The following is a 57,671-nucleotide window of genomic DNA, read 5'->3' as shown; positions in this document are numbered from 1 at the left end:
GAACATGCTTCTTTTGAGGACTTGCAAAGGGCGCTATCAGGTGTCCTTGGCTCTTATGATGATGAGAATCATTTTGACATCAGGACCTCTGATCTAATGGCATTAGGACTTCTTATGAGAAATGATAGCCGTAAACGTCGAGAATTCCTTGGAGAACAACTGCGAATTGGCTACACCAACGGCAAGCAACTCCTCAAACGCTTGGAACTCTTCGGCGTAACCTTGGAAGACATTGAGCAAGCAATGAGAAAGTATGATAGATAGTTTTCCTTAATAGTCATCCTACTAAAACAAGCAGACCAGTAAATGTATCTATACAGAAAGAATATATATGAGAATTGCAGATTATAGTGTGACAAAGGCGGTTTTGGACCGTCACGGTTTCACCTTTAAGAAATCTTTCGGTCAGAACTTTTTGACCGATACCAATATTTTACAGAAAATTGTGGATACGGCTGAGATTGACAAGTCGGTCAACGTTATTGAGATTGGTCCTGGTATCGGGGCTTTGACGGAATTCTTGGCGGAACAAGCTGCCGAGGTCATGGCCTTTGAGATTGATGACCGTTTGATTCCGATTTTGGCGGATACCCTGCGCGATTTTGACAATGTTCAGGTGGTTAACCAGGATATTTTGAAGGCGGATTTGCAGACCCAAATCAAGGCTTTTAAAAATCCAGACTTGCCCATTAAAGTCGTCGCAAATTTGCCATACTACATCACGACACCTATTCTTATGCACTTGATTGAGAGCAAGATTCCCTTCTCGGAATTTGTGGTCATGATGCAAAAAGAGGTGGCAGACCGGATTTCAGCTGAGCCAAACACCAAAGCTTATGGTTCCCTGTCTATCGCAGTTCAGTACTACATGACGGCCAAGGTCGCTTTTATTGTGCCACGAACCGTCTTTGTTCCTGCACCCAATGTTGACTCAGCTATTCTCAAGATGGTCCGTCGAGAACAGCCCTTGGTCGACGTCAAAGACGAAGATTTTTTGTTCCGTGTGTCCAAAGCCAGTTTTGTCCACCGCAGAAAGACCCTGTGGAATAACTTGACCAATCATTTTGGGAAATCAGAAGAGGTTAAAAGCCAGTTGGAAAAAGCCTTAGGTCAAGCGGGATTGTCACCAACGGTTCGGGGTGAAGCGCTCAGCCTTGAAGACTTTGCTCGTCTAGCAGATGCCCTTCAGGAAGCAGGGCTTTAAAAAATGGCCTACCAAGAGTTGCTCTACGGCAATACGAGGATCTATCTCTTCAAAGGGAAGGCCAAATATTTGCTTTTTGATACGGATTGGGCAGGAACCTTGCCAGCTTTTTTTAAAGGTATCAAGACTCTAGGTGTTACGGTGTCCGACATTCCTATCTCATTATTAGCCACTATCATCCTGACCACATGGGGATTGCTCAGGATTTGGTCGATCTGGGAATTAAGCTAGTGGTGCCAGATAATCAGATAGATTTTTTGCACCGGTCTGACGCTATCTTTGAAAAAGAAAAGAATCAGGCTTTTCAGCCCATTGTTGATGAGTAGGCCCTAATCTTCCATTGGAAAACAGCAGAAATTTTTTAGATGATTTAGGAATAGATGGAGAGATTCTCTCGATGCTTGGTCATACGGAAGGTAGTATTTCTATAGTGTTGGATGACGGACACGCCTTTATCGGAGATTTGTATCCCTTGGACCAAGTTTCCTCTTATGCTGATCGGCGGATTACCAGAAGATAGGAACCCTTGCTGGATAGAGGAGTAACAGAGGTTTACTACGCTCACGCTTTATCTTAGACTATTAAATAATTTTCCCATCTTGTCTAAAGTATGAAAAAGTAATAAAATAGAATATGTGAAAACATAAACGAGCAGAAAGAGAGGGCGCAAAGTGTCAGTCAATTGGCAAGAAATTGCGTTTGGATTTTTTGGAGGCTTAGGGCTATTTCTCTTTAGTATCAAGTACATGGGGGATGGACTTCAACAAGCAGCTGGGGATAGGTTGCGCTATTATATTGATAAATACACCAGCAATCCTTTTTTAGGTGTTTTGGTTGGTTTGGGCATGTCTGCCTTGATTCAATCGAGTTCAGGCGTGACGGTGATTACGGTTGGCTTAGTTTCGGCTGGTCTTTTGACTTTACGACAGGCTATTGGGATTGTCATGGGCGCTAACATTGGGACAACCGTTACCTCCTTCTTGATTGGTTTTAATTTGGGGGATTATGCCCTGCCTATGATTTTTATAGGAGCAGCTCTTCTTTTTTTCACCACTAATCGGAAGTTAAATAACCTGGGGCGTGTTCTCTTTGGTATTGGGGGTATTTTCTTCTCGCTCAATATTATGAGTGGTGCTATGGAACCCCTCAAATCAGTGACAGCTTTTCAAGATTATTTGGCCACCCTAGGAGATAAGCCGGTTATGGGAGTTCTCATTGGAACTGGTTTGACTATTCTTATTCAATCTTCTGCAGCCATCATCGGTATTGTTCAAGGGCTACATGCCAGTGACCTGTTAGACTTGCAGGGGTCGATTCCGATTTTGTTGGGAAGTAATATTGGAACCTGCATAACAGCAGTTTTTGCAGCTATTGGGGCCAATGTTTCTGCCAAGCGTGTCGCTGGAGCTCATATCCTTTTCAATGTCATTGGGACCTTGATTTTCATGGTATTCTTATCTCCATTTACCGCTCTGATTGATGGGATGCAGAATGTATGGAGCCTATCTCCTGCTATGGCAGTTGCCTTTGCTCACGGTTCCTTTAATATAACCAATACCATTTTACTGTTTCCATTTATTGGGGGGTTAACCTACTTAGTTACTAAATTGATTCCTGGCGAAGATGAAATTGTTAAATATGAAGCCATCTATTTAGACAAATTAGTGTTGAAACAAGCACCGTCTATTGCCTTGGGGAATGCTAAAAAAGAGTTAATTCACCTCGGCGCCTACGCTACTCAATCTTTTGAAGCGGCTTTCTACTTTATTGAAACCGGTAATGAGAAATATGCCGATATGACCCGAAAATATGAAGATGTGGTCAATGGTATTGACGAAGAATTAACCAACTATTTGATTGAACTATCCAGTGAGCTTCTCACCCAGCATGAAGGGGTTATTCTTTCCAGTATCTTGGATTCGACACGAGACTTGGAGAGAATTGGGGACCACGGTGTCAATCTGATTAACTTGATGGAATACAATCTCTCAAAAAATATCCGTTTTTCACAGGCGGCAACGAAAGAATTAGACCAGCTCTACCACATGACCCACACCTTGATTTTGGATGCGCTCAAAGCTATTGCTGATAATGAGCGTGACTTGGCGAATGAATTGGTTAGTCGTCATCAAGCGATTAAACGGTTTGAGCGTCAAATTCGCAAGGCTCATATCAAGCGAATGAACAGCGGTGAGTGTGCAGTGCTGGCAGGGCTTAACTTTATCGACCTGATTACACCGTGTACCCGTATCGCCGATCATGCCATGAACTTAGCTGAAAAAGTGATTGACAATCAGATTTAGCCTGAACTCAAAAAAATGGAGGCAGATAACCAGTATTGGTTTGTAACCAGGGTTATCTACCTCTTTTGTTTTTTAAAGATGTATCTATAGTATGTCCGTCACAAGGCTATTGATGCCACTGTTCTAAGCGTTCTTTGATGATTTGACGATAGGATTCTCCTGCAGCAGCATTGGTTTTCTCATCGCCGCCGACTGCAATAAAGCCATAGTCTGATGCCATATAGCCATCGCCTGCGAAAATATGCCCAGCTTCGTCATAAATATGGACTTCTGCCCGCTCGCCCTGGGTTTCCTTAATCGTTTCGGCCATCAGAGCACTGGGCCACATCCGGTCTTGGCCTCCTGCGAAAATAAGCATATCCACATCAACGGTTTTCTGTAAAATCTTCTTGGTTTCGGCATCACTGGTGTTCTCAATAGCTGTGCGGTAAAGGGGCTCATAGGACGTTGGAGCCCCTGTTGCCATGCCTATTAGAAAACCGATATAATCTGTGAAACCAGCCTGCATCGTGCTGATGTATGGCAGTTCTTTTCCCCTATAAGTCCAAGAGGAAGCAAGATTGTCATAATCTAGGCCATTGAAAGTATAAGCGCTAGGAGCCATGAGAATGATGTGGTCGATTTCAGGGTAGTAGTTGACCAGATTGAGGCAGAGCTCAGCTCCTTTTGAGCCACCGTAAAGCGTTAGCGGAGTTGTATCTGCAATGTTTTGGTGAATGTAGTCCAAGACCTCGTCAAAGAAATCAAGGGGAATTTTAGAAAGCCTGGCCTTTTGATTGGGCATACCAAAGCTAAAGAGGGCCAAAACTTCGTAACCACCCTTAGCAAAAGAAACAGCTTCATAGTAGGCTGGGCTACCCTCGGAGCCGCCAAAGGTCACAATGACGCCTTTTTTCGTCTTGTTGCTTGGCTTTAAATGAAATCCATTCAAGTAGTTACCTTCAATGTGTTTGACATCAACCCCATCCAAATCCGTAGGATAAAGATCAAGATTTTGAGGATCAGAATAGATGGAGTTGTCCTCAGCTTGCTGATACTTGCTATAGGAAAAATGGTTATAGGCCCTGAGGAGAAAGACACTGACAATTATAAGTATCAGTAAGATCACTAGGCCTTTCAAGCATTTGAGAAAATATTTCATGGTTTACCTCCATATTTACCATCTCGCTTTAGTATAGGATAATGGTCGAATGGTCACTAGTCATTAATGTCACAAGATAAGGTGACAAAAGTCACTGCTTAGCTGAATTGTTCAGGGTTCTCCACAAAGAATCGGCTAACTGTTCCACAGTTTTTACAGATGTCTAGGCAGATGGATTGGCTGAGACTCGTAGCACTGCCAGAACGTGAAATGCCAGAGTAGCCTTTATTTTGTTTAGCTGTAACAAATTGACTTTCTCCACAATAAGAACAAGAATGTGTTGTCATAAGTTTTCCTCCATTTCTAGAAAAGCCACAATGTGGTCTTTTTCTTGCTCGGTAAGATAAGCGAGGAGTGCTCCCTAATACTTCAACTAAGGAGGCAACCTGTTTAAAAGCAGTTTTAGCATTTAATCCTCCTTATTGAGTTGGAAAATGTCTTCCACATGGAGTTGAAAAAGGTCTGCGATTTTAAGGGCTATTTCAAGAGAAGGATTATAGCGGTTATTTTCGAGGTGAACGATTGTTTCACGGCGAATCCCAACTAATTGTGCCAGCTCCTGCTGGCTTATTTTTTTAGCCTTGCGCAGTTCTTTGAGCTTGTTGCTAATGTTAGCCATCTTAGCCACCTCGTTTCTCAAAGTAGAAAAAGGCAAGGTCAAAGGCAAAAATGATAGCTCCCCCAAAAATCAACACCATGCCAGCAGTGATAGTAAGTGATCTAAAGAAGGTGACAATGGTCAGAAGCATTAGACTCACTACAACCAAGACCAAGGTTAGGCTAGCTGCTTTGGCTAGGTTCATGTAAAACCGATCGTCAGGTTTTTCATCGATTGGTTTAAAGAGAAAATAGAGGGCAAACACTGCCAGAACAGTCAAGCCAATTCCTAAAACAAGGTGTTTCAGCCAGACAGGATCAGTATCTGGGGTTAAGGCCCAGATTCCCTTGGTATAAATAGCAAAGGCTGTAAAGAGTGTGACCGCATAAAGCTTTTCTGTCAGTCCAAAATAGGTCTCCTTGCTATCAGCTAGAGGAATTCTTTTAAAATAGAGGTAAAGAAGAAGTTGATATAGAATGGCTCCAGCGAATATCAGATTTTTAATCCAGTTAGGATTTGAAGGCGGTGTCCAAATCCATAGCGCAGCTGTCACCAAAATGGTTAAAACAAATGTCCATTTATAACGATTTGGCATAGTAGGCCTCCTTTTTAAACATCCCATAAAATGCTAAACCTGATATAAGAGCTAGAGCGGCAAAGGTGCCCGTCAGTATCATAGTTTTTGTACCCATCACTAATTCACTTGACAAAATAGAGAGTTTGACAGCAAAAAGTGATAGGAGAGATGGGATGATGTAGAACCATTTGAATCCTTGCGGGGAGTTTTTACCTTTGACAATCGTTCTTTTCTTAGTCGAAGGAGAAAGAAAGACAAGGGCTAGAAAAATCACTGTCAGGAGCAAAAGGGTAGTGGCATAGATGACATGCTTAAGCCAGATAGGATTGGTATCTTCTGACGTCAACCAAATCAGTAACAGTGAACCATAACTGATGAGAAAAGGAATGATTTTGTGACTGTCTTTTTTCATAAGAGAAACCTTCTTTCTATAGAAATCATGTGATATATTTATAACTTTTTGTGTTATAAATATATCACATGAAAAAGAGCCTGTCAAGAAAAATGTGAATTATTTTTAACATGTTATCTTCTGTTGAACGACTCGTTATTCTCTTAGAATTTAAAATACCAAAAAAGGATTGCTACCAAGTAACAATCCTCTTATATCATGCGGAGAAAGGGATTTGAACCCTCACACCCATACGGGCACATGCGCCTGAAGCATGCGTGTCTGCCGTTCCACCACCTCCGCAAAAGGCTATCCCTATCATACACAAATTAAAGAAAAAATACAAGTTTTGAAGGACAAAACGGTCGCTAAACTTTTCTCTGTAGAGTTTTAGCGACCGTTTTTTTGATTAGTTTTTAGGAAGCCAAGTGCTTTAAAGCATTGGGGCAAAGACTTCGACCAAAGCCTTAATCAGTTTGTGTCTTAAGCTAATTTTCAAGGTGTCGTCGTAAATTTCTTGGGATACAGCGAGACTCTCAAGGAAGTCCTGCTTGCTATCCGCAATAATCGGAGAATTATGGATAAACACAGCATTTTCATAGTGATGGACCAAACTACGGTAATCCAAGTTGATGGTGCCGATAACGGCATAGATGTCGTCAACGACAAAGTTCTTGCTGTGAACAAAGCCAGGTGTGTATTCAAAAATACGAACACCAGCATCCCGTAGTTCCTGATAAGCAGAGCGGTTGATGATTTGAATGAGCGCCTTATCTGCGATAAAGGGCATAAGGATAATAACTTCAACCCCACGGAGCGCAGCGTTTTTTAAATCCTCAGTTAAATCATAATCGATAATCAAGTAAGGGGTAGTGATGTAGACATAATGTTGGGCTTGCTTAAGAAGGTTTAAGTAGACAATCTTACCAACATAGCGCTGATAAATGGGTTTCGGGCCAGACCCATATGGAACATAGAGGCCACCGTCAGCTACGACGGGCTGGGTGAAGCTTTGATAGTGGTTGAAATCTGACACCTCAATACTATTGATGTCCCAGTTGAGAAGAAAGAGTTTGGTTAAGGCTTGAACAGCCATTCCTTCAAGACGCATACCACCATCTTTCCAGTGACCAAAGCGTTCCTTAATATTGACGTACTCGTCAGCAAGGTTAATCCCACCTGTGTACCCAATTTGCCCATCTATTACCATGATTTTACGGTGACTACGGTTATTATAAACCACAGAGGCTTTAGGGCTTAAGCGGTTAAAAGGCGCTGCCTTAATTCCGAGCTCTTTTAGCTGAATATCATAGTCATTAGGCAAAGTGACCATACAGCCGATATCGTCATACATGAAACGAACTTCAACGCCCTCTTTGGCTTTTTGGACTAAGATCTCTAGGATACTGTCCAACATTTCTCCAAGTTCAACGATATAATACTCCATAAAGATAAAATGCTTGGCCTGACGCAGATCATCAAGCATATCGGCCCACATCTCTTCTCCTAGAGCATAGTAGCGAGACTGGGTATCCGTATAGGGTTGGGCAGTCGGATCAACCATCATCAAACCATGCAAATGATTATAAGTAGTCGGATCTGAGAGATGCATGTTTTGCATCAGAGGGTGCTCTCCTGGCAGGAGGACATGCCTGAGGGCACGCTTTTCAATTTTTTGGTAATGCTTGCGCTCAACCTTTGAAATACGGCGTTCAAAGAACATGACGTAGAAGATACTGCCTACACCGGGCAACATAAAGACAATAATTAACCAAGCCACCTTATTTTCAGGAGCCGTTTTTCGATTGATAATCGATAAGATAGAGCCTAGGTAGACCAATATGAGAAGAATCCACAAGAAAGGCGCCTTGTCTGCTAGAAAGACAAAGAATAAAATGAGAGCCAAGATTTCAATAATAATGGCCAAAGCACAAAACAAATAAAATCCAAATCGAGATAAGAAGGTATAGAGTTTTTCCATAGCATGATTATAGCAGAATTTAATAAGATTTAAAAGCCTTTACGAATAGATAAATAGGATAAAAATCCGTATCAAAATTCGTATAAAATGGCTATAGTCAGAAATTTGTGGAGCCGTTGAGGTGCGCCAGTGAGAATGACTAGAAAAGAGAGATGATGGAAGAGAAGAATCACTATCAGATGTTTTGGAAGGAAAGTTTTCATACCTTTCGAGAGATAGAGAAGTACACTAAATCACTTTCTAGGACAGATCTTTTTCAAGGTCAGGAAGTGCATGACAGTAAAGAGACTTTCTGATATACTATGAGTTAGGTTCTGAAAAGGAGTTAACTATGAGTGAGTACAGTCGTATGGAAAACCTCTACCCGAGAGGAAAACATACTAAGAGAAGTCGGATTAGAAAGGGGAGCAGTCAAGGAGAATGGCTAGAGCATGATGCTACTGCACCTCGGTTATCCTTAAGGGAAAGACGGGCGCATCTACCTTGGGGGGTGATTATAGGGTTGAGTGCCTTGTTGGCTGTTTTTAGTGTTGCCAATCCCTTACTTATGCACTTTGCAGATAGTTTGCAATCTCAAACCTTATATATCGGATCTGCTATGATGGCAGGCCATGTTCCATATATGGATTTTTATGGGACAAGTGGTCTGGTTTATTATCTGTTAGCAATGGTTGGAAGTTTGTTAGGGACACCATGGATCTTAATGGCCATTCAATTCGGCCTAACGGTTTGGTCAGGCGCAACCTTTTATCGCATAATTTGGCAAATAACCTATCACGAGAAAATTAGTCGTCAGTTACTCTTGGCCTTTTATTTAGGAGTGGCCTGCCTCGGCTGGGGAGGGATCTACGCCTCTTTGTTTGCTCTCCCTTTTCTTTTGAATGGCCTTTCATTCGTTTTGCGCTATCTAGATAATGATACTCGTGACGAAGGATTCATTCTTTACGGTATTAATGGGGCACTGGTGTTTTTAATTGATCCTAAGAGCAGCCTCTTGTGGTTAGTCAGCCTTGTCTTTTTGACGATTGTTAATTGGCGCAGGAAGCGAAAGGCAAGAGGATTTTACCAGTTTCTTGCATCAATCTTTGGTTTCTTGCTCATTCTTTATACAATTGGCTATTACACCATTTTATATCAAAATTTTGGGGCCGCAATTGAGCAGACCTTCTTGTGCCCATTGACAACTTTAGGACTGAGCCTAGGAACGAACATGCTACCATTGATGGTAGGAGTAGGTTTGCTTTTGGTAACTGGTCTCCTCACGAGCTTGGTCTATGGTTTAATGGCTTGTATCAGTTCTCGTCAAAAAGAAATGCCATTGCTGTTGTACAGTTTATTTATAGCAACATTGGCTTTGGCCATATTAGAGTCGCCCTTCTCGGTATCGAATTTGATCCCTTTGGTGCCTTTTGGGGTATTGCTAACAGGACTATATATGGCGGAAACCATTCAGACACAGCTTTCGGATGATGGTGAACTGTTAGCCGTAACAGAACCTAAATCTTACCTTGTTTTAAATGGCTTTCTTCCTATAATAGCAGTTGCTTATATCATAGCTTATCCCATTTTGATGTGGTTTAGTCAAGAAAGTGTTCAAGCAGATCGTACTGCTGTGGCTGAATATATTTCTCAAGAAAGTGAGACTACTGACAGTATTTATGCCTGGGATAATAGCGCTATGGTTTACTTAGAAAGTGGTCGCTGGTCATCCGCCAGTTATATCACACCTGACACCTATTTGGTTAATGAAGACAAATGGACTGACCTCAATCTCGCTCTTGGTTACGATAAGGCGCGCTTTGTCGCTATTAATCAAAACCAGCCTATGTTAGATTCCTTTGCTTCTCATTTGGCTACTTCTTACGAAGAGATTGACTTAAATCTGGATCATTTCAAGCTTTATCAGCTAAAATAAAAATATCAATATCTTGTGTTTTATTAGAAAAAAACTTTTTCTTTCCACAAGATATTGTTTTTTTGTTTATTAAGTGCTACAATAGATGGCAGAGATAATCAAAAAACTTTTTAAACGGTGAAACGACTCATCACAATTTTTTCAGAGATTAAAAAGGATAGGAAAGAGGCAAGTAAAATGAGTGAAGTAAGAAGTCTTTTTGTTTTGAAACGGGACGGTAGAAGGGTTCCTTTTGACAAGGATAAGATTTATCAGGCGCTCGTTAAAGCTGCTTTGGCTATTGGTGAGATGACTCCTCTTTTGGAGCAAGAAATCGGCCAAATTACAGATCAAATAGTGGCAGAGATTTTTAGTCGCTTTCAGGCAGATGTCAAGATTTATGAGATTCAGGCGATTGTCGAGCATGAGCTTTTGGAAAACAAAGCATACAGACTAGCCGATGCCTACATTACTTACCGTAAAGAACGTGATTTTGCGCGCGCTCAGGCAACAGACATTAATTTTTCCATTGATAAACTGATTAATAAGGACCAGGCGGTGGTTCATGAAAATGCCAACAAAGACAGTAATGTTTTTAATACCCAGCGGGACTTGACCGCAGGGATTGTCGGCAAATCCATCGGTCTCAAGATGCTTCCTCAACATGTGGCCAATGCCCACCAAAAAGGGGATATTCACTACCATGATTTGGATTATAGCCCTTATACTCCGATGACCAACTGCTGTTTGATTGACTTTGAGGGCATGCTGAGAGATGGCTTCAAAATTGGGAATGCGGATGTGGAATCTCCTAAGTCTATTCAAACGGCGACAGCTCAGATTTCCCAAATCATTGCCAATGTGGCCTCTAGTCAGTACGGAGGCTGTTCGGCAGATCGTATCGATGAAACGCTAGCGCCTTATGCGGCAAAAAACTATGAAAAGCACCTCAAAGATGCGGAGAATTGGGTTTTGCCTGACAAGCGAGAAGCCTATGCCAAGGAAAAAACCATCAAGGATATCTATGATGCCATGCAGTCCTTGGAGTACGAAATCAATACCCTTTTTACTTCAAATGGTCAAACCCCCTTTACGTCTTTGGGCTTCGGCTTAGGAGAATCTTGGTTGGCTAGAGAAATCCAAAAAGCTATTCTCAACATTCGGATCAAGGGGCTTGGTGCAGAAGAGCGGACAGCTATTTTTCCGAAGCTAATCTTTACCGTTAAGCGCGGACTCAATTTGGAGCCAGACTCACCCAACTATGACATCAAACAGCTCGCCATTGCCTGTGCGACCAAGCGTATGTACCCTGATATGCTCAGCTATGATAAGATTGTGGAATTAACAGGTTCTTTCAAGGTGCCAATGGGCTGTCGGTCCTTCTTGCAGGGCTGGAAGGATGAGAATGGTGTGGAGGTCAATTCAGGTCGGATGAACCTCGGTGTGGTAACTGTCAATCTGCCTCGGATCGCTATGGAATCTGCTGGAGATAAAGACAAATTCTGGAAACTTTTCGCAGAGCGGATGGGGATCCTTCATGATGCTCTTGTCTACCGGGTAGAGCGGGTTAAGGAAGCAACACCGGCCAACGCCCCTATTCTCTATCAATACGGCGCCTTTGGTCAACGTCTCAATAAGGATGAAGCTGTCGATGAGGTCTTTAAAAACCGCCGAGCTACTGTCTCGATGGGCTATATCGGTCTCTATGAGGTTGCTTCGGTCTTTTATGGTGGCGACTGGGAAACCAATCCGGAAGCCAAAGCCTTTACCGTTGACATTATTCGTGAAATGAAACATTTGGCAGAAGAGTGGTCAGACCGCTATGGCTATCATTTCTCGGTTTATTCGACACCGTCTGAAAGTTTGACCGACCGTTTTTGCCGTCTCGACACGGAAAAATTTGGCATTGTCGAAAACATCACGGACAAGGAATACTATACCAATTCCTTCCATTACGATGTGCGCAAGAACCCGACACCTTTTGAAAAATTGGATTTTGAAAAGATTTACCCAGAGGTCGGCGCTAGCGGAGGCTTTATCCACTACTGCGAGTACCCTGTTCTTCAGCAGAACCCTAAAGCCCTTGAGGTAGTTTGGGATTATGCCTATGATCGGGTGGGCTATCTAGGGACCAATACCCCGATTGACAAATGCTACGCGTGTCAGTTTGAAGGAGACTTTACACCGACCGAACGAGGCTTTACATGCCCTAACTGTGGTAATTATGACCCCAGGACAGTCGATGTCGTCAAACGAACCTGTGGCTATTTAGGAAATCCGCAGGCCAGACCCATGGTCAATGGCCGCCACAAAGAGATTTCAGCGCGTGTCAAACACATGAACGGCTCAACCATCAAGACACCAGGGCACTAATGTGGTAAAATAGAGCCTTAAAACAGCAAGAAAGGGAGCCTTAGGCTCAGAAGGACAAGAGACATGGGAAAATACCAATTAGATTATAAGGGCATGAAACAGGTCGAGCGTTTCCACGAGAAACACTCAAAAGGTGTTAAGGGAGAGGCTTCAAAAGCCCAAGACCTCAAGGCTCAGTTCGCTCAAAAATTAGCCAAGAAGAAATGAGGCCTCTATGCTCAAAATAGGATTAGTCGGTCTGGGCAGTATTGCCCAAAAAGCATACTTGCCCTACCTCCGTCAACTCACTGACGTCGAGTGGCATATCTTTACGCGAAATGCAGAGATTAAAGATCAGGTGGTCAGTCTGTTTGCTCAGGTCAAATCCTATGCTACCATCAAAGATCTGATAGCAACTGATCTTGATGGGGTCATGATCCATGCTGCGACTCACGTCCATGTGGAAATTGCCAGCCAATTTTTAACAGCTGGCATCCCTGTCTATATGGATAAACCCTTGGCTGAGAGTTATGCAGATGCTAAGCATCTCTATGACTTGGCGGAGGAACACGGAACCTTCTTGATGACAGGCTTTAACCGTCGCTTTGCGCCTAGAGTGACGGAGCTCAAAGCTGTTCCAAACAAGACCAAGATTTTTGTCGAGAAAAACGATGTCAACCGCCCAGGAGATCTGCAGTTTAAGCTCTTTGACTTCTTTATTCATCCCCTTGATACGGCGCTTTATCTCCTAGATGATGCACCAGTCTCTGGACAGTTTCATTACCATAAGGATGGAGAGTTGCTGAGTCAAGTCAGTATTGTGCTTCATAGCCCTTCAACAACGGTCATGGTTGGAATGAACCTACAATCGGGCTCGCGCAAGGAAGTCATGGAAGTGCAGTCTCCAGAAGGGAGCTACCACCTTCAAGACCTGACGGACCTGACGGTTCATCAGGGCGGTGACCAATTCATCAAAGGGTTTGGCTCATGGGCAAGAACCCTTGAAAAGCGTGGCTTTGAAAATATCGTCGACGCCTTTTTGACAGCTCTCGAGACAGGAGAAAATCCTGTCTCGCCAAGCTCAAGTCTTTTAAGTCACTGGATTTGTGACCAAATCAACCGTTCCGAAACGACTAGTGGAACGCTCGATGTCACCTTACCGAAATAAGGAGAATGCCATGCAACTACGCCGACCAAAAAAAGAAGACCAAGCTGCTGTCGAGGAAATGATGGCTGAATTTATCGAGACAGGCTCTGCCACAGACGGTGGTTTCTGGAATCCTGAGAACTTTGACTACGATGACTGGCTCCAACATAATGCGGACGCGGAGATGGGCATTAATGTTCCTGAGACGTTTGTGCCTGCAATCCAATTTGTCTCCTTTGAGGATTCTGGACGGGCGCTAGGCTTTCTTCACCTCCGCCTGCGGCTCAATGACACTCTACTCCAAAAAGGTGGGCATATCGGCTATTCTATTAGACCCAGCGAGCGGGGTAAGGGCTACGCCAAAGAGCAATTGCGCTTAGGGCTTATGGAATGCCCTAAGAAAAATATTCAAAAAGCCCTGATTACCTGCTCGGAGACCAATCCAGCCAGCCGGGCCACCATTATGGCCAACGGCGGTGTGCTGGAGGATGTCCGAGAAGGCACAGAGCGGTATTGGGTAAGCACTGAGCTTTTGGAGGATTAACATGGAATGACGTCAGCCAAGACTAGAAGACAAGTCAGCTTTTTTGGAAATGCTCTCAGAGTTTCAGGGTGATGGCACCCGGATCAGCGTGGCCTCAACGATTTGGGCAGCAGCAGAAAACAACTATGACCAGTTTATTGCTATACTCCATCAGCAGGAATCTGAAGATGCCATCCAATGTGGTATGGGTCCCTTTAAGGTTTTTTTCTCTTGGGAAAAGCAAGAGATAATCGGTATTTTAGCACTTAGAACAACAGAAACGGAAGCTGTGTTAACAGAATATGGCCACATTGGCTACTCTATCCGACCAGCTAAGCGCCGTCAGGGCTTGGCTAAAAAACAACTCTCCTTAGGGCTGTTAAAAGCTAAAGAAGAAGGTTTTGAGCGTGTCTTAATGACCTGTCTCACAGAGAACGAAACCAGCAGACGCACCATTATTGCTACTGGCGGTCAGTACGAGAAGACGCAAGGTCCCCATGAGTTTTATTGGATAGACCTAGTCTAGTGACGATTTTATGAGAAGGAGGCTTGTATGAACCATCCAAAACCTCAGGAATGGAAGGCTGAGGAACTCAGTCAGGGACGGATTATCGATTACAAGGCCTTTAACTTCGTCGATGGTGAGGGTGTCCGTTGCAGTCTTTATGTCAGTGGTTGTCTCTTTCACTGCGAAGGTTGCTACAACGTGGCGACTTGGAACTTCAAGGCAGGAATTCCTTACACAGCAGAGCTGGAGGAGCAAATCATGGCTGACTTGGCTCAGCCCTATGTGCAGGGCTTAACCCTCTTGGGAGGTGAACCCTTCTTAAATACGGGTATCCTCCTCCCGTTGGTCAAGCGGGTTCGTCAAGAGTTACCAGACAAGGACATCTGGTCTTGGACAGGCTATACCTGGGAAGAGCTGAAGTTGGAAACCGAGGACAAGTTGGAATTGCTAGGTCTCATCGATATTCTTGTTGATGGTCGCTTTGACCGAACCAAGAAAAACCTCATGCTTCAATTTCGGGGCTCGTCCAATCAACGCATTATTGATGTTCCTAAAAGCCTAGCAAGTGGGACAGTTGTTATCTGGGATAAGCTTCATGACGGACCTGAAGCAGAGGAATAGACATCAGTCAGTTTGCCAGTGTAATCGTTTTAAAAAGGACGGGAAAGGATTGCTCCAAAGGAGAGGCTATCGTTTCTCGTTTTTGTATGCCGAAAAGCTTGTATCCAGGTAACGAAAACCGAAATAAATGAGGACAGTTTTGGCTTCAATGTTACCAAAAAGAACAGATACTTGGCGACTTCTTGATTATTTTTCTCTTAGTTGCTTGTCTGTCCTATCTCTTATCCATCATTCACGTTGTCTTTTTTGAAAGATAGGCAATTTTCTGATATAATGATATGAAAATTTAGAAAATTAAGGGGAATCTTATCCTATGTCAGCAACGAAAATGTCAGCGCAAGAAATTATTGCCTTTATTGGTAATGCCGTAAAGAAAACCAATGTTAAAGTGACCTTTGAAGGAGAGCTTTCTGGGCAAGTACCAGATGGAGTGGTGAAACTTGGAAATGTTCTATTTGGAGATTGGAGTGCTATCGCGCCTTTATTGACAACAATGACGGAAAATGTGGATTATGTCGTCGAGCAAGACGGTCGCAACTCAGCTGTGCCATTACTAGACAAAAGGGAGATCAATGCTCGAATCGAACCAGGTGCGATTATCCGCGATCAGGTATCTATCGGTGACAATGCAGTTATTATGATGGGAGCTGTTATCAATATCGGTGCTGAGATTGGTGCAGGGACCATGATTGATATGGGAGCTATCTTAGGTGGACGTGCCACTGTCGGTCAGAACAGTCATATCGGTGCTGGTGCTGTCTTAGCTGGCGTTATCGAACCAGCCTCGGCTCAGCCTGTCCGTGTGGGAGACAACGTGCTTGTCGGCGCCAATGCAGTGGTGATTGAAGGTGTCCAAATCGGAAATGGCTCTGTAGTTGCAGCAGGTGCTATTGTCACACAGGATGTTCCTGAAAATGTAGTAGTAGCCGGTGTTCCAGCACGAGTGCTTAAAGAAATCGATGCTCAAACCCAACAAAAAACAGCGTTAGAAGAAGCGCTTCGTAACCTCTAATATGACATTTAATCTCATTCAAACCCGACGCGACCTGCACCAGATTCCTGAAATAGGTCTTGAAGAATATAAGACACAGGCCTATCTTCTGGCTAAACTGGAAGAGCTTTTAGCAGGGTGCGACTTTTCGACGGTAACAACTTGGCAGACGGGTATTATCGTCCATTTAGCTGGCTTCGCCCCTGAAAAAACTATCGGTTGGCGAACAGATATGGATGGTCTTCCTGTTAATGAGGCGACAGGCCTCGATTTTCCGAGTCAACATCAAGGACGGATGCATGCCTGTGGCCACGATGTTCACATGACCATTGCCTTGGGGTTAATCCATGAAATGGTCAAGCAACAGCCTAAACATAACCTTGTCGTTCTCTTTCAGCCTGCTGAGGAAAACTTAGCAGGTGGTAAGCTGATGTTTGAAGCAGGAGCTCTTGATGCTTACATGCCAGATGAGTTCTACGCCCTTCATATCAGACCAGATTTGAAGGTGGGGGATATCGCAACCAACACGACTACCTTGTTTGCAGGAACCTGTGAGGTCAAAATTACCTTCACAGGGCAGGGAGGACATGCGGCTTTTCCGCATACAGCTAAGGATGCTCTGGTTGCAGCGAGTTATTTTATTACTCAGGTTCAGTCAGTCGTCAGTCGTAGTGTTGATCCGATCGAGGGTGCTGTTGTGACCTTTGGTAGCTTTCATGCTGGAACGACCAACAATGTTATTGCTGAGACAGCGCACCTCCATGGCACGATTCGAAGTTTAACCTTAGAGCTGAGTCGCCATGTTCAGGAACGTGTGCGGGCAGTGGCTGAAGGTGTCGCAGCGAGTTTTGATATGTCGGTTACTGTTGAGTTAATTGAAGCTGGTTATTTGCCGGTTGAAAACCAACCAGACTTGGCTGCCAATTTAATGGCTTTCTATGAAGATGATAAGGATGTTAATCTGATTGACATCGCACCAGCCATGACTGGAGAAGACTTCGGTTACCTACTGAGTAAAGTTCCTGGCGTGATGTTTTGGTTAGGAGTAGACACGCCTTACCCTCTTCACCATCCGATGATGAGTCCGAAGGAAGAAGCTATTCCCTTTGGGGTGGCGAAGGTTAGCCAATTCTTAGGTAGCCGTCTTAATTAAGGAGTATGCATGAAAAGCCGACTGCGTCAGGAAGCTTTAGCAAAACTAAAAGCCTTATCCCCTGACGAAAAAGCGATTAGGGATCGACAACTAGCAAAAGCTTTTTTGGCTAGTTCAGCCTATCAACAGAGCCAAAATCTGGCTCTCTTTTTGGCCATGCCGTTTGAAGTGGATACGGATAACATCATTGAGCAAGCCTTAAAAGATGGGAAACAAGTGCTAGTGCCTAAAACCTATGGCCAGGGAAAAATGATTTTTGTGGTTTACCATCCTAAGCAACTAACTCTTTCTTCTTTTGGAGTCCGTGAGCCCCTGAGTGAGATAGCATTTCCTAAGCATGCCATTGATTTGATCCTAGTACCTGGTCTAGTCTGGAATGGTGCTGGTTATCGCATTGGTTTTGGAGGTGGCTATTATGACCGTTATTTAGCGGATTACAAAGGGCAAACGGTTAGTCTGTGTTATGCCTTTCAATTACAGGCATTTGAGGCAGAGTCCCATGACTTGCCTGTACAGGAGGTTATTTATGAATTGGACATTTGCTAAACGGTACCCGGTGACGACAGCGATATTGGGGCTAACTTGGATTATTTTTCTGACCATGCAACTGTTACGATTCGGGTCAGCTACGACTGCCCAAACGATTTTTGATTTTGGTGGCATGTACGGACGGGCGATAGAGCAAGACCCTAGTCAGCTATGGCGCTTAATAACACCTATTTTTGTCCATATCGGGTGGCAGCATATCCTCCTTAACAGCCTGTCTATTTATTTTTTAGGGCAACAGTTAGAAGGGTTATTTGGATCTCTTAAATTTTCTCTGTTTTACCTCTTGTCTGGTATCATGGGCAATGCTTTGGGTCTATTCCTAACACCTGATACGGTCTCAGCAGGGGCGTCTACCTCTATTTTTGGCCTCTTTGCTTCGCTGGCCATGCTGCGCTATGTGGCTCGTAGTCCCTATATTAGAGTTCTAGGTCAAAATTATATGGGGCTCCTCGTAATCAACCTTGTTTTTGGTTTGTTAACGCCTGGTGTCGGAAATGCCGGCCACATTGGTGGAGCAATTGGCGGAGCTCTTTGCGCCGTCTTTATTCCGATTAGGGGAGAAGAAGGGATTTTCTCCTCAGGGAAGCGCCATCTAGCCTTGCTAACCTACGTGATTCTGGTCCTTGGCATGGTTGCCATCAGGATTCTTTAAAGAGAACAGGGCAACCCACATATAGATTAAAGTAAAGATTATATTAGTTTTTTGATATATTTTGCGAAAATAAAACCTCTTAGAAAGGTCTAACCATGAGACCATTTCTAAGAGGTTATTTAAATGTTAACAATTCTTACTTTATGAAAAATAACATTGAGACTAGGAGACTCAGATAGAACGGATGACTATCAAATCACGTTTAAGCATGTCTAGGTTTTTTCAAAGCTATAAGTCGTCTTAATCGTCAGCTAGATGATCACCTGAGCTGTTTTCTAAGGCCTTCCCTAGCTGAATAATGTAATCACGGAGGTCATCTTTGACTTGGGGATGGTTAAGTCCATATTCGATGGAGGTTTTCATGTAACCATATTTGTCACCAACGTCATAGCGATTTCCTTTGAACTCACGCGCAAACACACGTTGTGTCTTGTTAAGGGTATCAATGGCATCGGTCAATTGAATCTCATTGCCAGCTCCGGGTTCTTGAGTTTCTAGAATAGTAAAAATTTCGGGTGTTAAGAGGTAACGGCCAATAATCGCAAGATTAGATGGTGCTTCTTCTGGAGCAGGTTTTTCAACAAATGTCTCTACAGAATAAAGCCCATTATGCCCTTCACCGATTGGAGCGATAACTCCGTAGGCAGAGACTTCTTCATGGGGAACCTCCATGACAGCGATGGTTGAAGCATGAGTAGACTCAAAATCTTCGATTAACTGCCTGGTTAAGAGCTCCCCTTCACCGTTGATGTTCATCAAATCATCACCTAGCATGACAACAAAAGGTTCATTACCAACGAAGGCCTTAGCCTGAAGCACCGCATCTCCTAAACCACGTGGATGACTTTGGCGAATAAAGTGGAGGTTAATGGCAGTGGTTTCATCGACGAGTTTGAGCAGTTCGGTTTTACCTTTTTGTTCTAAGTTATATTCCAATTCAAAATTGGAATCAAAGTGGTCCTCGATAGAGCGTTTAGCTTTACCCGTAACAACTAGGATGTCTTCAATTCCAGATTTTAGGGCTTCTTCAACGATAAATTGAATCGTTGGCTTATCAACGATAGGCAACATTTCCTTAGCCAGTGCCTTAGTGGCAGGAAGGAAGCGGGTTCCTAGGCCAGCAGCAGGAATAACGGCTTTTCTAACTTTCTTTTCCATATCTATCTAATCCTTTTGCCATTCATTCTCGTGACGAAGCTCTCCAGTCATGGTAGAGAGAATGGCTTCTTTGGTGTCTTTGCCTTCATAAATGACGCTGTAGATGGCTTGAGTGATCGGCATGTAGACGTCTAATTCCTGAGCCAGTTCGTAGGCAACCTTGGTTGTGGAAATCCCTTCAATAACCATGCCCATATTTGCTTCAATATCCTCTAACTTTTCACCGCGTCCAAGCGCATCACCAGCCCGCCAGTTACGGGAGTGTTTAGATGTTCCTGTTACAATCAGATCACCAACCCCTGAAAGGCCACTGTAGGTTAAGGGATTTGCACCCATCTTAACGCCCAACCGCGTAATTTCAGCTAAGCCACGGGCAATGATGGCAGCCTTTGCATTATCGCCATAGCCCATACCATGAAGGGCACCTGCCCCAACAGCAATAATATTTTTGAGGGCACCCGCTGTCTCTACCCCAATCACATCCGTATTGGTATAAAGTCGGAAGTAGCGGTTACTAAAAAGCCCTTGAACGTATTTCGCGGCTGCTTCGTCTTTAGAGGCAGCAGTGATGAGGGTCAAATCCCTCACAATCGTTTCCTCTGCATGGCTAGGTCCAGAAACAACGACAACCTCACTTCTGAGATTTTCTGGGATTTCCTCTTCAAGAACCGTTGAGAGGCGTTCATGTGTGCCAGGTTCTAGTCCTTTTGAAGCGTGCATGACAATGACCTTGTGTTTTAGTGTCTGAGCGACCTGCTTTGCTACTAAGCGTGTGACCTTGGTTGGGACAACAAAGAGGACAGCATCAACACTATCGAGTGCCTCTTCCAAGTCTGTTGTGGCCTTAATTGCATCATCTAAAACAATATCCTTGAAATAGCGGGTATTGGTATGGCGATGGTTGATTTCCTCAATCTGCTCAGGAATATTTCCCCAAAGACAGACCTCGTGACCATTATCATTGAGGACCTGTGAAAGGGCCGTTCCCCAAGAACCTGGACCTAGAATAGCAATCCTTTGTTTTTCCATGTTAACTCCTTAAAAGCTATTTTTTCTATTATATCACAAGCCTTCCTTTTTTCCCATTTTAGATGAATAAAACCCTTTTAATGAACAAGATGCTAGGGACAGAAAAAAATAGTTCAAAAAGAGTTTTTTCTCTTGACAATAGTTCCCATAAGAACTAAAATAGTTCTCATGGAAACTAAAAGGAGAAAAAATGTCTAACCCTCTATCTGATATTCGTGTTTTGATTACACAAATGGAAAGTATCAATGAAGAACTTGCCAAAAAAAATGACGTACAACACCTCTCAGGTCCACAAGGTCATGTCCTGTTGTATCTTAGCAAGCATCGAGGAGATGAGATTTTTGTCAAGGATATCGAGAAAGAGTTAAAAATCTCAAAATCAGTTGCCAGTAATCTCGTCAAGCGTATGGTGAAAAATGGTTTTATTGAAATCATCCCTTCTAAAGTTGACAGAAGATATAAACAAGTTGTTTTAACCAGAGAAGGAGCTGATAAAATTCAGCCACTTAAGACCTTCCATGAAGAGATGATTCAGCAGATTTTTCAAGGCATTTCTTGGGATGATATGAAGGTGGTCTACCAAGTAGTAAATCAATTAAAAGAGAATATTTCGAAATATACAGGAGGAAATCATGCTTAAACAAGCGATTTTACGCTATAAATGGTATGCTTTAGGGTCGATTTTAATGGTCTCGACAGTTGTCATAAGCAGTCTACTACAGCCTAGTTATTTACAAGAAGTCCTACAGGCTGTTATGACAAATGACAAGGAGGCCATTTCAGATGTCGGTGTCTGGCTATTATTGATAGCAGCAGTGGGAATGGTAGCAGGTGCCATTAATACAGCCCTAGCTTCAAAAATTGCTCAAGGGGTATCGGCAGATATTCGGGAAAAAACATTTCGAAAGATTCAAAGTTTTTCCTATGCCAATATTGAACAATTTAATGCTGGAAATCTCGTGGTTAGAATGACCAATGATATCACTCAAATTCAAAACCTGGTCATGATGAGTTTTACCATTCTCATGCGGGTGCCTTTACTCTTTATCGGGGCCTTCTTTATGGCCATTAAAACCCTACCAGAATTGTGGTGGATTATTGTTTTGATGGTTGTCTTAATCGGTGGTGTCATGGCGGTTGTCATGAGCAAGATGGGGCCACGGTTTGGGAAATTCCAAATTCTGATGGACAAGATTAATAGCATCGCCAAGGAAAATTTACGGGGCGTGCGGGTGGTTAAATCCTTTGTCCAAGAAAAAAACCAGTACAAGAAATTCAAGGAAGCCTCAAATGATTTCCTTGAACTCAATCTCTTTGTCGGCTATGGATTTTCCGTTATGCAGCCGCTCTTAATGTTCGTGTCTTACATGGCAGTCTTTGCATCCATCTACTTGGTGTCCACTATGGTCAAGTCCAATCCAGAAGCAATCGGTGGGATTGCCTCTTTTATGAGCTACCTGATGCAGATTATGTTTTCGATTGTCATGGTCAGCTTTATGGGGATGCAGGCCAGTCGGGCTGCTGTTTCCTTGAAACGGATTCAGGAGGTTTTAGAGACCGAACCAGCCATGACTTTTGCGGATGTAGCTGACGAAGACTTAGAAGCTAGCATCGTCTTTGACAAGGTCAGCTTCACCTATCCCAATGACACGGAGCCAACCCTTAAGGACATCTCCTTTGAGATTGCACCTGGTCAGATGGTGGGTGTAGTCGGGGCGACTGGATCAGGGAAATCAACACTGGCTCAGCTGATTCCACGCCTCTTCGACCCACAAGAAGGAAGGGTTTCGATTGGGGGGCGTGACTTGAAAGCAGTCAGCCAAAAAACCCTTCGCCAGACAGTCTCCATCGTCCTTCAAAAAGCCATCCTCTTTTCTGGGACCATTGCGGATAATTTGCGTCAAGGCAAGGCGGATGCCAGTCTTAAAACGCTAGAGCGCGCCGCAGGCATTGCCCAAGCCAAGGAATTTATCGACCGGATGGACAAGACTTACGAGAGTGAAGTGGAAGAGCGGGGGAACAACTTCTCCGGTGGTCAAAAGCAACGGATGTCCATTGCCCGTGGGGTTATTGGCAATCCCAAAGTCTTGGTGCTAGATGACTCAACATCAGCCCTCGATGCCAAATCTGAAAAGCTTGTTCAAGAAGCTCTTAATCATGAGCTGAAAGGGACGACAACAGTTATTATTGCTCAAAAAATCTCATCTGTTGTTAAGGCTGATAAGATTTTAGTCTTGGACAATGGGCGCTTAATTGGTGAGGGAACTCATGCGGAATTGGTAGCTCATAATGCAGTCTATCGTGAAATCTATGAAACTCAGAAAGGAAAGGAGGAGTAAAATGAAGACAGCACGATTCTTTTGGTTTTATTTTAAACGATACAAGGTTTCCTTTGCCGTGATTTTTGTAGCGGTTATTGCTGCCACCTACTTGCAGGTCAAAACGCCTGTGCTCATCGGGCAATCCTTGACAGAGATGGGAAAAATCGGCCAGCAATTTATGGCGGCCAGTCAAGCCGGGGAAACCGGTTTTAAGCCAGACCTGGCAGATTTCAACGCGGTCATGTTGCGCTTGTTCTTGGCCTATCTCTGTACCGTGGTGGCCAACTTGATATACAGCCTCCTCTTTACACGCATCGTGGCCCATTCGACCAACCGGATGCGCAAGGGTCTCTTTGGGAAATTGGAACGCTTGACGGTCCAATTCTTTGACCGCCATAAGGACGGAGATATCCTGTCTCGCTTTACCAGCGACCTGGATAATATTCAAAATGCTTTTAACCAATCCTTGACCCAGGTGGTTTCTAACATCGCTCTTTATATCGGGATGATTTGGATGATGTTCCGTCAGGACACGCGTCTGGCTTGGTTGACCATTGCTTCGACCCCAATCGCTCTTATCTTCTTGGTGGTCATTGTGCGTTTAGCCCGTAAATACAGCAATCGCCAGCAGGCTGCTGTCGGGAAGCTCAATGCCTATATGGATGAAAAGATTTCAGGGCAAAAAGCTATTATCGTTCAAGGTATTCAAGAAGAGACCATCGATGGTTTCTTGGAGCTCAATGACGAAGTACGGGTCGCTACCTTCAAGGGCCGTCTCTTTGGTGGCCTGCTCTTTCCAGTTATGAATGGGATGAGCTTGCTCAACACCGCTATTGTAATTTTTATTGGGTCTTCTATCCTTCTCAATGATTCGAGCATGTCTACGGCGGTTGCTTTGGGTCTCGTTGTTACCTTTGTGCAGTACTCACAGCAATATTACCAACCCTTGATGAATATTGCGTCCAGCTGGGCGGAATTACAATTAGCCTTCACAGGAGCTCACCGGATTCAGGAAATGTTTGATGAGCCAGAAGAGGTAAGACCTGCCAACGCTCCGCTCTTTACTGAGTTAAAAGAGGGTGTCGAGATAAAGAATATTGACTTTGGCTACCTACCTGGTCAAAAGGTTTTAGACAATGTTAGCATTTCAGCCCCTAAAGGCAAGATGATTGCTGTTGTGGGACCAACCGGATCAGGAAAAACCACCATCATGAACCTGATTAACCGTTTTTATGATGTGGATGCAGGGTCTATTCGTTTTGACGGTAAAGATATCCGCGAATATGACTTAGATAGTTTACGTCAAGGTGTAGGGATTGTTTTGCAGGAGTCGGTTCTCTTTTCAGGGACTATTGCGGAAAATATTCGCTTTGGCCTTGAAAACGTCGATCAACATATGATTGAAACAGCAGCGCGTGCCACTCATATTCATGATTTTATCATGAGTTTACCAGATGGCTATGAAACCTATGTGACTGATGATGAAAATGTCTTTTCAACAGGGCAAAAGCAACTTATCTCAATCGCTAGAACACTGCTGACAGATCCTCAAGTCCTCATTCTTGATGAAGCAACTTCAAATGTGGATACGGTCACTGAAAGTAAGATTCAAAAAGCCATGGAAGCTATCGTAGCGGGACGCACCAGCTTTGTAATTGCTCACCGCCTCAAAACCATTCTCAATGCGGATGAAATTATTGTTTTGAAAGATGGGAAAGTCCTCGAACAAGGAGATCACCATGAACTTATCCGCCAAAATGGCTTTTATGCCGAACTCTACTATAATCAGTTTGTTTTTGAATAGAGAAACCACCTCCGGATGGTTTCAGATTGAAGATAAAGTCTCTTTTGAAACTTTCCTTAGGTGATAATGGACGGTAGCGACTCCCTTCGGGATTCCAAACCTAAGTTTTGAACCTAAGGTCTCAAAACTTCCGAGTGCCTGAAACGCAATAGTCTCAGGCACTTTTATCACAGCGGAAAGTTTCGATAATTGCTCGCTTAGCTCGCAAAAAATCAACTCTTTAAATCCTTGGCAGAACTTGATAATGTCCTGTTGACAGAAAACTAGGGTTTGTCTACGTCCTCAAACCACCTTCGGGTGGTTTTTTGCATGCTTTGAATAAGGTTTCTTGTCTCAAGGACTATGGTATAATGGAGGTATGATTAGTAAAGAAGATCTCTTAGCCCAACGATTTTGGAACCAGGGGCTTATTGAGCCCTATAGGGATATCAACCAACTTCTCAAGGATTCCTTGGGTATTCAATCCCAATATTTGAATCATGGTCTCTTTAATATTTTGACACGGCTAAGGGTTAAAAAGTCGGTAGGAGAGACTATGGACGATGCTATTTTAGCTTGGGGGCAACGGCAGACCTACCATTTTTATGATCATGATGCTTGGCTTACCATGACAGCTTATCTTGCTGACACTCCTCGGTGGCCGGATGCTTACTTTGCTGAGAAAGGGATTGATGGGGAAAGGGAGAGTCAGCGGTTATATCAGCTGATTGCTGAAAATCCCTCACGTAACCAACTTCCAGATTCTTATGGCGATGCTTGGTCAGACTTATTTCGTTGGTCTGCTCTTTTTATCTACAATTCCAAACGAGGGCGTCTCTACCAGAAGTGGTTGACAGATGACCGTCTCGTGATTTGGGAGGACAATGGCCATCCTACCTCCCAAATGGTTTATAGAGAGCTGGTAACGGCTTATTTTTCCTTCTATGGCCCTGCGACCTTGGCAGATGCTACTCATTTTTTTGGAGTTAAACAGTCTAAAATTACTGAAACTGATTTATCTCATCTGAACCAGCTAACTTTTGAAGGCCGTCGTTACTATTTTAAAACGTGGAAAGAAGAGGTGACCATTCCAGACGTTTTGGTCTTAGGGAAATTTGATCCTCTATTGGTTTCCTATAAGTATAAGGACCTACTGATTGATCCCGTAGATTACTCGAGTGTCTGGAAGAAGGCTGGGCAGATTTCAGCACTGATTCTCATCAAAGGCCGCCTTAGAGCGACGTGGACGTTTCAGATGAAAGGAAACACTATCGCCTTTAAGGTCCAAGGCAAGCAAAAGATCTCCCAGAAGCATCAAGCGACCATCAGGCGACGGTTTCGGGATTATGCCAAATGGATGGAAAAATCTATCTCATCAATCACATTTAGCTTCGACGATTAGCTGATATTTCCGAATAATATAGTATAATAGAACAAGAAAAAACCAAGGAGAGCCATCATGAAAATCAGAGGATTTGAACTCGTATCGACCTACACCGACGAAAACCTATTGCCAAAACGGGAGACTGCCCATGCTGCGGGGTACGATTTGAGTGCCGCAGAGACCACGGTTCTAGCACCAGGAGAAATCAAGCTAGTACCGACAGGTGTTAAAGCCTACATGCAGGACCGCGAGGTGCTCTATCTTTTTGATCGCTCGTCCAATCCTCGTAAAAAAGGCTTGGTCCTGATCAATTCGGTGGGTGTCATTGATGGCGATTACTACAATAATCCCAACAATGAAGGCCATATCTTCGCCCAAATGAAAAACATTACGGAGGAGCCAGTGACGGTTGAGGCAGGCGAGCGCATTGTCCAAGGCGTCTTTATGCCCTTTTTAGTGGTCGATGGCGATGATGCGACTGGTGAGCGGACCGGTGGCTTTGGTAGCACTGGGGATTAACACTCTCATGGAAATTTTATTTATCCGCCACAGCGAGCCAGATTACAGCATGTTGGACAAGGCCACTCATCCGGAAGCCTACATTGGTTTTGGACGGGATTTAGCCCCCTTAACGGCAAGAGGTCGCACCTTGGCCCAGCAGGCGGCCCAAAGCCCTTCGCTAGATGATGTCGATACCGTGATTTCGTCTTCCATTACGCGGGCCCTTGAGACAGCGACCTATCTGGTTCGTGACCGTCAGCTGGACCTCCTGGTCGAGCCCTTCTTTCATGAATGGCGCCCAGACCTCGATGGCCTCAATTACACGGAGGTTGAGCTGGGGCTAGCCTATCGGCTGTTCATGGACAATGGCGGCGCTTTGGTCGAGAATAGTCCTGTTCGATACGAGACAGGGCAGGAAATCAAGGCCCGTTTTCTAAAGGCCTTGCAAAAATACAAGGCCTATGACAAGGTCGCCATCGTAGCACACGGCATGTTGATTCGCCAGTTTGTCCCTATGGAAACCATCGACTATTGCCAAATGATTCCCTACACCATTGACCTAGAAACCATAGAAATCGAGGACGAGAACCATCGCTAAGAAAAAAACAACCTTTGTCTGTCAAAATTGCGACTACCATTCGCCCAAGTATTTGGGGCGCTGTCCCAACTGTGGGGCTTGGTCTTCCTTTGTCGAAGAAGTCGAAGTGGCAGAAGTCAAAAACGCCCGCGTCAGCCTAACTGGTGAGCAGGCCAAACCCGTCAAACTTAACGAAGTTCAATCCAGCTCTGTGGCAAGGACCCAGACTGATATGGATGAGTTCAACCGTGTGCTTGGTGGAGGTGTAGTGCCAGGTAGCCTCGTCCTGATTGGAGGTGACCCAGGGATTGGAAAATCGACCTTGCTCCTTCAGGTATCGACCCAGCTGGCCAATCTTGGAACGGTCCTTTATGTCAGCGGGGAGGAATCCGCTGAACAAATCAAGTTGCGGGCAGAACGCCTGGGCGACATCAACAATGAATTTTATCTCTTTGCCGAGACCAATATGCAGCGGATTCGGGCAGAGATTGAAAAATTGCAACCTGATTTCCTGATTGTCGACTCAATCCAGACGGTGATGTCACCAGATATTACCAGTATCCAAGGCTCTGTCAGCCAGGTCCGCGAGGTAACGGGCGAGCTTATGCAGCTGGCTAAGACCAACAATATGGCCACCTTTATCGTCGGCCATGTGACCAAGGAAGGAACATTAGCTGGTCCTCGTATGTTGGAACATATGGTGGACACGGTTCTCTACTTTGAAGGGGAGCGCCAGCATACTTTTCGTATCTTGCGGGCAGTCAAAAACCGCTTTGGCTCGACCAATGAAATCGGAATTTTTGAAATGCAATCCCAAGGCTTGGTCGAAGTCCTCAACCCGAGTCAAGTCTTCTTAGAAGAGCGCTTGGACGGGGCGACAGGCTCTGCCATTGTGGTCACCATGGAAGGGACCAGGCCGATTCTGGCAGAAGTGCAGGCCTTGGTGACGCCGACCGTCTTTGGCAATGCCAAGCGGACCACGACCGGCCTTGATTTTAACCGGGCTAGCCTGATTATGGCAGTTCTGGAAAAACGGGCGGGCTTGCTCCTGCAAAACCAGGATGCCTACCTTAAGTCAGCTGGTGGGGTCAAGCTGGATGAGCCAGCTATTGATCTGGCTGTCGCGGTAGCCATTGCATCGAGCTACAAGGACAAGCCGACCAATCCCCAAGATTGTTTTGTCGGAGAAATCGGCCTGACCGGTGAAATACGCCGGGTCAACCGCATCGAGCAACGGATCAATGAAGCTGCAAAACTAGGTTTCACTAAGATCTATGCCCCTAAAAACTCTCTAACTGGCCTCAAAGTTCCAAAAGGCATTGAAGTTATCGGGGTCATGACCCTGGGAGAAGTCCTGAAAAAAGTATTTGGGTAAACTGAAACGCTAGCTTATAGACTAGCGTTTTTTGATGTGCCCAAACAAACTACTTATACTCATCTAAAATCAAAATCTGAACCTTGTTTGTTTAGACAGACGATTGATTTGAAGGCTGCGGTATAAAATGGACTGAGTGCGACTGTGATAAGCTAGAAAATTTATGTATTGTTTAGATTAATGGTGTTTAGGAAGCAAATCTTTAGTGGATTTCATAAAGATTATCAGATTTTGATTTCAGATGAGTATAAAAAGGCCTTGTATCTTTAAAAAATCTGATATAAAAAAACTGAGTAGCCTGGAAATTATTTATGTGTAACCAAAAATCCTCTGAAAATTTTCAGAGGATTTTTAGGATTAGTCGACGTAGACGTCAGATTTTTTATTGAGCCAAGAGTAGGTTAGACCGATCAGGAGACCGCCTCCAACATAGTTCCCTAAGGCTGCAAAGAAGAAGTTGGATAAGACACTTAGGATGGTCATGTTTTCAACAGGCCCACCGTTAGCAAAAAAGGCTAATGGGAAGGAAACGAAGTTAGCGATAACGTGTTCGAATCCGAGAAAGGCGAAAATATAGATGATAAAAATCATGGCCCAAACTTTGGCTGAATCATCTTTCATACGTAAGGTGACAAAGACGGCGGTGTTAACTACAATGTTGGCAAAAATCCCTTCGATGAATTGAGTCATTGGTGACTTAGCTAACTTGAGAGAAACAGCTTCAAAGAGATAGTTGTCAGGCTCCAGATGGCTAAAGGGAGTTGTCAAAGAGAGTAGATAAGAGAAGATAATAGCGCCGATAAAGTTAAAGAGGATACAGGTTCCTAGAATTTTAAGGGCTGTCATGACACGTAATTTCTTACTGTACACGGCACTGGTCATGTACATCATGTTAGAGGTTCCAAGCTCAGCGTTCATATAGACAATCATGACCAAGGACCAACTAAACATAAAGGCATAAAAGAATTTTCCTGAATGAGGAACAATACTGTCAGCGTGACTTGAAATGTAAAAAGCAATCCCGCTTCCTAACGTTAAGAAAAGTGTCGCTAACATTGAGCGGACAGCGTATTTAGCAAAACTGTGTCGCGATAGGTCTTCTTTTTTTTCAATGGATTTTGCGAGATTGCTAATCAGTTCAGAGTTGGTAGTTGAATGGGAATGAGCGTGTAGGCTTGGCATGATGTTCTCCTTGTTTAGAATACATAGATGATTATAGCACAAACTGATAAAAATGCTAGGAAAATCTGAAAGAATACGCTTCCTTCTAATGTTCTAGATAAATAAGAGATTGTTCTAACCACTGTATTTGCCCCTGACAGCGGGCAATGGCTCTGGTCAAAATTAAATAATGGCCATAGTTTTCTTGAATTTTCTCTCGGTCATTAAAGAGCAGAGCTTTGCGGGCCAGAAAGCCAGCTAATTGTTCTTTTAAGATGTCGATTTGGGCTTCAATAAGGAGTGGGATCCTAGGATCACGACTGTCTTTGATAAAGAACATTTTCAGAGAGAAGAGATCCTTTTGTTGGGGGGTGTCATTGGGTTCACTGATCCACTGGTCTAATCGTTCTTGGCCTAGAGATGTGATTTTATAGTAGCGCTCTTTGGCATTGGCAGGGCGATTGTGGACAGTCACCCATTGTTCTTTGACCATTCGCTTGAGCTCTGGGTAGACCTGACTGTGAGCAGCTTTCCAAAAATTACCGATTTCTGTTTTAAATAACTCAGTGATTTGTCGGCCTGTCAGATTGTCTTCATTAGCTAACATCCCCAAAATAATATAGGGTAATATACGCTGTTGTGACATGAGAATGCCTCCTTTCTAGTTATTATATCATATTGTCGTTAAAGCATGCAAAAAGCTATCAAAAACATTTCTAACTTTTGATAAACATGGTAAAATAGAATCATGAATGATATAGTATTAGCCTTTTTTATGACCCTAATTGCTGGACTTAGTACGGGAATAGGAAGTTTGATCGCCTTTGTGGCTAAGGCGACGAACACAAGGTTCTTAGCGGTTAGTCTGGGGTTTTCAGCAGGCGTTATGATTTATGTGTCCTTTATGGAAATTTTACCCAAAGGGCTAGAATTTTTAGTAGAGGAACTGGGAGAACGCTCTGGTAATTGGATGACTGTTCTGGCTTTTTTTGGTGGCATCGGACTGATTGCGATTATCGATCGTCTAATACCGTCAGCAGAAAACCCGCATGAAGTTAGACGAGTTGAAGCAGAGGCGGTACCTGTTGCCAAAAAGGGTGATTTGATGCGTATGGGCTTGATGACAGCCTTAGCCCTAGCCCTCCACAATTTTCCAGAAGGTCTAGCAACCTTTGTTTCAGCTCTGCAAGCTCCCGAGGTTGCCATTCCAATCGTTGTTGCTATTGCAATCCATAATATTCCAGAAGGAATCGCTGTTTCTGTCCCCATATACCAGGCCACTGGATCTCGAAAAAAAGCATTTGCCTATTCCTTTTTATCTGGTTTAGCAGAGCCTATTGGTGCCTTGGTCGGCTGGTTAATTCTGATGCCTTTTATGACCCCAGTTGTTTACGGTGTTGTGTTTGCGGGAATTGCTGGGATTATGGTCTTCATTTCACTCGATGAGCTCTTACCCGCAGCTGAAAAATATGGTGAACATCATTTGGCTATCTATGGTCTCATTACCGGTATGGGAGTGATGGCGATTAGCTTGTTACTTTTTATCTAAATATGAATTAACCACAAAACCCTCGGAAATACTTCCGAGGGTTTTGTGGTTAATAGGTCGCTGAAATAAATCAGCTCTTATATTAGGGAGAATATGAAAAATTTTAGGATACATAAAGTATAACGGAACTTGCTTAAAGTTTCCTTAAAGACTTTAAGAAATGTTGAGATTAAGAAAATTCGATTGTTTTGGGAGCGTAGCCGAGGATGTCATCAACTTCTGCCAAGGTCTCAGCTTTTGCAATTTTACCGCGAAGCTTGGCTGCACCAGATGTGCCGCGCAGATAATGAGGGGCTAGTCCACGGAATTCCCGCACCGCCACATGTTCGCCTTTGAGAGCGATAAGACGCTTCAAATGTTCATAAGCTATCTTCATCTTGTCTTCGAAGACTAAATCAGGAAGCTCTTCTCCAGTTTCTAAGTAGTGGTTAATCTGCGTAAAGATATAAGGATTAGCCATGGCGGAGCGACCAATCATTACCGCATCTGTGCCGAGTTCTTCGATCATGAAGCGGGCATCTTGGACCGTTTTGATATCGCCGTTTCCGATGAAAGGAATCTTAGTGATGGCTCTAGCAACGCGAGCAATCGTTTCGTGGTCACAGTGCCCTGTATACATCTGCTCACGGGTCCTTCCGTGCATGGCAAGAGCCGAAACACCTGCTGCTTCAGCAGCTAAGGCATTTTCGACAGCGAGACTGCTATCAGCCCAACCGGTTCGCATTTTGACGGTTAGGGGAATGTCGAGGTGGGAAGTTACTGTTTTGACGATGTGATAGATTTTATCTGGATCGCGGAGCCATTTGGCACCAGCTTCGTTTTTAACGACCTTGTTGACAGGACAACCCATATTGATATCAAGGATATTAGCGCGGGTATTTTCCTGGATGAAGATCGCTGCGCGTGCGAGCGAATCAGCGTCGCCTCCAAACAGTTGGATCGACATAGGGGCTTCGTTCTCATCGATATGGAGCATGTGAAGAGTCTTTTCATTGTTGTAAAGAATCCCTTTTTCTGAGATCATTTCCATGACCACAAGACCAGCTCCCATCTCCTTAGCGATGGTTCGAAAGGCAGAGTTAGTGACCCCAGCCATGGGAGCTAGGACCGTACGATTGGGGATTTCAACATCGCCAATCATAAAGGGTGTGTTAAGGTTTTTCAAGGATGAGTCCCTCCAAATCTTCTGAATTAAACTGGTAAGCCGTCTGGCAGAATTGGCAAATGATTTCGGCACCCTGATCCTCGTCTCGCATGCTTTCAAGGTCTGCTTTAGGCAGGCTAGCCAATGCTCCTAAGAACCGTTCACGACTGCAATCACAGCTAAAGCTGAGGGGGCTTTCTTCGAGACACTTGTAATCGTCATCACCATAAATAGCAGAGAGAAGGGCTTCGATATGGTCCTCAGACGCTAAAAGGCTTGAGATAGCAGGCATGTCTTGGAGGCGTTTTTCAAAGCGGGCAATGTCTGCGTCCTTAGCATCTGGCAAGACCTGCACCAAAAAGCCACCTGCGACTTGGACTTGATCGTTGCTATCTAATAGGACATTGAGCCCGACAGCAGACGGTGTTTGTTGGCTATCGGTTAAGAAATAAGCCAGGTCTTCTCCGATTTCCCCAGTGACGATAGGTGTCATAGAGGTGTAGGGTTGACCTGTACCGTAGTCAACGATGACTAAAAATTGGCCTTGTCCGACAAAGGGACCAACGACGACTTCGCCAGTTGCGGTCTTCTTAATGTCTACGCCAGTGTTTTGCACATATCCCTTGACCTTACCAGTGGTATCAGCGACTGAGATAATAGCACCAAGAGAATTATTGCCTAGGACTTTGACAGTGACCTTAGTATCTCCTTTTTCATTGGCTGCCAAAATCTGGTTGGCAATTAAGGCACGTCCAAGGGCAACAGTCGATGAACTCTGGGTTTTATGAAAAGCTTGAGCCTGTTTAACGGTTTCTGTACTGTCTAGCACATAGGCGCGAAAAGCACCATTGCTAGAAATGGTTTTAATGATTTTATCCATAATGATTATTGTAACACAAGATAAAAGCCAGACCAAACAAAAGTGATTGATGGGTCTGGCTTTGAAAAGCGGTTAGTTTTTATTGGTGATGGCACTTTTGCTTGGGTCTGAGTGAGCTAATCGGCTGGCTGCAGCTGCTGCAATCGCCCCAACAATATCATCTAAGAAGGTATGGCATTTGCCGCCTTCTTTGGTGTCTAGTTTCTGAATAATGCCAGGCTTGACCTTGTCAATATAGCCATAGTTGGTAAACCCAATAGAACCGTAGACATTGACGATGGAGAGGGCCATGATTTCATCGATACCGTAAAGCCCTTCGTCGCTCATCAAAATGTCGCTAAGGGGTTGTGACAGTTTGCCCTCTTCAGCCAACTTGTCAATTTCGATACCAGTGATAATCGTATTGTGAACTTCTCTTTTTTCTAAGACAGATGTGATGTGCTCCAAACACACTTCCTTACTGAGGTCAGGAATGTATTTGTTTTGGAGATACATGACCAACTCGGCCAAATCATCCATGGTCACGCCGCGTTCTGCTAAAAGCTCGAGAGCGCGGTCTTTGAGTTCATGTCTTGTTTTCATAAAAAATCCTTTCTCCTTTAAAGGCTAGTTGAATGTTTAGGCTGTACTTTTTCAGCCGGATTGATATAGTTAATAGCGTTATTGACTGCTGTTGGAGCTTCTCCAAAACCAGTGGCAATCAGATCGATTTTTCCATCGTAGTAGCAACAGTCGCCAGCAGCGTAAATACCTGGGACAGAGGTTGCTTGCTTAGAATCAACTATGATTTTGTGGCGATTGAGTTCCAGTCCCCACTTTTTCAGATTACCGACAGAAGATTTAAACCCGTAATTGACAAAGAGATGATCGACAGGCAAGACGTCCATTTCGTCTGATTTGACCTTAGTGATTTCAAGGGCTTCCACTTTGCCATCTTTTGTGATGAGGCCACTTGGAACATAAGGCGTCTTGATGGTTACGCTAGAGTTTTTCAAGTCTTCGACACTATGTTCAAGGGCCCGGAAATTATCTCTGCGATGAATAATGGTCGTTTTGGCACCAGCTTTTTCAAAGGCTAGAGACCAATCAACGGCTGAGTCACCACCTCCTAAGACGGCGATATTTTGCCCTTTGTATTGGTTGATATTAGCCACATGGTAATGGATGTTCTCAAAATCATCTGCGCCTTCTAACTCCAGAGCACGGGGTTTGAAGGCCCCCCCACCCATGGCAATGAGCACGGCTTTCGTCTGGTGTTCTGCTTGGTTAGTCCTAAGGGTAAAGATAGTATCGTTTTTTTCAATATCCAGAACAGTCTCATTGAGGCAAATGGTCGTATCAAAGAGCGCTAATTGTTTGAGGAGACTGTCGGTCAGGCCCTCACCAGTGATGTTCGGAAAGCCAGCGACATCTAAAATCGTTTTTTCAGGGTAGAGAATAGCCGGCTGGCCACCGAGCTGAGGCAGAGAATCAATGAGTTTGACTTTGGCGTGACGCAAATGAGCATAGAAGGTGGCAAATAGTCCAACGGGACCGCCTCCAATAATGGTGATATCATAAATGTCTGACATGGTTGTTCCTTTTCTAATAATGACAATCTCTTTTTATTCTATCATAAAAAGCTTGATAAGACAGGTCTAGAAGCTGGCGGAACGGCCCAATTGAGACGAATAGGTCGCGATGTAGTATAATAGAAGCAGTTTTCAAGAAAGGAGACAGTGATGAAACCTAAACAATTTTTTGAAGACTTTATGAAGAAATATTTCTTATCAGACGAGATAGACGAGACTGAAACCGCTCAACCAATAGATCAAGACCAATTGACTGAAGAGGCGCTACTCAATCAGGATGTGAATAACATCAAAACTACTGACCATCAGCGTCGAAGACGGCATTCTGGTCAAGCCTCAGGCTCTAAAAAAGGACAATCGGCTTTCCGACGTTTCTGGAGAAGGTATCACCTCACCAAGATTCTCTTAATTGTGATTGCAACTGCTGGGGTGGCTGTTGGCGCTTGGCTCTTCTTTTTAGCCAAAACAGCTAATGTTGAAGATTTGCAGGCGGCTCTGCAAGCAGAAACCATTATTTACGATAAGGACGCTGTCGAAGCAGGCAGTCTTTCTGGTCAGAAAGGAACCTATGTCCAGCTGGATGTGATTTCAGATTATATGGAACAGGCAGTTGTCGCAACAGAGGACCGTACTTTTTATGAAAATTCAGGGATTAACTATGGGCGCTTTGCCCTAGCGATAGTGACCTTGGGGCGCTCTGGAGGTGGCTCGACCATTACCCAGCAGTTGGCTAAAAATGCTTATTTGACCCAAGAACAAACCGTAACCCGGAAGGCGAAGGAGTTCTTCTTGGCCTTAGAATTAACCAAGACTTACGAAAAAGAAGAAATCTTAGCCATGTACCTCAATAATGCTTATTTTGGCAACGGGGTCTGGGGGGTAGAGGATGCTAGTCAAAAGTACTTTGGGATTTCGGCCAGTCAACTGAGTCTCTCACAAGCTGCGACCTTGGCTGGCATGTTAAAGGGTCCTGAGATTTATAATCCCTATTATTCGCTTGAAAATGCAACCAATCGTCGCAATACGGTCATCCAAGTGATGGTGGACGCAGGCTACATCGATCAGGCTACGGCAGATGAATCTTCTGCCGTGGATATGGCAGGGCAACTTTCTGATACCTATATGGGCCGTAGCAGTAAGTATGCCTATCCATCTTACTTTGATGCCGTCATAGAAGAAGCGATTAGTAAATACGGCTTGTCTGAAAACGAGGTTGTTAACAATGGGCTCCGTATTTATACTGAGCTGGACCAAAATTATCAGGCCAATGTCCAAGCAGTCTATAACGAAGACAGTCTCTTTCCGGTTGCCTATAGCGATGGGGAGATGGCTCAGTCTGCTTCAGTTGCCTTGGATCCTTCAACGGGTGGTGTTCGTGCCCTTGTTGGTCGTGTTAACTCCAGTGAGAATTATAGCTACCGTAGTTTTAATTATGCCACTCAATCGGAACGAAGCCCAGGATCAACCATCAAACCTTTAGTTGCCTATACGCCAGCTATTGCTGCAGGTTGGGAAACAGACCGTGAGTTGGACAACACGACGACCACCTATGGCACCTATACCTTGGACAATTATATGGGGTCTCGAACAGAAACGGGCACAGTTCCCATGTATCAAGCCCTGGCCCAGTCTCTTAACCTACCAGCTGTCGCGACTGTTAATGAATTAGGCATTGAGACAGCTTTTAGCTATGGGAAGAAATTCGGCCTCAACATGACTAAGGTTCCCCAAGAATTAGGAGTTGCCCTAGGAGGGGGTGTCGTCACTAATCCACTCCAAATGGCACAAGCCTATTCAGCCTTTGCCAATGGTGGGGTCATGCCGGATGCTCATTTGATCACACGCATCGAAACTGCTAGTGGTAAGGTACTAAAAAACCACCAGTCAAAGAAAACAAGGGTTATGGACAGCATTGTTGCCAATAAAATGACCAGTATGATGCTGGGAACGTTTTCGAATGGGACAGGAGTCTATGCAGCGCCATATGGTTATGAAATGGCGGGAAAAACAGGGACGACAGAAACCAGTTTTGATCCTAATGTGGCTAGTGATCAATGGGTGATTGGCTACACGCCAGATGTTGTTATCAGTCACTGGTTAGGCTTTTCCAAAACCGATGAAACGCACTATCTGGAAGGGACATCATCCAACCAAGCGTCAGCGATTTTCCAAACAGTCGCTAACAGTATACTACCTTATACGGCAGGAACAGCCTTTACACAGGAAAATACCTATGCTGAAAATGGTATTGCGCCAGTTAATGAAACAGGCCAGACCTCAAATCCTGCTGGTGAGATATTAGATACGGTTAGAGAGCAGGCAGGACAGATTTTAGACCAAGCACAAAAAGCGATAGAGGAAGCTAATATCCCTGAAAAGGCGCAAAATTTATGGGAAACCGTGAAGAGTCTGTTCCAATAACTTGTCAAGTGTCAGATAAAATGCTAAAATAATGGGGATATGTATGGAGGCTTTAAATGGCACTTAAAAAAGGGAGCTTAGCCTGTACAGTTTGTGGGTCACGCAATTATTCCATTAAACTGAGCAGTAATCAAAAACCAACACGACTAGAAGTCAACAAGTTTTGCAAACATTGTGGAGGCTACACCTCCCACAAGGAAACGCGGTAACAAAAGGAGTTAATATGAAATTTATTAGCGATACGATTCAAATTTTGGCAGATACAACCTGGCCAGACAGTAAACAACGTTGGGCAGATTTTCTTTCTGTCATGGAATACACAGCTTTCTTTGTAGCTGTGATTTACCTCTTTGACCTCGCAGTTTCTCGTGGTCTCATGAGTTTGATTAACTTTTTCTAAAAAGTTGTCAAGCCCAAGCATTTAAGGTATAATAAGAGTAATTAAGAGAGCCGGCAGGCTCTTTTTTGAAAGGAAAATAAAGAATGGATAGTTTTGATAAAGGCTGGTTTGTCCTGCAAACCTACTCAGGCTATGAAAACAAGGTCAAAGAAAACCTTCTACAGCGGGCACAGACATATGATATGTTAGAAAACATCTTGCGCGTGGAAATCCCGACCCAAACCGTACAAGTTGAGAAAAAAGGGGAGATGAAAGAGATTGAAGAAAACCGTTTCCCAGGTTATGTACTGGTTGAGATGGTCATGACCGATGAAGCTTGGTTTGTGGTCCGTAATACGCCAAACGTTACCGGATTTGTCGGTTCTCATGGTAACCGCTCTAAACCAACCCCACTCTTGGAAGAGGAAATTCGGGCCATCCTTGCCTCTATGGGGCAAAGTGTGCAAGAATTCTCCATTGATGTGCGTGTTGGGGACACTGTTCGCATTATCGATGGCGCCTTTTCTGGCTATGAAGGCAAGGTTTCTGAGATCGACAACAACAAGGTCAAGATGATTATCTCTATGTTTGGCAATGATACTGTGGCTGAAGTTAATATGAGCCAAATAGCTGAATTATAACCAACCGTTGATACGACTAAAGAAAAGGCAAGCTGGGAGAGACTCTGCTTGCCTTTTCTTTGTTCAAAGAGAACTAGTAGAAATTCATAAAGGTCTGCTTCATTGTTCCTTAACAAGGATCTTACCGTCACTGGTGTCAAGTGTTGCCTGAGCCCCTATGGTAATGGTAAAGAGCGGTTGGGTATGGGCAAAATCCAGATCATAGAGGACTGGAATGGTTTGAAGGATGGGATGTTTGTCCAATATAATAGACATTAGCGATTTAAACTGTTATAGTACTGAGTTATTTTGATGACTTTATCAAAAGACATGCCACCAATATCAGTCCGACCTTTGACATAGTTTGCTAAAGTTTGCTCCGATATACCTGTGGCCTGTGCTATTTGATAGCGTGAATGACTCTTGATGAAATTCATCATCTCTTCCTTGGATAACACTTTTATCATAGATGATACTCCTTATTTGAAAACCAACCAGAGTATCAATGCAATAAGCAGTGACCACACCAAGAAGGCTTTCCAGTCAAATTTATGTTTACTTACTTTGTATTTTACTTTCATAGCATTTTTTGATAATATTTAAGTACACCCCCGAAGGGGTGGATAGTGATTGCTCACTATCCAATCGTGATGTGCCATTCAATGGTTAGGATGATAAGATTTAGTTTGACGACCGACTTATCTGTTCTAACCTTGAGTGGCTTTTTTAAGTACCTAAACATTTTTACTCCTTTCTGTTACTTTCCTTGTCTAAGGTAACCTCCCTTTACCTTATGTCTATATTATACTATTATTTATAATAGTAGTCAAGTAGTTTAATAAACTTTTTTTAATTTTTTTGACCACCATTTGCCCACCAACTTCTCCATAATTAGCCTGATTTAACCTGACGAAAAACAAAGAAAAGCCCTAAAACAGGGCTTTTCAGCATGTAAAAGCAAGAAAGATATTCTTCTTTAAGGCGGTAGACGGATTTGAACCGACGATCAAGCTTTTGCAGAGCCGTGCCTTACCACTTGGCTATACCGCCATGCGCTTTATAACAGATAATATTCTACCCTAAAAATGAACTTCCGTCAAGGTCTTAATCGGAAATTGCGAAACTTCTTCGGATTGTGAGTAAGGCGTGATTGTATTCGAGGATAGAAATCTTTTCAAGCAAGCTGTCAATGGGGGTGACATGGTGTGGTGGACATCACTAAAACATTGAAGATTTGATTTTAAATAGAGACTTTGCTTGCAAAAAGAGAATTTTTTTGTTATCATGATAAAGTTGTGACAAAGTTGTGACAACAACAAATACTCATCTAAGATGAATCGTGGAACTGTTGCCCTTGTGGTGGTTTTGCGAGTTGAAATCTTAGAGAGGAAAAAACAAAAAAGGAGAAATACTCATGGCAGTAATTTCAATGAAACAACTCCTCGAAGCGGGTGTGCACTTCGGTCACCAAACGCGTCGTTGGAACCCTAAGATGGCGAAGTACATCTTTACAGAACGTAACGGCATCCACGTTATCGACTTGCAACAAACTGTAAAATTGGCTGATCAAGCTTACGACTTTGTTCGTGATGCAGCAGCTAACGATGCGGTTGTCTTGTTTGTTGGAACTAAGAAACAAGCTTCTGAAGCCATCAAAGAAGAAGCTGAACGTGCTGGTCAATACTACATCAACCACCGTTGGTTGGGTGGCACATTGACTAACTGGGACACTATTCAAAAACGTATCCGTCGCTTTAAAGAAATCAAAGAGATGGAAGCAAACGGTACTTTTGAAGTCTTGCCTAAGAAAGAAGTTGCCCTTCTTAACAAACAAATGGCTCGTCTTGAAAAATTCTTGGGTGGTATCGAAGACATGCCTCGTATCCCAGATGTTATGTACGTTGTTGACCCACATAAAGAACAAATCGCTGTTAAAGAAGCTAAAAAATTGGGTATTCCAGTTGTAGCTATGGTTGATACAAACACTGATCCAGATGACATTGATGTGATTATTCCATCAAACGACGATGCGATTCGTGCGGTTAAACTCATCACTGCTAAAATGGCTGATGCGATCATTGAAGGTCACCAAGGTGAAGACAGCGTCGAAGCCGTTGAAGCAGAATTAGCTTCAGAGCCAGCATCTACTGAATCAATCGAAGAATTGGTTGAAGTTGTAGAAGGCGATAACGCTTAATAATTGTAAATCTAAAACCTAAGGGGGCGGGGCGGAGCCCTGTTCCCTTATTTCGTTTAAAAAGGAGACTATAAATGGCAGAAATTACAGCTAAGCTTGTAAAAGAATTGCGTGAAAAATCTGGTGCTGGTGTCATGGACGCTAAAAAAGCATTGGTTGAAACAGATGGTGATATCGATAAAGCGGTAGAATTGCTCCGTGAAAAAGGAATGGCAAAAGCTGCTAAGAAAGCTGACCGTGTTGCAGCTGAAGGCTTGACTGGTGTCTTTGTAGAAGGCAATGTTGCTGCAGTTGTTGAAGTGAACTCTGAAACAGACTTTGTTGCGAAAAACGATCAATTCGTAGCGCTTGTTAAAGAAGCAGCTGAAGTCATTGCTAAAGGTAAACCAGCTAACAACGAAGAAGCTCTTGCCTTGACAACAGCTTCAGGTGAAACTTTAGAAGCAGCTTTTGTATCAGCAACAGCAACTATCGGTGAGAAAATTTCATTCCGCCGTTTTGCCTTGGTTGAAAAGACTGATGAGCAAGTGTTTGGTGCTTACCAACATAACGGTGGTCGTATCGGGGTTATCTCAGTGATCGAGGGTGGCGATGAAGCCCTTGCTAAGCAAGTTTCAATGCATATCGCTGCTATGAAACCAACTGTTCTTTCATACACTGAATTGGATGAGCAATTTGTCAAAGACGAATTGGCACAACTCAACCACAAGATCGAGCAAGACAATGAAAGCCGTGCCATGGTTGACAAGCCAGCCTTGCCACTTTTGAAATATGGTTCAAAAGCTCAGTTGACTGATGATGTATTGGCACAAGCTGAAGCTGATATCAAAGCTGAATTGGCTGCTGAAGGCAAACCAGAAAAAATCTGGGATAAAATTGTACCAGGTAAGATGGACCGCTTCATGCTGGATAACACGCAAGTAGACCAAGCGTACACACTTCTTTCACAAGTCTACATCATGGATGACAGCAAAACTGTTGAAGCCTATTTTGATTCAGTAGGCGCTAAAGTCGTTAGCTTTGCCCGTTTTGAAGTTGGTGATGGTATCGAAAAAGCTGCCAATGATTTTGAAAATGAAGTTGCAGCAACAATGGCTGCAGCACTTGGTAAATAAGAATGACAGTGAGAGGACGATTGCTCCTTTCAGTTATCAAAAATGAAATCACAGATAAGACCCAATTCCTCTAGTAATGGTTGAGGAGTTGGGCCTTTTTGTGTTAATGAAGAAAAGACGGTCATCTAATCCAATGTTTTACAGACAGGATTTCTATCTTATGATATCATAAGATTAGGAGAATATAGAAATGACAAAATCAATCGCAATTGTAGGTATGGGGGTCAGTGGCCTCGCTGTTTTACTGGGCCTATCTCAATTAACAGAAACTCAACTGGCACAGTTGACTATTGTCTGTTTTGATGATCGAAATCATTTTGGACGTGGGATTCCCTTCCAAGAGGATGTCGATGAAGCTCTAATCAACTCGCCTATTGATACTATTTCCTTTGATTATCGAGATATGGGAGATTTTAAAGCTTGGTTGATCGCGAAAGGATATGCGGTGGATCGGCCTTATGTGAGTCGAGCACTTTATGGTCAGTATATGCAGGAGCGTGGTCAAGAATTGATAGACCAGTTGCCCACAACAGTTGTTAAAAAGCGCGTAGACCACTTGACCTATCTTCCAGAGACACAACAATGGCAAGTGCACATCGATGGGGAACTCTATGGGGAAGTCTTTGATGAGTTGCATTTGGCCTGTGGGGATTTACCCACCATTGATCCTTACCGACTAGAGGACAACTCTAATTACATTAGAGACCCTTATCCTATTAGAGAGCTAAACGACATTATTTGGAAGGATAGTTCGGTCTCTTTGATTGGGACAGGTTTGGCAGCGGTCGATGTGCTCAAATGGCTATTAAACCAACCTGTAGCCCGTGTTTTTGCTTTTTCAAGATCCGGTTATTTTCCGACCGTTCGTATCCTTGATGGGGAACCGTTCGAATGGGTGGCGATGACAGATGACAAATTTGAAAGCTTGAAATTAGAAGATTATTTTTCCATAGAAGAATTTGAAGAACTATTAGAAAAAGAGCTGCAGGCGCTTGGGTTTCAGAATTGGGAAAATGCCTGTGAAACCTATTTAGCATCAGGGATAGAGGGTCTTTGTTTAGCTGAAACTTACCCTGAGGAACTTTATCGACTACAAGCGCTTGCTTCTCGTGTGGCAGATTGGTTCAGCGACCTTTGGCCTCGGATGACGCAGTCAGACCGTCAACAGTACAAGGAGATTTACGAAAAAGCTATCATCAATCTTCGAAACCCTATGCCAGAAGAATCAGCCGATGTCCTGATAGGAGCTGATAAGTCAGGACGCTTAGTTGTTTTGAATCAGGTGACCGATGTTGTAGCAAACGATGAGGAGTTTGATATTATCCAAAAAGAAGGAGATGATTGTAAGGTTTCGTATGTGATTAATGCAACGGGCTATAACCTCACAAAAGCAAATCAGAAGAAGGCTACACCTCTTTTGCAACGATTGTTAGACCAGCACCTCGTACAAATCGATGACGAGGGAGGTCTCAGTGTCCTAGCTGAAACTGCTCAAATCATCTCCCCACGTTACGGCACCCTGCCGAATCTGTTTGCCCACGGTGAATTGATCAATGGTGTTATTTACCAAAATAATTCCACAATTAAAATTCAACAAATGGCAGAAAGAGCAGTTGCGGTTAGTCGATAACTTTTACTAGGCTAGCTATAGTAGTCGTTTTTAAAGTCATTAAGCAGTGAAAATGAACGAGCAAGCTTGTTTCAAAAAGTTTAGATTATAGTTGATATACTAGGAGTAAAGTTACAGAGAGACATTGTTAATTTTTGCACAATTTTTTGGAAAAAGTTATACTGAACATGCGAGGTCGTTTTCTAAAAAGAAGGGAGGTTAGATGTATCGGAGTGACGACTATAAGTTAGGAGAAATTGCTTTTCTCTAGAATGGAATGAGGTAAACTAATGAAAGTTTTTGCGAGTCCTTCCCGCTATGTTCAAGGGAAAAATGTTTTGTTTTCAAGTGCTGATCAAATTAATGCACTAGGCAAACGTCCTTTAGTTCTTTGTGACGATGTCGTGTTTGATATTGTTGGTGAGCGGTTTATTGACTATTTAAGCTCAGAATCTTTTGAGGTAACACGGGTAGCTTTTAATGGAGAAGCGTCTGATAATGAGATTAATCGCGTCGTTGACTTAGGCAAGGAAAGTCAGGTCGATGTCATTATTGGACTTGGTGGTGGTAAAACCATAGACAGTGCTAAGGCGATTGCTGATTTATTAATGATTCCTGTCATTATTGCCCCAACTATCGCGTCGACCGATGCCCCAACCTCAGCTTTATCTGTTATTTATACCGACCAAGGGGCCTTTGAAAAATATATCTTCTACTCTAAAAACCCAGAATTAGTCTTAGTAGATACCCAGGTCATCTGTCAAGCACCACCGCGTTTACTAGCTTCAGGGATTGCCGATGGTCTTGCGACTTGGGTAGAAGCTAGAGCTGTTGTCCAAAATAATGGAACAACCATGGCTGGTGGGCACCAAACCATTGCAGGAGTTGCGATTGCCCAAGCTTGTGAAAAGACCCTGTTTGCCGATGGCCTCCAAGCTATGGCCAGTTGTGAAGCCAAAGTAGTGACGAAAGCTTTAGAAAATATTGTGGAGGCCAATACCTTGCTGAGTGGTCTTGGCTTTGAAAGTGCTGGGCTTGCAGCTGCTCACGCTATCCACAATGGTTTTACAGCATTAGAAGGCGATATTCATCATTTGACCCATGGTGAAAAAGTGGCCTATGGCACCTTGACCCAACTGTTCTTGGAAAATCGTCCAAAAGAAGAGATAAACAAACATATTCGCTTCTACCAAGCCTTGAACTTACCAACACGGTTATCAGAATTGCACTTAGCTGATGCGGATTATGATACCCTGCTTAAAGTTGGAAAACAAGCAACGATTGAAGGAGAGACCATTCATCAAATGCCATTTGCCATTACAGCAGATGATGTGGCTTCGGCTCTTTTAGCAGTAGATCAGTATGTTGCTGCCTTAGACGATTAATTCAGGGGCAAAACATCCACTAGCTATTTAGGCTGATCAATTATCAAAAAAGTATTCTACCTCACTAGTCGTCTAGTGAGGTAGAATACTTTTTAATGGCTAAAAACATTGAGACCAAAGACCGTCAAGAGCCCCATGATCACACCTGCTAAAATTACCCCTAGCATAATGACCACAACACTTTTTTTGAAGTCCCATCCTAAAATACTGGCTGCTAAAGTTCCAGTCCAAGCCCCTGTACCTGGGATAGGAATACCGACAAATAGAAGAAGGGCTAGGAAAATCCCGTTCTTACCAGCTTTTTCTTCCAAGACTTTTCCTCCTTTTTGGCCTTTACGAAGACACCAGCTGAAGAAAGGGCCAATTACAGGTTTATCAGCACCCCAGACCAATACTTTGTGGGCAAAAAAGAAAATAATCGGCACTGGCAACATATTCCCAAGGACACCCAGGGAAAGGGCTTGCCAAAAGGGAATCCCATTAGCAATACCGTAAGGCACTGCACCACGAAGTTCAATCAATGGCACCATTGAAATCAATAATAAAATAAGATAATGCATAAAACCATCCTTAATGATAATAGTCTTATTGTATAGGCTTCTGTCAGAAAGGTCAACTAAAAGCTATTGAACTTGAAATAATCAAATATCCCATGGGAGAGCTTTTCTTCTCTGTACCTCTTTAGTTCCTAATTGATCATTTTTTTGATATAATAGTCAAAGATAGTCAGAGGAGGTGGTCTGATGGAGCCCAAAAATACATCTGATAGCATTGAAGCTTATATTAAAAAGCGTTTAGCCCAAGCTGGTTTTGTAGAGCTAAAGCGTAGCGAAGTGGCGGCGTCTTTTGAAGTTGTTCCAAGTCAGATTAACTATGTGATTAAGACGAGGTTTACTGAGAGCCGTGGGTATGTGGTTGAAAGCAAACGCGGTGGCGGTGGCTATATCCGCATCGATAAAATTGATTTTTCAGATCATCACCACCGATTAGAAGGGTTGAGACTTAGTCTTGGAAATCAAGTCAGTCAGACCGTTTTTACAGATATTATTCAAATGTTGTTTGAACAAAAGTTGATGACAGAAAGAGAGGGAAATCTCATTTTAGCCATGAGTACTAATGAGGTTTTAGGAGCAGAAGCTGATAAGATTCGAGCAAATTCGTTGCGACGGATTATTCAGCAATTAGATAGAAAAGAGTAACTGAAACGTATGAAATTATCACACGGTATGAGAACAGCTTGGGAAGATGGACAGATTCTTGCTCAACGCTATGGTTGCCAATCAGTTGAGTCGTGGCATGTTCTTTTGAGTTTTATTGGCAATGGCGAGTCGATAGCTGGCTCAGCTTTACAGGATTTTGACTTTGATTTCAATGACTATGATCGGGCCATTTATGCAGTGACCGAAAAGGAAATGCGTGAAGAGGTTGGAGACTTTACTGTTTTGCCCCATTCCAAGCGGTTGCGTAATCTTACTGAGTTTGCTAAGGCCATTGCCCAAACCCTTAAAGCCAAAGAACTGGGAACAGAGCACCTGTTGCTAGCTATTATTTTAGATGGTGCATCTCTGGCTTGTCGTGTCCTCGAGGAAGTTGGTTTTACGACTGAGCAAGGAGAGCATGATGTGACCATGGTCGACTTGCGAAAAAACCTAGAGCATAAAGCCGGAATGACTAAAGCAGATATTAAAGCCATTCGAGCGATGATTAAGGGCAATTCAGGAGCCTCTAAGGGCAATATGGCTAATATGATGGGGATGCCTAGTGCACCAAGTGGAGGATTAGAAGATTATACCCGCGATTTGACCGAAGCTGCTCGTCAAGGAGAGATAGAGCCAGTTATTGGACGCGATGCTGAAATTTCACGCATGGTCCAGATTCTCAGTCGAAAAACAAAGAATAATCCTGTTTTAGTCGGAGATGCGGGTGTCGGTAAAACAGCACTAGCGCTAGGTCTTGCCCAACGCATTGCAGCAGGTGAGGTTCCTGAGAAATTGGCCAAGATGCGTGTCTTGGAACTGGAATTAATGTCGGTTATTGCGGGGACCCGTTTTCGCGGTGATTTTGAGGAACGGATGAACAATATCATTGATGATATTGAGGCAGATGGCCAAGTGATTCTCTTTGTCGATGAACTCCATACTATTATGGGGAGCGGAAGCGGGATTGATAGTACGATGGATGCAGCTAACATCCTAAAGCCTGCCCTATCTCGTGGGACCCTTCATATGGTCGGGGCAACAACCCAAGATGAGTACCAAAAACACATTGAAAAAGACTCCGCTTTATCTCGTCGCTTTGCCAAAGTTGTTGTAGAATCACCATCAGAAACAGAGGCGATTACGATTTTGCAAGGTCTAAAAGAAACGTATGAGCAACACCACCGTGTCTCTATTTCGGACAAAGCGGTGGAAACGGCGGTGACCTATGCTAAGCGCTATTTAACAGGGAAAAACCTTCCTGATTCCGCTATTGACCTTTTAGATGAGGCTGCCGCTACTGCCCAAAATAAGGCCGGCCATGCAGGCATTCAACCGGAACTAAATGAACTGGACCGTGCTTTGATGGCAGGAGAGCTGAAAAGAGTTGAAAGGTTGCTTGATAGAGAAGAGTGGAATTCAAAAATTAGCGTCACCGAAGACGATATCTTGACGACCCTTAGCCGCTTGTCTGGTATTCCAGTCACTAAATTAACCAAGACGGAAGCCAAGAAATACCTTAATTTAGAGGCCGAATTACACAAGCGCGTGATTGCACAAGATGCCGCTGTTTCGGCTGTCAGCCGTGCCATCAGGCGTAATCAATCGGGAATTCGTCAAACCAAGCGTCCGATAGGATCCTTTATGTTCCTAGGTCCTACTGGGGTTGGGAAAACTGAGCTTGCCAAAGCCTTAGCAGAAGTGCTTTTTGATGATGAGTCAGCCTTGCTACGTTTTGACATGTCTGAGTACATGGAAAAATTTGCAGCAAGTCGCCTCAATGGAGCGCCTCCTGGTTATGTCGGTTATGAAGAAGGTGGGGAGTTGACGGAAAAAGTTCGCAACAAACCTTACTCTGTACTCCTTTTTGATGAGGTTGAGAAGGCTCATCCAGATATCTTTAATGTCCTCCTTCAGGTTCTGGATGATGGACAGTTAACTGACAGCCGTGGACGCAAGGTTGATTTTTCTAACACCTTAATCATCATGACCTCTAACCTTGGAGCGACAGCTCTTCGGGACGATAAGACAGTTGGATTTGGAAGCAAGGATCTACGGTTTGACCATGCTAATATGGAAAAACGAATTTTTGAAGAGTTGAAACGGCACTACAGACCAGAATTTCTTAACCGCGTCGATGAAAAAATTGTCTTTCATAGCCTTGACCAAGTTCATATGCAAGAAGTGGTTAAAATTATGGTACAACCGCTCATTGATAGTTTAGCCGAGAAGGATATCAAGGTGAAAATACAGCCTTCTGCTCTTAAGCGCTTAGCAGAACTCGGTTATGATCCAGAGATGGGGGCGAGACCACTGCGCCGGGCAATTCAAACAGCATTGGAAGACCCGTTGGCAGAGAAACTCTTGTCTGGAGAATTAAGTTCTGGCCATCTTCTTAAAATTGGCGTCAAGCAACAAGAAATCAAGTTTGACATTGACTAAAGCAAAAAGCACTGGTGGGCCAGTGCTTTTAAGCTTCTTAAAACGTTAAAACAAAGTATTTTTTCTTTCCACGGCGGATGACAGTGAGCTCGTTGTCAATCTTATCCTTGTCTGACAAGGTGTAGTCAAGGTCTTGAACACGGTCGCCGTTGATGTAGATGGCTCCATTTTGGACATCTTCTCGGGCCTGGCGTTTAGAGGTAACAACACCAGCTGCAACCAAGAGTTCGACGATAGTTAAGTCATCCTTTGCTTGAACAGCGTAGTTCGGAACGTTGCTGAGTCCAGCTTTGAGTTCTTCAGCTGAAAGGCCCTTGATATTGCCTGCAAAGAGTTGTTCGGTAATCTTCAGCGCTTGGTTGTAAGCGTCTTCTCCGTGAACGAGGCTTACAACTTCTTTGGCTAAGATTTTTTGAGCTAGGCGTTCATGCGGTGCTGCTTCAAATTGGACACGAATGTCTTCGATTTCTTCTAAGGTCAAGAACGTAAAGATTTTTAGGAAGCGAACCGCATCTTCGTCCATGACATTGAGCCAGAATTGGTACATTTCATAAGGACTGGTCTTAGAAGCGTCCAACCAAACAGCGTTACCTTCTGATTTTCCGAATTTTTTACCACTTGAGTCGGTAATGAGAGGTACGGTGATGACATGGCCTGTTTTGTCAGCCTTGCGGCGAAGCAACTCAGTACCTGCAGTCATGTTGCCCCATTGGTCAGAACCCCCGATTTGCAGGGTGACGTTGTGGGCGCGATTGAGTTCGTAGAAATCATACCCTTGCATGATTTGGTAGGCAAACTCGGTGTAGGAAATTCCAGTTTCGATCCGTTTTTTGACAGATTCCTTGCTCATCATGTAGTTGACAGTGAAATATTTCCCGACATCACGCAAGAAATCGATAAAACTGATAGAGGCAAACCAGTCGTAGTTATTGGTCATGACAGCCTTGTTCTCACCATTCTCAAAATCAAGAAAACGAGAGAGTTGACCTTGGATTTTTTCCACCCAACCATCAACCGTTTCTTTGGTCTGAAGGCTACGCTCAGCATCCTTAAAAGACGGGTCCCCAATAAGCCCAGTAGCTCCACCGACTAGCGGAAAAGGCTTGTGTCCTGCTAATTGCAGGTGACGGCAGACCAAGATGGGCACTAGGTGACCTAGGTGCAGGCTATCAGCAGTTGGGTCATAGCCTGAATAATAAGCGACGCTCCCTTCTGTCAAGGCTTTTTCAAGGGCTTCTTCGTCTGTTGTTTGAAAAACAAGGCCGCGCGCTTTGAGTTCTTCAAAGATGTTCATAGGCTATTCTCCTTTTTAGATTTTGCTATCTGTTTTTGAAAACAGAACTACTGATTAGACTGATAGTCTCGATTTCAGTAATGTTTCCATTATATCACAAATTTATCTTGAGATGGCGAAGAATTAAAAAAATATGTTATAATGGGCTGGATAAGGAGTTTTTAATGGCAAAATTTGATTTTGAGAAATTGAAAAACATACAAAACAACGAAAAAGTAAATACAGTTAAAACGAAAGTAGTTGCTTTCTGGGAAAAATCTGGACTCATTAAAATAGTCCCCTATCTTGACAGGATTCTTAGTGGAGTTAAAATGGGTTTTAATACGCTGTTTATCCTTGCAGTGCTTGGGAGCGCTCTTATCGCTGGGGTTGGACTGGGGTATCTGGGTAGCCTTTTTGAAGAAGTTGAAGCCATGGATCAGGCGACTTTGGTCAGCCGAGTTAGTGAAGTGACCGGTATTTCTAAGTTGACTTATGCAGACGACACTCTTATTTCTGAGGTCAAGTCTGATCTTTTAAGAACTGAGGTTTCTAGCGAAGAGATTTCACCCTATATTAAACAAGCCGTCACTTCAATTGAAGATGAAAACTTTGAAACTCATGACGGTGTTGTTCCCAAAGCTATTTTTCGTGCAGCCTTGGGCTCCCTTGGATTAGGATCATCAAGCGGTGGATCAACGTTAACGCAGCAGCTGATTAAGCAACAAGTTGTCGGAAATGAATTAACTTACTCTCGTAAGGCATCTGAAATTGTTTATGCCATGGAATTGGAAAGACTGCTGAGTAAGGATGAGATTTTAACCCTCTATCTCAATGTTTCTTCCTTTGGCCGGAACAACCATGGACAAAATATTGCTGGTGTTGAAGAAGCAGCTCAAGGAATCTTTGGTGTTTCTGCGACTGAACTCTCTATTCCACAGGCTGCTTTTATAGCGGGATTACCACAGAGCCCTATTGTCTACTCTCCTTATGCTTCTGATGGGACTCTCAAAACGGCTGACGCTATGGTTTATGGCATTGAGCGTTCTAAGGATGTGCTCTATAGTATGTATCGGACAGGTGTTCTTTCTGAAGAGGAGTATGAGATTTACAAAGCCTATGATATCTCTCAAGACTTTCTCCCAGGAGAACCAATCATGAGTGATACGGGTGACTACCTTTATTATGCGGTCGTTGAAGAAGCTGAGGCCATTATCTATGACTTGTTAATTAAGCGTGATCAGGTTTCGGAAGAAGACCTGCAAAAGGCAGAAACCGTTCAAACTTACAAGGAAATGGCCAACCAAGAACTTAGCTTGGGAGGTTATACGGTTAAAACAACTATTAACCCAGTTGTCTACCAAGCCATGCAAGAGGCCGCGGTTGCCCATTCCGGAGTCCTGCAAGATGGCACTTCTACAGTTGAAGTAGGCAATGTGTTGCTGGATAATAAAACAGGCGCAATCATCGCTTTTGTGGGCGGCTACAACTATGCTAGCAACCAAGTCAACCATGCGCTTAACACCTATCGCTCTCCAGGTTCCAATATTAAACCGATTTTACCTTATGCCATCGCTATTGACCAAGGGTTGATGGGGTCAGCTTCTATGGTTTCCAATTACCCAGCGACCTATGCTAGTGGGCAAAAAATTATGCATGGTGTTAGCTCTGGTACCCATATGGAGACGCTCCAAACAGCATTGAACCAGTCGCAAAACATTCCAGCTTATTGGACCTATAGCCTCCTTAGAAATACTGGTGTGGACGTCCAGTCCTATATGGAGAAGATGAATATTTCGATTGCTGAATATGGGATTGAAAGTTTACCATTAGGATCTGGTGTTGAGGTAACTGTTGCCCAAATGGCCAATGCTTACCAGACTTTGGCAAATGATGGGGTCTACCAAAAGCACTATATGGTCGAAAGCATTACAGATGAGAACGGGGAAGCCATTCACCAGCATCAAGCAGAACCGGTTCAAGTCTTTTCAAAAGCGACTGCAACCATTATGCAAAATCTTTTGAGAGGACCGATTACGTCTGGGGCTACGACTTATTTCCTCAATAATTTGCGAGGCATAAATGGCACCTTGGCTGGGGCAGATTGGATTGGTAAAACAGGATCTACAGATTACTACAAGGATGTATGGCTTAGTCTCGCGACACCAGCTGTTACCCTGAGTGGTTGGGCAGGACATGACGACAATACAGCCATGCCTGACGATACGGGATATAACAGAAACGCCCAGTACATGGCTCGTTTAGTGGCTGCAATTTACGCAGCAGATCCCAATATTTTTGGGAATATTGGTGAACGCTTTGAACTAGACTCAAGCGTGATTGCCTCACAGGTTCTATCCTCTACTGGTCAAAGACCTGGTCAGGTTACCATTAATGGTAGAGCTATTAATGTTGGAGGCGCGACAACAACGAGTTATTGGGCTATTAACGGGGCGCCGGTGACGGGATACCGATTCGGAGTTGGTGGTACTGATGCTGACTACGCCAAGGCTTGGGGAAGTATTGCTGGGGACAATTCCTCCGACGAGGAAGACGAGGAAGAAGATAGTGACAAGGAAACAGAAGAATCATCTGAATCAAGTGAGAGTTCTTCTGATTCATCCGAAGAGACCAATGAAGAGGTCGAAGAATAAGTTATTTTTGATTTCTTGGTTAGGAATAATTCCTATTCAAAATGCTTGCAAAATAAGCAGAATCACGGTATAATAGTTAAAAGATTTGTCGTGGTTTTGTTTGAAATATTGTCCAAATAAGACTAACAGCAGTTAAATCCAACTTATACAGGAAGATTTAGCTGCTCTTTTTGCGCCTAATTTTAGGAATTTTTGAGTTTGTTACATAAATTTAAAGATTCTAATAATTAGGGGGCCAAAGACGGCATTTGTTTATCAAACAGTTAGTTAATTCAATAGAAAACAACTGTTGCGATCGACTGGCTAACCCAGTCCTATCACAGAAAAGGAGCTAACAACTTGGCAGGACATGAAGTTCAGTACGGTAAGCACCGTACCCGTCGTAGCTTTTCAAGAATTAAAGAAGTTCTTGATTTACCAAACTTGATTGAAATCCAGACCGATTCTTACAAAGAATTTCTGGATCGGGAATTGAAGGAAGTTTTTGAAGATGTACTTCCTGTTTCTAACTTTACAGACACCATGGAATTGGAGTTTGTGGGTTATGAAATGCGGGAACCCAAATATACCTTAGAAGAAGCTCGTCTTCATGATGCGTCTTATTCTGCTCCAATCTTTGTTACCTTCCGCTTGATTAACAAAGAAACTGGTGAGATTAAAACGCAGGAAGTCTTTTTTGGAGATTTCCCACTGATGACTGAAATGGGAACCTTCATCATCAATGGTGGTGAGCGGATTATCGTTTCTCAGCTCGTCCGTTCACCAGGTGTTTATTTCAACGATAAGGTGGACAAAAACGGTAAAGTTGGCTATGGTACAACCGTTATCCCTAACCGTGGTGCATGGTTGGAGCTTGAAAGCGACTCTAAAGATATCGGTTATGCCCGTATCGACCGTACCCGTAAAATTCCATTTACGACCCTTGTGCGTGCCCTCGGATTTTCTGGAGACGATGAAATCTTTGACATCTTTGGCGATAGCGAAATTGTTCGCAATACCATTGAAAAAGATTTGCATAAAAACCTATCTGACTCACGGACAGATGAAGCTCTCAAAGAAATTTATGAGCGCCTTCGTCCAGGTGAACCCAAAACAGCTGATTCGTCCCGTACTCTTTTGACCGCGCGATTCTTTGATTCACGCCGTTACGATTTGGCAGCGGTGGGTCGCTATAAGATAAATAAAAAACTAAATATTAAAACCCGTCTCTTGAACCAAACGATTGCCGAGCCTTTGGTGGATCCTGAAACAGGGGAAATCTTGGTTGAGTCAGGAACAGTTATGACCCGTCAGGTCATTGACTCTATCGCTGAGCAACTGGATGGTGATTTGAATAAGATTACCTATATTCCAAATGACTCCGCTGTATTGACAGAACCTGTAGAATTACAGCGCTTTAAGGTTGTTGCGCCAACAGATCCTGATCGTGTGATTCATGTGATTGGTAATGCTAACCCAGATGAACGGTTACGTACGATTACCCCTGCTGACATTTTGGCGTCTATGAACTACTTCCTTAATTTGGCAGAAGGTCTCGGCCGTGTGGATGATATTGATCACTTAGGAAACCGCCGTATCCGTGCTGTTGGGGAACTGTTGGGGAACCAAGTACGCATCGGTTTGACGCGTATGGAACGTAACTTGCGCGAGCGCATGTCGTCGCAAGATAATGAAGTCTTAACGCCTCAAAGCATCATCAATATCCGTCCAGTGACAGCAGCTGTTAAAGAATTCTTTGGCTCTTCTCAGTTGTCTCAGTTCATGGACCAGCACAACCCACTGTCTGAGTTGTCGCACAAACGTCGTTTATCAGCCTTAGGGCCTGGTGGTTTGACGCGTGATCGTGCGGGATATGAAGTTCGAGACGTTCACTACACCCACTATGGTCGGATGTGTCCCATCGAGACGCCAGAAGGACCAAACATCGGTTTGATTAATAACTTGTCCTCTTACGGGCACCTCAACAAATACGGCTTTATTCAAACGCCATACCGTAAGATTGATCCAGAAACACGTCAGGTAACGGACGAAATCGTTTGGCTGACTGCTGATGAAGAAGATGAGTTTATCGTCGCTCAGGCTAACTCGCCCCTCAACGAAGACCGTACCTTTGCTAGCGATATCGTTATGGGACGTCACCAAGGGAACAACCAAGAATTTCCAGCTGACCAAGCGGACTTCATGGATGTATCACCTAAGCAGGTCGTTGCCGTTGCGACAGCTTGTATTCCATTCCTAGAAAATGACGACTCCAACCGTGCCCTTATGGGAGCTAACATGCAGCGTCAGGCTGTGCCGTTGATCGATCCAAAGGCTCCTTATGTGGGAACTGGTATGGAATACCAAGCTGCCCATGATTCAGGTGCTGCTGTCATTGCTCAACATAATGGAACCGTTAGTTATGCTGACGCTGATAAGGTAGAAGTCCGCCGTGAAGATGGCTCTCTTGATATTTATAGTATTACAAAATTCCGCCGTTCTAATTCAGGTACAGCCTACAACCAACGGACTCTTGTCAAAGTTGGTGATAAGGTTGAAAAAGGGGACTTTATTGCTGATGGACCTTCTATGGAACGTGGAGAAATGGCCCTTGGTCAAAACCCTATCGTTGCCTACATGACTTGGGAAGGGTATAACTTTGAGGACGCGGTCATCATGAGTGAACGCCTTGTGAAAGAAGATGTTTACACTTCTGTTCACTTGGAAGAATACGAATCAGAAACACGTGATACTAAGTTAGGCCCTGAAGAAATTACGCGTGAAATCCCTAACGTTGGTGAAGATGCTCTTAAAGACTTAGATGAAATGGGTATTATCCGTATTGGTGCTGAAGTAAAAGAAGGGGATATCCTTGTTGGTAAGGTAACGCCTAAGGGTGAAAAAGACCTTTCTGCTGAAGAACGTCTTCTTCACGCTATCTTTGGCGATAAATCCCGCGAAGTGCGTGACACTTCTCTTCGTGTCCCTCACGGTGCCGATGGTGTCGTTCGCGATGTGAAAATCTTTACGCGAGCTAATGGCGATGAATTGCAATCTGGTGTCAACATGCTTGTCCGTGTTTACATCGCTCAGAAACGTAAGATCAAAGTCGGGGATAAAATGGCCGGTCGTCACGGAAACAAGGGTGTCGTATCCCGTATTGTTCCTGTCGAAGACATGCCATATCTTCCAGATGGGACCCCGGTTGATATCATGCTCAACCCACTCGGGGTACCATCTCGTATGAACATCGGTCAGGTTATGGAACTCCACCTTGGTATGGCAGCCCGCAACTTAGGCATTCATATTGCGACACCTGTCTTTGACGGAGCTTCCTCAGAGGATCTCTGGGAGACAGTTAAAGAAGCTGGTATGGATTCAGATGCTAAGACCGTTCTCTATGATGGTCGTACAGGTGAGCCATTTGATAACCGTGTGTCTGTTGGGGTCATGTACATGATCAAACTTCACCACATGGTTGATGATAAACTTCATGCCCGCTCAACAGGTCCTTACTCACTCGTTACCCAACAACCACTCGGCGGTAAAGCTCAGTTTGGTGGACAACGTTTCGGTGAGATGGAGGTTTGGGCCCTTGAAGCCTATGGTGCTTCAAATGTCCTTCAAGAAATCCTGACTTACAAATCAGATGACGTAACAGGACGTTTGAAGGCCTATGAAGCCATTACCAAAGGAAACCCAATTCCAAAACCAGGTGTGCCAGAATCCTTCCGTGTCCTTGTAAAAGAATTGCAATCGCTCGGTCTTGACATGCGTGTCCTTGATGAAGATGACAATGAAGTAGAACTTCGTGATCTCGATGAAGGAGAAGATGACGATATCATTCACGTGGATGATTTAGAAAGAGCGCGTCAACGTGCTGCGGCTGAAGCTGCCGCCGCCTTTGAAGCAGAGGATGCTGATAATTAAAACTGTCTTAAGCTTGTTAGGACTCTACCGGATCATTTGGATTTTAGTAGAGTCACTAATGCGCTACCGTAAGACAATATGACTATGAAGGAAAAGGATTAAGATAGAGAGCGCTATGACCGTAGAGGTAATCTGTTTTTCTACACCTCCTTCAAAGATAAGATAAAGAAAGGTATAACTAGTGGTTGACGTAAATCGATTTAAAAGTATGCAAATCACCCTAGCTTCACCAAACAAGGTCCGCTCATGGTCCTATGGTGAGGTTAAAAAACCTGAAACTATCAACTACCGTACACTTAAACCAGAACGTGAAGGGCTTTTTGATGAAGTTATCTTTGGTCCAACGAAAGACTGGGAGTGTGCTTGTGGAAAATACAAACGAATCCGTTATAAAGGGATTGTTTGTGACCGCTGTGGTGTTGAAGTAACCCGTGCTAAAGTACGTCGTGAGCGTATGGGGCACATTGAATTGAAGGCTCCAATTTCTCACATCTGGTACTTTAAGGGCATTCCGTCTCGTATGGGCTTGACCCTTGATATGACACCTCGAGCTCTGGAAGAAGTCATCTACTTTGCAGCTTATGTGGTTATTGATCCTAAAGATACGCCGCTTGAACACAAATCTATCATGACTGAGCGTGAATACCGTGAACGCTTGCGTGAATACGGTGTAGGTTCATTTGTGGCAAAAATGGGTGCGGAAGCGATTCAAGATCTCCTTCGCCAAGTGGATCTTCCTGCTGAGATTGCGACCCTCAAAGAAGAGTTGAAGACAGCAACTGGACAAAAACGCATTAAGGCTGTTCGTCGTTTGGACGTTTTAGACGCTTTCCACAAATCAGGCAATAAGCCTGAGTGGATGATTCTCAATATTTTGCCAGTTATTCCGCCGGATTTACGCCCAATGGTTCAATTGGATGGTGGCCGATTTGCGGCCTCTGACCTCAATGACCTCTACCGTCGTGTTATTAACCGGAACAACCGTTTGGCACGTCTTTTGGAGCTTAATGCACCAGGTATTATCGTGCAAAATGAAAAACGGATGCTTCAAGAAGCGGTTGATGCCTTAATTGATAATGGCCGTCGTGGGCGTCCGATCACAGGTCCAGGTAGTCGCCCATTGAAATCGTTGAGCCACATGCTTAAAGGGAAACAAGGCCGTTTCCGTCAAAACTTGCTAGGAAAACGGGTGGACTTCTCAGGCCGTTCGGTTATTGCGGTAGGTCCTACCCTCAAAATGTACCAGTGTGGTGTCCCTCGTGAAATGGCGATTGAACTCTTCAAGCCGTTTGTGATGCGTGAAATTGTTGCCCGCGAATACGCGCAAAACGTCAAAGCAGCTAAACGTATGGTTGAACGTGGCGATGAGCGCATCTGGGATATCTTGGAAGAAGTGATCAAGGAACACCCAGTGCTTCTTAACCGCGCACCGACCCTTCACCGTTTAGGGATC

52 protein-coding genes, 2 tRNA genes and 2 pseudogenes (1 of these 56 running past the window's edge) are annotated in these 57,671 nt (G+C 43.8%); 36 read left to right on the top strand and 20 right to left on the bottom strand.

Annotation, left to right across the window (positions count from 1 at the left end):
• The 4 genes from rnmV to ACVRYP_RS05570 form a co-directional block, all read left to right on the top strand.
• A protein-coding gene (gene rnmV, locus ACVRYP_RS05585; protein WP_447467759.1) for a ribonuclease M5 crosses the window boundary here: on the top strand, window positions 1-264 show its 3' portion. 306 nt of this gene lie to the left of the window's left edge; 264 of the gene's 570 nt are visible here — the last part of the coding sequence; the start codon falls outside the window, past its left edge; its stop codon occupies window positions 262-264.
• 67 nt (window positions 265-331) lie between these two features.
• Window positions 332-1,204, top strand: a complete 873-nt coding sequence (rsmA, locus tag ACVRYP_RS05580) for a 16S rRNA (adenine(1518)-N(6)/adenine(1519)-N(6))-dimethyltransferase RsmA (RefSeq protein ID WP_447467758.1) — start codon at window positions 332-334, stop codon at window positions 1,202-1,204.
• A gap of 3 nt (window positions 1,205-1,207) precedes the next feature.
• The gene (locus tag ACVRYP_RS05575) at window positions 1,208-1,435 is read left to right on the top strand and encodes a hypothetical protein (RefSeq protein WP_447467757.1); all 228 of its coding nucleotides are present in this window, start codon (window positions 1,208-1,210) and stop codon (window positions 1,433-1,435) included.
• A gap of 440 nt (window positions 1,436-1,875) precedes the next feature.
• The gene (locus tag ACVRYP_RS05570; protein ID WP_447467756.1) at window positions 1,876-3,507 is read left to right on the top strand and encodes a Na/Pi cotransporter family protein; all 1,632 of its coding nucleotides are present in this window, start codon (window positions 1,876-1,878) and stop codon (window positions 3,505-3,507) included.
• A gap of 106 nt (window positions 3,508-3,613) precedes the next feature.
• Here the strand turns inward: ACVRYP_RS05570 and ACVRYP_RS05565 are convergent, their stop codons facing one another.
• From ACVRYP_RS05565 to cls, 7 genes are all read right to left on the bottom strand, one after another.
• On the bottom strand, window positions 3,614-4,648 hold the full coding sequence (locus tag ACVRYP_RS05565) for an acyl-CoA thioester hydrolase/BAAT C-terminal domain-containing protein (RefSeq protein ID WP_447467755.1): 1,035 nt from the start codon (window positions 4,646-4,648) through the stop codon (window positions 3,614-3,616).
• A 98-nt stretch (window positions 4,649-4,746) separates the two neighbouring features.
• The gene (locus ACVRYP_RS05560) at window positions 4,747-4,935 is read right to left on the bottom strand and encodes a hypothetical protein (protein WP_447467754.1); all 189 of its coding nucleotides are present in this window, start codon (window positions 4,933-4,935) and stop codon (window positions 4,747-4,749) included.
• A 122-nt stretch (window positions 4,936-5,057) separates the two neighbouring features.
• Complete coding sequence (locus tag ACVRYP_RS05555; protein ID WP_447467753.1) at window positions 5,058-5,267, bottom strand: helix-turn-helix transcriptional regulator; 210 nt, start codon at window positions 5,265-5,267, stop codon at window positions 5,058-5,060.
• A gap of 1 nt (window position 5,268) precedes the next feature.
• Window positions 5,269-5,841 (bottom strand): hypothetical protein, encoded by a 573-nt coding sequence (locus tag ACVRYP_RS05550; protein WP_447467752.1) that lies wholly within the window; start codon window positions 5,839-5,841, stop codon window positions 5,269-5,271.
• The gene (locus ACVRYP_RS05545) at window positions 5,825-6,235 is read right to left on the bottom strand and encodes a hypothetical protein (RefSeq protein ID WP_447467751.1); all 411 of its coding nucleotides are present in this window, start codon (window positions 6,233-6,235) and stop codon (window positions 5,825-5,827) included. The genes ACVRYP_RS05550 and ACVRYP_RS05545 overlap by 17 nt, the downstream gene beginning before the upstream one ends.
• A gap of 199 nt (window positions 6,236-6,434) precedes the next feature.
• A tRNA-Leu gene (locus tag ACVRYP_RS05540) sits at window positions 6,435-6,517 on the bottom strand.
• 130 nt (window positions 6,518-6,647) lie between these two features.
• Window positions 6,648-8,195 carry a cardiolipin synthase gene (cls, locus tag ACVRYP_RS05535; RefSeq protein WP_447467750.1) on the bottom strand — a complete coding sequence of 516 codons (1,548 nt, stop codon included), beginning with the start codon at window positions 8,193-8,195 and terminating at the stop codon, window positions 6,648-6,650.
• A gap of 331 nt (window positions 8,196-8,526) precedes the next feature.
• On the opposite strand from cls, the gene ACVRYP_RS05530 reads away from it, so the two are divergent.
• From ACVRYP_RS05530 to ACVRYP_RS05480, 11 genes and pseudogenes are all read left to right on the top strand, one after another.
• A complete protein-coding gene (locus ACVRYP_RS05530) occupies window positions 8,527-10,110 on the top strand; it encodes a quinol oxidase (RefSeq protein WP_447467749.1) in 1,584 nt (527 codons plus the stop codon).
• Window positions 10,111-10,287: 177 nt separating this feature from the next.
• On the top strand, window positions 10,288-12,462 hold the full coding sequence (nrdD, locus tag ACVRYP_RS05525; protein ID WP_447467748.1) for an anaerobic ribonucleoside-triphosphate reductase: 2,175 nt from the start codon (window positions 10,288-10,290) through the stop codon (window positions 12,460-12,462).
• Window positions 12,463-12,525: 63 nt separating this feature from the next.
• On the top strand, window positions 12,526-12,669 hold the full coding sequence (locus tag ACVRYP_RS05520; RefSeq protein ID WP_307121281.1) for a hypothetical protein: 144 nt from the start codon (window positions 12,526-12,528) through the stop codon (window positions 12,667-12,669).
• Window positions 12,670-12,676: 7 nt separating this feature from the next.
• Complete coding sequence (locus tag ACVRYP_RS05515) at window positions 12,677-13,609, top strand: Gfo/Idh/MocA family protein (protein WP_447467747.1); 933 nt, start codon at window positions 12,677-12,679, stop codon at window positions 13,607-13,609.
• A gap of 10 nt (window positions 13,610-13,619) precedes the next feature.
• Window positions 13,620-14,132, top strand: a complete 513-nt coding sequence (locus ACVRYP_RS05510; protein ID WP_447467746.1) for a GNAT family N-acetyltransferase — start codon at window positions 13,620-13,622, stop codon at window positions 14,130-14,132.
• Between the two features lie 22 nt (window positions 14,133-14,154).
• Window positions 14,155-14,637: pseudogene (locus ACVRYP_RS05505) on the top strand (GNAT family N-acetyltransferase); the annotation flags it as partial.
• A 27-nt stretch (window positions 14,638-14,664) separates the two neighbouring features.
• Window positions 14,665-15,240: an anaerobic ribonucleoside-triphosphate reductase activating protein gene (gene nrdG / locus ACVRYP_RS05500; protein WP_447467745.1), complete on the top strand. Its 576-nt coding sequence runs from the start codon at window positions 14,665-14,667 to the stop codon at window positions 15,238-15,240.
• 313 nt (window positions 15,241-15,553) lie between these two features.
• Window positions 15,554-16,252 carry a 2,3,4,5-tetrahydropyridine-2,6-dicarboxylate N-acetyltransferase gene (gene dapD / locus ACVRYP_RS05495; RefSeq protein WP_447467744.1) on the top strand — a complete coding sequence of 233 codons (699 nt, stop codon included), beginning with the start codon at window positions 15,554-15,556 and terminating at the stop codon, window positions 16,250-16,252.
• Between the two features lies 1 nt (window position 16,253).
• Window positions 16,254-17,384, top strand: coding sequence for an N-acetyldiaminopimelate deacetylase (locus ACVRYP_RS05490; protein WP_447467743.1), 1,131 nt, complete (start codon window positions 16,254-16,256; stop codon window positions 17,382-17,384).
• Window positions 17,385-17,393: 9 nt separating this feature from the next.
• On the top strand, window positions 17,394-17,930 hold the full coding sequence (locus ACVRYP_RS05485; protein ID WP_447467742.1) for a 5-formyltetrahydrofolate cyclo-ligase: 537 nt from the start codon (window positions 17,394-17,396) through the stop codon (window positions 17,928-17,930).
• A complete protein-coding gene (locus tag ACVRYP_RS05480) occupies window positions 17,911-18,585 on the top strand; it encodes a rhomboid family intramembrane serine protease (protein ID WP_447467741.1) in 675 nt (224 codons plus the stop codon). Before ACVRYP_RS05485 ends, ACVRYP_RS05480 begins: the two co-directional genes overlap by 20 nt.
• A gap of 240 nt (window positions 18,586-18,825) precedes the next feature.
• On the opposite strand, the gene galU is transcribed toward ACVRYP_RS05480, so the two are convergent.
• Together galU and ACVRYP_RS05470 are read right to left on the bottom strand one after the other, a co-directional pair.
• On the bottom strand, window positions 18,826-19,743 hold the full coding sequence (gene galU / locus ACVRYP_RS05475; RefSeq protein WP_447467740.1) for a UTP--glucose-1-phosphate uridylyltransferase GalU: 918 nt from the start codon (window positions 19,741-19,743) through the stop codon (window positions 18,826-18,828).
• 6 nt (window positions 19,744-19,749) lie between these two features.
• Entirely contained in the window at window positions 19,750-20,772 is a 1,023-nt protein-coding gene (locus ACVRYP_RS05470) for an NAD(P)H-dependent glycerol-3-phosphate dehydrogenase (protein WP_447467739.1), read from the bottom strand.
• Between the two features lie 190 nt (window positions 20,773-20,962).
• Here ACVRYP_RS05470 and ACVRYP_RS05465 point away from each other — a divergent pair, with 190 nt between their 5' ends.
• The 7 genes from ACVRYP_RS05465 to radA all read left to right on the top strand — a co-directional run bounded on the left by ACVRYP_RS05465 (window position 20,963) and on the right by radA (window position 28,713).
• Window positions 20,963-21,412 (top strand): MarR family winged helix-turn-helix transcriptional regulator, encoded by a 450-nt coding sequence (locus ACVRYP_RS05465; protein ID WP_447467738.1) that lies wholly within the window; start codon window positions 20,963-20,965, stop codon window positions 21,410-21,412.
• On the top strand, window positions 21,405-23,111 hold the full coding sequence (locus ACVRYP_RS05460) for an ABC transporter ATP-binding protein (RefSeq protein WP_447467737.1): 1,707 nt from the start codon (window positions 21,405-21,407) through the stop codon (window positions 23,109-23,111). The genes ACVRYP_RS05465 and ACVRYP_RS05460 overlap by 8 nt, the downstream gene beginning before the upstream one ends.
• Before the next feature lies 1 nt (window position 23,112).
• Window positions 23,113-24,897: an ABC transporter ATP-binding protein gene (locus ACVRYP_RS05455; RefSeq protein WP_447467736.1), complete on the top strand. Its 1,785-nt coding sequence runs from the start codon at window positions 23,113-23,115 to the stop codon at window positions 24,895-24,897.
• 358 nt (window positions 24,898-25,255) lie between these two features.
• Entirely contained in the window at window positions 25,256-26,278 is a 1,023-nt protein-coding gene (locus ACVRYP_RS05450) for a DNA glycosylase AlkZ-like family protein (RefSeq protein ID WP_447467735.1), read from the top strand.
• A gap of 57 nt (window positions 26,279-26,335) precedes the next feature.
• On the top strand, window positions 26,336-26,779 hold the full coding sequence (locus tag ACVRYP_RS05445; protein WP_447467734.1) for a dUTP diphosphatase: 444 nt from the start codon (window positions 26,336-26,338) through the stop codon (window positions 26,777-26,779).
• Window positions 26,780-26,786: 7 nt separating this feature from the next.
• On the top strand, window positions 26,787-27,359 hold the full coding sequence (locus ACVRYP_RS05440; protein ID WP_447467733.1) for a histidine phosphatase family protein: 573 nt from the start codon (window positions 26,787-26,789) through the stop codon (window positions 27,357-27,359).
• Window positions 27,352-28,713 (top strand): DNA repair protein RadA, encoded by a 1,362-nt coding sequence (radA, locus tag ACVRYP_RS05435; protein ID WP_447467811.1) that lies wholly within the window; start codon window positions 27,352-27,354, stop codon window positions 28,711-28,713. The genes ACVRYP_RS05440 and radA overlap by 8 nt, the downstream gene beginning before the upstream one ends.
• Window positions 28,714-29,070: 357 nt before the next feature.
• Here radA and ACVRYP_RS05430 read toward each other — a convergent pair whose 3' ends face one another.
• Window positions 29,071-29,895 (bottom strand): formate/nitrite transporter family protein, encoded by an 825-nt coding sequence (locus tag ACVRYP_RS05430; protein WP_447467732.1) that lies wholly within the window; start codon window positions 29,893-29,895, stop codon window positions 29,071-29,073.
• An 85-nt stretch (window positions 29,896-29,980) separates the two neighbouring features.
• Window positions 29,981-30,520, bottom strand: coding sequence for a PadR family transcriptional regulator (locus ACVRYP_RS05425; RefSeq protein ID WP_447467731.1), 540 nt, complete (start codon window positions 30,518-30,520; stop codon window positions 29,981-29,983).
• 99 nt (window positions 30,521-30,619) lie between these two features.
• Here ACVRYP_RS05425 and zupT point away from each other — a divergent pair, with 99 nt between their 5' ends.
• A complete protein-coding gene (gene zupT / locus ACVRYP_RS05420; protein ID WP_447467810.1) occupies window positions 30,620-31,423 on the top strand; it encodes a zinc transporter ZupT in 804 nt (267 codons plus the stop codon).
• Window positions 31,424-31,592: 169 nt separating this feature from the next.
• Here zupT and dusB read toward each other — a convergent pair whose 3' ends face one another.
• The 4 genes from dusB to ACVRYP_RS05400 all read right to left on the bottom strand — a co-directional run bounded on the left by dusB (window position 31,593) and on the right by ACVRYP_RS05400 (window position 35,018).
• Window positions 31,593-32,564, bottom strand: coding sequence for a tRNA dihydrouridine synthase DusB (gene dusB / locus ACVRYP_RS05415; RefSeq protein WP_447467809.1), 972 nt, complete (start codon window positions 32,562-32,564; stop codon window positions 31,593-31,595).
• 10 nt (window positions 32,565-32,574) lie between these two features.
• Complete coding sequence (gene hslO / locus ACVRYP_RS05410; protein WP_447467730.1) at window positions 32,575-33,447, bottom strand: Hsp33 family molecular chaperone HslO; 873 nt, start codon at window positions 33,445-33,447, stop codon at window positions 32,575-32,577.
• A 72-nt stretch (window positions 33,448-33,519) separates the two neighbouring features.
• Window positions 33,520-34,029, bottom strand: coding sequence for a phosphatidylglycerophosphatase A family protein (locus tag ACVRYP_RS05405; RefSeq protein ID WP_307121255.1), 510 nt, complete (start codon window positions 34,027-34,029; stop codon window positions 33,520-33,522).
• Window positions 34,030-34,046: 17 nt separating this feature from the next.
• A complete protein-coding gene (locus ACVRYP_RS05400) occupies window positions 34,047-35,018 on the bottom strand; it encodes an NAD(P)/FAD-dependent oxidoreductase (RefSeq protein WP_447467729.1) in 972 nt (323 codons plus the stop codon).
• 150 nt (window positions 35,019-35,168) lie between these two features.
• On the opposite strand from ACVRYP_RS05400, the gene pbp2a reads away from it, so the two are divergent.
• The 4 genes from pbp2a (at window position 35,169) to nusG (ending at window position 38,459) form a co-directional block, all read left to right on the top strand.
• Window positions 35,169-37,439 (top strand): penicillin-binding protein PBP2A, encoded by a 2,271-nt coding sequence (gene pbp2a, locus ACVRYP_RS05395; RefSeq protein WP_447467728.1) that lies wholly within the window; start codon window positions 35,169-35,171, stop codon window positions 37,437-37,439.
• Window positions 37,440-37,495: 56 nt separating this feature from the next.
• Window positions 37,496-37,648, top strand: a complete 153-nt coding sequence (rpmG, locus tag ACVRYP_RS05390) for a 50S ribosomal protein L33 (protein ID WP_307121252.1) — start codon at window positions 37,496-37,498, stop codon at window positions 37,646-37,648.
• A 14-nt stretch (window positions 37,649-37,662) separates the two neighbouring features.
• A complete protein-coding gene (gene secE, locus ACVRYP_RS05385) occupies window positions 37,663-37,839 on the top strand; it encodes a preprotein translocase subunit SecE (RefSeq protein ID WP_447467727.1) in 177 nt (58 codons plus the stop codon).
• Window positions 37,840-37,922: 83 nt separating this feature from the next.
• Window positions 37,923-38,459 (top strand): transcription termination/antitermination protein NusG, encoded by a 537-nt coding sequence (gene nusG, locus ACVRYP_RS05380; protein ID WP_447467726.1) that lies wholly within the window; start codon window positions 37,923-37,925, stop codon window positions 38,457-38,459.
• A 99-nt stretch (window positions 38,460-38,558) separates the two neighbouring features.
• Here the strand turns inward: nusG and ACVRYP_RS05375 are convergent.
• The 3 genes and pseudogenes from ACVRYP_RS05375 to ACVRYP_RS05365 form a co-directional block, all read right to left on the bottom strand.
• Window positions 38,559-38,723: pseudogene (locus ACVRYP_RS05375) on the bottom strand (LD-carboxypeptidase); the annotation flags it as partial.
• Complete coding sequence (locus ACVRYP_RS05370) at window positions 38,714-38,905, bottom strand: helix-turn-helix domain-containing protein (protein WP_307121199.1); 192 nt, start codon at window positions 38,903-38,905, stop codon at window positions 38,714-38,716. The gene ACVRYP_RS05370 and the pseudogene ACVRYP_RS05375, both read right to left, overlap by 10 nt.
• A 512-nt stretch (window positions 38,906-39,417) precedes the next feature.
• Window positions 39,418-39,488, bottom strand: a tRNA-Cys gene (locus ACVRYP_RS05365).
• 364 nt (window positions 39,489-39,852) lie between these two features.
• On the opposite strand from ACVRYP_RS05365, the gene rpsB reads away from it, so the two are divergent.
• From rpsB to ACVRYP_RS05345, 4 genes are all read left to right on the top strand, one after another.
• The gene (gene rpsB, locus ACVRYP_RS05360; RefSeq protein WP_307121198.1) at window positions 39,853-40,635 is read left to right on the top strand and encodes a 30S ribosomal protein S2; all 783 of its coding nucleotides are present in this window, start codon (window positions 39,853-39,855) and stop codon (window positions 40,633-40,635) included.
• A gap of 74 nt (window positions 40,636-40,709) precedes the next feature.
• A complete protein-coding gene (tsf, locus tag ACVRYP_RS05355) occupies window positions 40,710-41,750 on the top strand; it encodes a translation elongation factor Ts (RefSeq protein ID WP_447467725.1) in 1,041 nt (346 codons plus the stop codon).
• A gap of 190 nt (window positions 41,751-41,940) precedes the next feature.
• Window positions 41,941-43,380 (top strand): FAD/NAD(P)-binding protein, encoded by a 1,440-nt coding sequence (locus ACVRYP_RS05350; protein ID WP_447467724.1) that lies wholly within the window; start codon window positions 41,941-41,943, stop codon window positions 43,378-43,380.
• A gap of 269 nt (window positions 43,381-43,649) precedes the next feature.
• On the top strand, window positions 43,650-44,744 hold the full coding sequence (locus tag ACVRYP_RS05345) for a glycerol dehydrogenase (RefSeq protein ID WP_447467723.1): 1,095 nt from the start codon (window positions 43,650-43,652) through the stop codon (window positions 44,742-44,744).
• Between the two features lie 92 nt (window positions 44,745-44,836).
• Here the strand turns inward: ACVRYP_RS05345 and ACVRYP_RS05340 are convergent, their stop codons facing one another.
• Window positions 44,837-45,304 (bottom strand): COG2426 family protein, encoded by a 468-nt coding sequence (locus tag ACVRYP_RS05340; RefSeq protein ID WP_447467722.1) that lies wholly within the window; start codon window positions 45,302-45,304, stop codon window positions 44,837-44,839.
• Window positions 45,305-45,487: 183 nt separating this feature from the next.
• Between ACVRYP_RS05340 and ACVRYP_RS05335 the strand changes: the two genes are divergently transcribed.
• Entirely contained in the window at window positions 45,488-45,943 is a 456-nt protein-coding gene (locus tag ACVRYP_RS05335; RefSeq protein ID WP_447467721.1) for a CtsR family transcriptional regulator, read from the top strand.
• Between the two features lie 9 nt (window positions 45,944-45,952).
• Window positions 45,953-48,382 carry an ATP-dependent Clp protease ATP-binding subunit gene (locus tag ACVRYP_RS05330; RefSeq protein ID WP_447467720.1) on the top strand — a complete coding sequence of 810 codons (2,430 nt, stop codon included), beginning with the start codon at window positions 45,953-45,955 and terminating at the stop codon, window positions 48,380-48,382.
• A gap of 37 nt (window positions 48,383-48,419) precedes the next feature.
• On the opposite strand, the gene tyrS is transcribed toward ACVRYP_RS05330, so the two are convergent.
• Window positions 48,420-49,676 (bottom strand): tyrosine--tRNA ligase, encoded by a 1,257-nt coding sequence (gene tyrS / locus ACVRYP_RS05325; RefSeq protein WP_447467719.1) that lies wholly within the window; start codon window positions 49,674-49,676, stop codon window positions 48,420-48,422.
• Between the two features lie 164 nt (window positions 49,677-49,840).
• Here tyrS and pbp1b point away from each other — a divergent pair, with 164 nt between their 5' ends.
• The 3 genes from pbp1b to ACVRYP_RS05310 form a co-directional block, all read left to right on the top strand.
• Complete coding sequence (gene pbp1b, locus ACVRYP_RS05320) at window positions 49,841-52,309, top strand: penicillin-binding protein PBP1B (protein ID WP_447467718.1); 2,469 nt, start codon at window positions 49,841-49,843, stop codon at window positions 52,307-52,309.
• 339 nt (window positions 52,310-52,648) lie between these two features.
• Window positions 52,649-56,218 (top strand): DNA-directed RNA polymerase subunit beta, encoded by a 3,570-nt coding sequence (rpoB, locus tag ACVRYP_RS05315; protein ID WP_447467717.1) that lies wholly within the window; start codon window positions 52,649-52,651, stop codon window positions 56,216-56,218.
• 181 nt (window positions 56,219-56,399) lie between these two features.
• Window positions 56,400-57,671, top strand: a 1,272-nt coding sequence (locus ACVRYP_RS05310; RefSeq protein ID WP_522732414.1) for a DNA-directed RNA polymerase subunit beta', incomplete at its 3' end; no start/stop codon positions are given.

It is taken from the genome of Streptococcus rifensis (genome assembly GCF_053203525.1).
This window is presented reverse-complemented; position numbering and strand designations above follow the sequence as displayed.

What these genes read in the sequence shown, in the direction of transcription:
- rsmA (WP_447467758.1), top strand. Translation starts at nt 332, where the DNA reads ATGAGAATTGCAGATTATAGTGTGACAAAGGCGGTTTTGGACCGTCAC.
- ACVRYP_RS05575 (WP_447467757.1), top strand. Translation starts at nt 1,208, where the DNA reads ATGGCCTACCAAGAGTTGCTCTACGGCAATACGAGGATCTATCTCTTC.
- ACVRYP_RS05565 (WP_447467755.1), bottom strand. Translation starts at nt 4,648, where the DNA reads ATGAAATATTTTCTCAAATGCTTGAAAGGCCTAGTGATCTTACTGATA.
- ACVRYP_RS05560 (WP_447467754.1), bottom strand. Translation starts at nt 4,935, where the DNA reads ATGACAACACATTCTTGTTCTTATTGTGGAGAAAGTCAATTTGTTACA.
- ACVRYP_RS05555 (WP_447467753.1), bottom strand. Translation starts at nt 5,267, where the DNA reads ATGGCTAACATTAGCAACAAGCTCAAAGAACTGCGCAAGGCTAAAAAA.
- ACVRYP_RS05550 (WP_447467752.1), bottom strand. Translation starts at nt 5,841, where the DNA reads ATGCCAAATCGTTATAAATGGACATTTGTTTTAACCATTTTGGTGACA.
- ACVRYP_RS05545 (WP_447467751.1), bottom strand. Translation starts at nt 6,235, where the DNA reads ATGAAAAAAGACAGTCACAAAATCATTCCTTTTCTCATCAGTTATGGT.
- cls (WP_447467750.1), bottom strand. Translation starts at nt 8,195, where the DNA reads ATGGAAAAACTCTATACCTTCTTATCTCGATTTGGATTTTATTTGTTT.
- ACVRYP_RS05530 (WP_447467749.1), top strand. Translation starts at nt 8,527, where the DNA reads ATGAGTGAGTACAGTCGTATGGAAAACCTCTACCCGAGAGGAAAACAT.
- nrdD (WP_447467748.1), top strand. Translation starts at nt 10,288, where the DNA reads ATGAGTGAAGTAAGAAGTCTTTTTGTTTTGAAACGGGACGGTAGAAGG.
- ACVRYP_RS05520 (WP_307121281.1), top strand. Translation starts at nt 12,526, where the DNA reads ATGGGAAAATACCAATTAGATTATAAGGGCATGAAACAGGTCGAGCGT.
- ACVRYP_RS05515 (WP_447467747.1), top strand. Translation starts at nt 12,677, where the DNA reads ATGCTCAAAATAGGATTAGTCGGTCTGGGCAGTATTGCCCAAAAAGCA.
- ACVRYP_RS05510 (WP_447467746.1), top strand. Translation starts at nt 13,620, where the DNA reads ATGCAACTACGCCGACCAAAAAAAGAAGACCAAGCTGCTGTCGAGGAA.
- nrdG (WP_447467745.1), top strand. Translation starts at nt 14,665, where the DNA reads ATGAACCATCCAAAACCTCAGGAATGGAAGGCTGAGGAACTCAGTCAG.
- dapD (WP_447467744.1), top strand. Translation starts at nt 15,554, where the DNA reads ATGTCAGCAACGAAAATGTCAGCGCAAGAAATTATTGCCTTTATTGGT.
- ACVRYP_RS05490 (WP_447467743.1), top strand. Translation starts at nt 16,254, where the DNA reads ATGACATTTAATCTCATTCAAACCCGACGCGACCTGCACCAGATTCCT.
- ACVRYP_RS05485 (WP_447467742.1), top strand. Translation starts at nt 17,394, where the DNA reads ATGAAAAGCCGACTGCGTCAGGAAGCTTTAGCAAAACTAAAAGCCTTA.
- ACVRYP_RS05480 (WP_447467741.1), top strand. Translation starts at nt 17,911, where the DNA reads ATGAATTGGACATTTGCTAAACGGTACCCGGTGACGACAGCGATATTG.
- galU (WP_447467740.1), bottom strand. Translation starts at nt 19,743, where the DNA reads ATGGAAAAGAAAGTTAGAAAAGCCGTTATTCCTGCTGCTGGCCTAGGA.
- ACVRYP_RS05470 (WP_447467739.1), bottom strand. Translation starts at nt 20,772, where the DNA reads ATGGAAAAACAAAGGATTGCTATTCTAGGTCCAGGTTCTTGGGGAACG.
- ACVRYP_RS05465 (WP_447467738.1), top strand. Translation starts at nt 20,963, where the DNA reads ATGTCTAACCCTCTATCTGATATTCGTGTTTTGATTACACAAATGGAA.
- ACVRYP_RS05460 (WP_447467737.1), top strand. Translation starts at nt 21,405, where the DNA reads ATGCTTAAACAAGCGATTTTACGCTATAAATGGTATGCTTTAGGGTCG.
- ACVRYP_RS05455 (WP_447467736.1), top strand. Translation starts at nt 23,113, where the DNA reads ATGAAGACAGCACGATTCTTTTGGTTTTATTTTAAACGATACAAGGTT.
- ACVRYP_RS05450 (WP_447467735.1), top strand. Translation starts at nt 25,256, where the DNA reads ATGATTAGTAAAGAAGATCTCTTAGCCCAACGATTTTGGAACCAGGGG.
- ACVRYP_RS05445 (WP_447467734.1), top strand. Translation starts at nt 26,336, where the DNA reads ATGAAAATCAGAGGATTTGAACTCGTATCGACCTACACCGACGAAAAC.
- ACVRYP_RS05440 (WP_447467733.1), top strand. Translation starts at nt 26,787, where the DNA reads ATGGAAATTTTATTTATCCGCCACAGCGAGCCAGATTACAGCATGTTG.
- ACVRYP_RS05430 (WP_447467732.1), bottom strand. Translation starts at nt 29,895, where the DNA reads ATGCCAAGCCTACACGCTCATTCCCATTCAACTACCAACTCTGAACTG.
- ACVRYP_RS05425 (WP_447467731.1), bottom strand. Translation starts at nt 30,520, where the DNA reads ATGTCACAACAGCGTATATTACCCTATATTATTTTGGGGATGTTAGCT.
- dusB (WP_447467809.1), bottom strand. Translation starts at nt 32,564, where the DNA reads ATGATTGGCGATGTTGAAATCCCCAATCGTACGGTCCTAGCTCCCATG.
- hslO (WP_447467730.1), bottom strand. Translation starts at nt 33,447, where the DNA reads ATGGATAAAATCATTAAAACCATTTCTAGCAATGGTGCTTTTCGCGCC.
- ACVRYP_RS05405 (WP_307121255.1), bottom strand. Translation starts at nt 34,029, where the DNA reads ATGAAAACAAGACATGAACTCAAAGACCGCGCTCTCGAGCTTTTAGCA.
- ACVRYP_RS05400 (WP_447467729.1), bottom strand. Translation starts at nt 35,018, where the DNA reads ATGTCAGACATTTATGATATCACCATTATTGGAGGCGGTCCCGTTGGA.
- pbp2a (WP_447467728.1), top strand. Translation starts at nt 35,169, where the DNA reads ATGAAACCTAAACAATTTTTTGAAGACTTTATGAAGAAATATTTCTTA.
- rpmG (WP_307121252.1), top strand. Translation starts at nt 37,496, where the DNA reads ATGGCACTTAAAAAAGGGAGCTTAGCCTGTACAGTTTGTGGGTCACGC.
- secE (WP_447467727.1), top strand. Translation starts at nt 37,663, where the DNA reads ATGAAATTTATTAGCGATACGATTCAAATTTTGGCAGATACAACCTGG.
- nusG (WP_447467726.1), top strand. Translation starts at nt 37,923, where the DNA reads ATGGATAGTTTTGATAAAGGCTGGTTTGTCCTGCAAACCTACTCAGGC.
- ACVRYP_RS05370 (WP_307121199.1), bottom strand. Translation starts at nt 38,905, where the DNA reads ATGATAAAAGTGTTATCCAAGGAAGAGATGATGAATTTCATCAAGAGT.
- rpsB (WP_307121198.1), top strand. Translation starts at nt 39,853, where the DNA reads ATGGCAGTAATTTCAATGAAACAACTCCTCGAAGCGGGTGTGCACTTC.
- tsf (WP_447467725.1), top strand. Translation starts at nt 40,710, where the DNA reads ATGGCAGAAATTACAGCTAAGCTTGTAAAAGAATTGCGTGAAAAATCT.
- ACVRYP_RS05350 (WP_447467724.1), top strand. Translation starts at nt 41,941, where the DNA reads ATGACAAAATCAATCGCAATTGTAGGTATGGGGGTCAGTGGCCTCGCT.
- ACVRYP_RS05345 (WP_447467723.1), top strand. Translation starts at nt 43,650, where the DNA reads ATGAAAGTTTTTGCGAGTCCTTCCCGCTATGTTCAAGGGAAAAATGTT.
- ACVRYP_RS05340 (WP_447467722.1), bottom strand. Translation starts at nt 45,304, where the DNA reads ATGCATTATCTTATTTTATTATTGATTTCAATGGTGCCATTGATTGAA.
- ACVRYP_RS05335 (WP_447467721.1), top strand. Translation starts at nt 45,488, where the DNA reads ATGGAGCCCAAAAATACATCTGATAGCATTGAAGCTTATATTAAAAAG.
- ACVRYP_RS05330 (WP_447467720.1), top strand. Translation starts at nt 45,953, where the DNA reads ATGAAATTATCACACGGTATGAGAACAGCTTGGGAAGATGGACAGATT.
- tyrS (WP_447467719.1), bottom strand. Translation starts at nt 49,676, where the DNA reads ATGAACATCTTTGAAGAACTCAAAGCGCGCGGCCTTGTTTTTCAAACA.
- pbp1b (WP_447467718.1), top strand. Translation starts at nt 49,841, where the DNA reads ATGGCAAAATTTGATTTTGAGAAATTGAAAAACATACAAAACAACGAA.